Raw genomic sequence first — 47,045 nt, 5'->3', positions numbered from 1 at the left:
CACCCCCCCCCCCCTCGACGTGCTGTCATCGCTGCCACGACGAGCAGTGCCGACCAGTCCGAACCAGCCTGAACCAGTCGGACCAGCGCGGACCAGTGCGGACCAGTGCGGCCAGTGCCGATCAGTGACCGGCCGGTTTCGCTCGGTGCCGTCTCACTCGCCGCCGTCTCACTCGCCGCGCTCGCGCGCGACGCGTTCTTCGTGCAGTTTTTCGAGGGCCTGATAGAGGCTCGGCCGCCCGAGGATGACGATCGACGCGAGGCCGACGGCCAGGATGAGGATTCCGAATGCCCAACGGCCGCTGCCGCTGATCATCCAGTAACCGATCCCGAGCACGACGAGGTTGATCGTGATCGCCGGCGACCGGCTCCAACGCCGGCCACGCACGAGTCCGACCGTGGTGGCGAGCATGCCGAGTCCGAGGAGCAGCAGGTAGATGCCTTCGCTGATGCCCTTGCCCTCATCGGACGGATCACCGAAAACACTCGCACCGAGGATGTAAAGGGAGAAACCGAGACCCACGGCAGTCTCCACCGCGACAAAGCCGGTCGCGATCCGAAAACTCACGGGCAGGGAGCGGAGCGCCCCGAAGGCCGAGGGTGCGGGAACGGCGTCAGTCATCACCCCACGAGAGTAGACCGGCGACGACGGCACAAAGGAACAAGCCCCGGGTTCGGCAAACGCCGCTCGCGACGGCCCGCCACCGCACCCCCACGAACACCTCTCCTCCGCAGGCACGGCCGGAGGTGCGCGGCTCGACATCGCCGCACCTTCGTTCGCGCCCGTGGCCCGTGGCTCCGAGGCGTCCCGGCCGGGAAACCGACGGCACCGACATCCTGAGGCGGCCGGGGCAGCGGGCCCGTCGCGGCCGTGCAGCCGACGCAAATCGAGATCGATGCAGCGGGCGGGAGGACCAACGGGCAAGGAGCGGTCAGCGGGGCTTCCGGACAACGGCCCGCCGGCAGATCCGTGCGAGGTGCCCGCCGCTCCGGTCGGCATCCCGGCGGTTGCCGGGGCCGGGGACTTGAGGACGCTCGCCGACGGAGCGCGACTACCCTGGCGTACATGCGCGCCCTCCTCGTCGTGAATCCCAAGGCGACGACCACCAGCGAACGGACCCGGGACGTTCTCACGCGCGCATTGGCCAGTGACCTCAAGCTCGATGTCGCCACCACCACCCACCGGGGCCACGCCGTCGAACTCGCGCGGGCCGCGGCGATGGAGAACGTCGACGTCGTCATCGCGCTGGGCGGCGACGGCACGGTCAACGAGGTTGCGAACGGCATACTCGCCGACGGTCCGTCGCCCGATCTGCCGGCCGTGGCCGTGGTCCCCGGCGGCAGCACGAATGTCTTCGCCCGCTCGCTGGGTATGCCGAACGACCCCGTCGAGGCGACCGGTGTCCTCCTGGACGCGCTGCGCGGCGGCCGCGAGCGCCGGATCGGGCTCGGGATGGCCGACCACCGCTGGTTCTTGTTCTGCGCCGGTTTCGGTTTCGACGCCGACGTCATCGCGCGGGTCGAGGACCGCCGCGCGCAGGGGCACAAGTCGACACCGGGCCTTTATGTGCGGTCCGCGCTGCACCGGTTTTACCGAAGCGGTGGCACGAGGCGGTCGGGTGCCCTCACACTGGAGGTACCGGGTCAGGAACCGGTGGAGGGGCTATGCCTCGGCATAGTCCAGAACACAAATCCTTGGACGTATCTGGGCAGCCGCCCGGTCCATGCGTGTCCGGACGCCTCGTTCGACACCGCACTGGACCTTTTCGGGCTGACCAAAATGTCCACATTGCCCACGCTGCGACACCTCAGCCGCATGCTTGACCCCTCGGGGAAGGCACCGAACGGACGTCACGTGGTGTCGCTGCACGACTGCGCGGCGTTCACACTGACGGCTGACGAGCCCGTGTCGCTCCAGGTGGACGGCGACCATCTGGGGGAACATCTCACCGTCGCGTTCCGGGGCGTCCCCCGGGCACTGCGTGTGATTGTGTGAGCGGAAGGGCGCCTGCGCCTTTCAGTCGAACGCAGAAGCGCGTTCACCCCTTGGAAGTAGGGGTGTGACCTACCCGACACCGACGATTCAAAAAATCCTTCGCCAGAGGGGTTGTGTCGACGGCTGAGGTTTGTCAGGCTCTACGTGGCGGGCCGGACGAGCCCGAAAGGCCAATCCTCCCCGCCCGACTCCACCACCAAACCTGGGGACCGACATTGTCGGCCCTTACGTTGTTGGAGGATTCGTGAAAGCGTTCACATTCACAAGCCGACACTAGGCGGGGCCACAAGTCCCGCCCGCTTATGAGGAGTTGGACCGCATGGACTGGCGCCACCGTGCCGCCTGCCGTGACGAAGACCCGGAGCTGTTCTTCCCGATCGGTAACACCGGTCCGGCGCTGCTGCAGATCGAGGAGGCGAAGGCCGTGTGCCGTCGCTGCCCCGAGATGGAAGCGTGCCTCCAGTGGGCCCTTGAGTCCGGCCAGGACGCGGGTGTCTGGGGCGGGATGAGCGAAGACGAGCGCCGCGCGCTCAAGCGCCGTGCCGCACGCAACCGCGCTCGCGCCTCTGCCTGACCCCCCCACTTCCGGATCTCCACGGCACCAACAGAACCTCGGCAACGCCCCGGACGGTCGCAGAGACCGGAACCGGGGCGTTGCCGTTTTGCCGGGAGGCCGCCGACATCGGACAGGGTCTCGGCAATCGATTTGATGCGATTTCGCGGTCCGGTTTCCGTCGCCGGTCAGCCGCGCGGCCCCCGCTGGATGGGGATGTCCAGGGTGACGACGGTGCCGCCGCCGTCGCGGGCCGCCATGTCGAACCGCCCCCCGAGCTCGCTCCCCACAAGGGTGCGGACGATCTGGAGCCCCAGGTTGCCGGAGATCTGCGGATCGAAGTCCGCGGGCAGGCCGGCACCGTCGTCCGCGACGGTGATCACCAGGCGCGCGTCGCTGCGGCGCACAGTGATCTCCAGGTTGCCCGAGTGCGTGTGGAAGGCGTGTTCCAACGCGTTTTGCAGCAGCTCCGTCAGCACCATCGCGAGCGGCGTGGCGACTTCCGCGACGAGTTCGCCGAAACTGCCGTGCCGCGCGGTCCGTACGCGCGACGCCGACGCGGAGACCTCGGTGACCATCGTCAGCACACGGTCCGCGATCTCGTCGAAGTCGACGCGTTCGTCGAGGGTTTGCGACAGCGTCTCGTGCACGATCGCGATCGAGCCGACCCGGCGTACGGCCTCCTCCAACGCCGCGCGCGCCTGCGGAGCGTCCATGCGCCGGGCCTGAAGACGCAGAAGGGCCGCGACCGTCTGCAAGTTGTTCTTGACCCGGTGGTGGATCTCCCGGATCGTCGCGTCCTTGGTGATCAACTCGCGTTCGCGGCGCCGCAGTTCTGTCACGTCCCGCAACAGCACGATCGCACCGATCCGAGCACCGCGCGGTTTGAGAGGGATCGCCCGCAGTTGTACGACCGCCGCCCTCGTCTCCACCTCGGTCTCCCGAGGCGCCCACCCGCTCGCGACCGCGGAGATCGCCTCGTCGACGGGGCCGACGGTGGGGGCGAGCTCGGCGGTCGTACGGCCCAGGTGGCAGCCGACGAGGTCGCTGGTCAGGCCGAGCCGGTGGTAGGCGGACAGGGCGTTCGGGCTCGCGTATTGGACGAGGCCTTCGGCATCGAGCCGGATCAGACCGTCGCCGACACGCGGCGACGCGTCCATGTCGACCTGCTCGCCCTTGTAGGGGAAGAAACCGGACGCGATCATTTGCGCGAGGTCAGCGGCACTTTGCAGGTACGTGAGTTCGAGCCGGCTGGGAGTGCGCGCGGTCAGCAGGTTGGTGTTGCGCGCGATGACCCCGATGACCCGGCCGTCGCGGCGTACCGGAATCGCCTCCACACGCACCGGCACGTCGTCGCGCCATTCGGGGTCGCCTTCGCGGACGATGCGGCCCTCCCCGTACGCCGCATCGAGCATCGGCCGGTCGCCGCGCTTCACGAAGTCGCCGACCAGGTCGTCCTGATGCGAGGTCGCACCGGTATTCGGACGCATCTGCGCCACCGCCACATAGCGCCCGTCACTGGTCGGCACCCACAACACCAGGTCCGCGAACGACAGATCCGCGAGGAGCTGCCACTCGGAGACCAGCAGATGCAGCCACTCAAGATCGGCCGGCAGCAGGTCGCCGTGGTTTTGGACAAGGTTGTTCATGGAGCGCACAGCCTTGAGGGTAACCCGATAGCCAAAAGGGACCTCCGGCCCGGGCGGGCAGGCAGGCGAGCGGGCGAGCAAACAAGCAGGCGAGCGGGCAAGCAGAAAGCGAACAAACGGGCGGGCGTGGCTCGTCCTCGTTTCCGTGGTGCGGCAGGTGGCGGGAGTCTGCGGTGGCCTTGCCGGGCGGCCCGTCCTCGTCTCCGTTCCTGCCCGCCACGCGGCACCCGTCGATGTCTCGTGCCGGTCGGGTGAGAAGCTGTTGCGAGCCGCGCGTGCCGGGTGGGCCGGCGGTAGTCGCCGGTCGGAGGTTGTCGTGTCCGAGAACTTTTCCCCCGCCGCGTCGGGCGGACATCCGCTCGACTGGCTGGACGTCAACGAGAAGGAACGCATCGCGGCCGGGCTGCGGCGCCGGGTGCGCCCCCGTCCCGCCGACGAGCCGCACGTCCTCGATCTGGCCGGAAACGACTACCTGGGCCTGGCCCGCCACCCGCGCGTGCTCGGCGCCGCCGCCGACGCGGTCAGGGAGTGGGGTGCGGGGTCGACCGGGTCGCGGCTGGTGACCGGTTCGACGCAGTTGCACGCCGACCTTGAGGACCTGCTCGCGGCGCATCTGGAGTGCGAGGCCGCACTCGTCTTCTCGTCCGGCTACCTCGCCAACATCGCCGCGATCACCTCCCTGGTCGGGCGCGGCGACCTGGTGGTGTCGGACGCCATCAACCACGCGTCGATCGTCGACTCCTGCCGCCTGTCGCGGGCCCGCGTGGCCATCACGCCGCACTGCGATGTGGCGGCGGTCGACCACGTGCTGGCGAACCGCACCGAGGAACGCGCGCTCGTGGTCGTGGACGCGGTGTTCTCGGTCGACGGCGACCTGGCCCCTCTCGCGGAGCTGTCGGCGGTCGTACGGCGCCACAACGCGGTCCTGCTCGTGGATGAGGCGCACGGGCTCGGCGTGGTCGGTGCGGGTGGCCGCGGGGCCGTCCACGAGGCGGGGTTGGCCGGCGCCGACCATGTGGTGCAGACCGTGACGCTGTCCAAGGCGATGGGCTCGCAGGGCGGGGCCGTCGTCGGCCCCACGCGGGTCCGGGACCACCTGATCGACACGGCACGGCCGTTCATCTTCGACACCGGGCTCGCGCCGGTGAGCGTCGCGGCGGCGCTGGAGAGCCTGCGCATCCTGCGCCAGGAGCCGGAACTCGCCGACACGGTGCGCCGCAGGGCGCGGCAGATCGCGGACGGCGCCCGCGACCTGGGCCTCGACACGACGATGCCGGCGGGAGCGGTGGCGTCCGTGCTCATCGGCGCGCCGGAATCGGCGTTCGAGGCGGCCCGGCGCAGTGCGGAGATGGGCGTGCGCGTGGGGTGCTTCCGTCCCCCGTCGGTGCCCGACGGTCTGTCCCGACTGCGTCTGGCGGCCCGCGCGGACCTGACGGACGCCGACGTCGCCCGCGCCCTGGAGACGTTGTCGGCGGCGACCAGGGGGCTCTGAACCACAGGGCTGTTCGTGGGCGGCGGTCAGGAGACGGCCGCACACCCGCCCGGTGGCCGCAGGCGTCCACCACCGGGCGGGATCACGCGGTCCTCATCCCGCGTTCGCGCCCGGCTGCCACCGCCTTTTCGGCTGCGTCGGCCAGCGTTCGGCGATCGTGGTGGGTCCCCGGCCCGATCGCCGGCAGTACGCGGGCTTCGGCGACCACATCGCGCGCGCCCGCGACGCGCCAGATCGACGCTCCGAAGGTGTCGTCGCCGACGAACGCCGTACTGCGGACCGGAGTGCCGTCGCGGTGGCGGTACGTGATCGCGACCGGCCGTACGACCGCTCCGGCGTCGAGGGCGGCTTGGAACACCGCGCGCCGGAAAGGGCCATGGCGAGCGCCGCACCACGAGCTGCCTTCCGGGAACACCGCGACGGACGCGCCCGACCGCAACGCCGCCGCGATCACCGAGACGTCGCCGGGCAGCGCCCTCGGCCGGTCGCGGGCGACGAACAACGTGCCGCCGAGGCGGACGAAGCGTCCCACCACGGGCCATTCGCCCACCTCGCGCTTGGCGACCATGCGAGCGGGCCGCACAGCGGCCAGGACTGCGACGTCGAGCCAGGAGACATGGTTCGCGACGATGAGCTCGCCGGGCGGCTGAGGGGCCGATGTCCGCGGTGGCTCCGCAAGCGGCGCCGCGTCCCCGGGCCGCTGACTCCCGAGCTCCTTCGGTATCTCGTGCCCGGGAAGGTGAACACGCACCCGCACGCCGACGCTTCGGGCCGCCACGCGCACCCAGGCACGGATCATCCGGTCGCGCGGCCCGGGCCGGAGCCGGGCGACGACCGGGGACGACACCACGCCGACGAGGGTCACAAGGGACCACGCCACGCAGCGTGCGATCCGGCGCGGCAGACCCACCGGACGCTGCGCGGACGGCATGCAACTTTCCGGAGTACAGGGAGAGTTCGGGACCCATCCGGAGACCGCGCCGGGGTGTCCGAAGGTGGGGCCGTGGGCAAGCCGACGGTCCCCGGCGGCAGCGGGCTCGAAAATGGGCGCGGGGCCGGGCTCCGAGTCGGCCCTCGAATCAGGCTCGGGAGCCGGCGCGGCGTCCGGCGCGGACGCGGGCAGCGAGCGCCCCGCGCCGCCCCGACGCGCTGCTGCGGTCGCAGCTGCGGCGGGGACGGCGTGGGGCGCGGGCGCGGTGGACAGGGCCCGGGCTCTCACGCGGAGTCCATGGCCAGGAATCTGCGCAGGTAGCGGGGGTCGGTGCGGCGCAGCGACAGCAGCACGTAGAAGTCGGCGGCGCCGAAGTCGGTGTCGTGGGCGGGCTCGCCGCACACCCACGCGCCGAGGCGCAGGTAGCCGTGCAGGAGCGGCGGCAGCGGCGTACGCGGACGCTCGGCGGACTCCAGGGCGGCGTCCGGGACCCAAGGGCTGTAGGGCGTGACGCGGTATTCCTCCGGCGCGAGGTATTTGCGCCGGACCGCCGCCCGCACGTCCGCCGCCTGAGCGCCGCCGTCGTCGAGCGGCACCGAGCAGCAGCCTGCGAGCCAGTTGTGCCCGGTGTCGGCCAGGTAGCGGGCGATCCCGGCCCACATAAGGCCGATGACCGCTCCTTCTCGGTGGTCGGGGTGCACGCACGAGCGGCCGACCTCGACGAGGTCGGAGTGCAGCGGGATGTGCCGGTGCAGCGCGAACTCCCCGGCCGCGTAGAGCCCTCCGGCGGCGCGGGCGCGTTCCGGCGGCATGAGCCGGTACGTCCCGACGACCTCGCCGGACGCTTCCTCGCGGACCACGAGGTGGTCGCAGAAGGCGTCGAACCCGTCGGTGTCCAGGCCGGGTTCGGGGGTGCGCAGGTCGGCTCCCATCTCCTCGGCGAAGACGCGGTGGCGCAGGCGCTGTGCGGCACGGATCTCGGCGGCGTCGCGGGCCAGGCCCACGGTGTAGCGGACGGCGGGCCGCGCGGTGGCGGACGCCGTCGTCTTCGTGGAGGTTTTCGCGGACGTCTTTGCGGGAGCATTTGCGGGAACCACCGCCGGGGGGACGGTCGTTACCGTGCCGGAGGCACTGAAGGCGTTCGTCGCGGAGGCCGGCGCGGAGGCCGGCGCGAGGTCCAGTTCAGGGGCGGGCGCACTCATGTGGTCTCCCGAACCCGGCGGTCCGGCCGGGGCGTGGCGGTGTCGCGGGTGCGGCGCCGCAATCCCTTCATCGCGGGCCGGGCTTGATTCGGCGTGGCCGCCGGCGTGCGCCGGGATGTGGGGCCGCTGAAATCTTCGGCGTAATGCCAGCGAACCGGGAGAAATCCCTTCACGCGCCGGCACGGGCTGTCGGCTCCGCAGCCTCCGTGCGACGCCCGGGGCGCCCCCGGCGGTCCGCGGGTCCTCACCAGGGCAACGGCCGACCGTCGCGGAAGAAGCCCCCGGTCGGCCCGTCGTCCGGCAGCGTCGCCGCCCACACGACGCCGGCCGCCCCGTCGCCCACGGGGCGCCCGCCCGGGCCGCCCATGTCCGTCGCGACCCACCCCGGGCACACCGCGTTGACGAGGACGCGGTCGCCGCGCAGTTCGGCCGCGAGCATCCGGGTCAGCGCGTTCAGGGCCGTCTTCGAGGCGGTGTAGGCGGGCGTCCCGCCGCCCATGTTCGTCAGCGACGCGGCTTCGCTGGACACGTTCACGATCCGGCCGCGGCCGCTCGCCCGCAGGAGCGGCAGAAACGCCTGTGCGGTCCGCCACGGGCCGTACAGGTTCGTGTCCATCGCCTCCCGCACCACCGCGAGGTCGGCGCCGACGGCCCGCTGCCACGTGTCGTAGTGGACGGCCGCGTTGTTGACCAGCACGTCCAGGCGCCCGAACCGATCGGCGACGGTCTCGGCGGCGCGCGCCACCCCCGCCTCGTCGGTCACGTCGAGGACCAACGGGTGGACCTCGCCCGGCATCCCGGTGAGCCGGGCCGCCGCGGCACCGGCGGCGTCCTTCGACCGCGCGGACAGCAGGACGGTGTGGCCGAGCACGGCGAGTTGCCGCACGACCTCGTACCCGATCCCCCGGTTCGCCCCCGTCACCAGTGCCACCACGGTCATGACCGCCTCACTTCCGTTCACTCGAACACCTCGCGACCGCGCCCGCTCCTTAGAGTCGCTGATGGAGCGTTCGTGCGTGCCACGATGGGGCGCAACGCGTCAGCGCGTCAGGAGGCACAGTTGACCGCGAACCCCGTCGCCGAAAGCGCCGCGCGCGAGCCGAAGTACTACCGGCTCAAAATGCACCTGCTCGAACTCACCCGCACGCAACCGCCCGGCACCCCCGTGCCGCCGGAGCGGACCCTCGCCGGCGACTTCGACATCTCCCGATCGACCGTGCGCCAGGCGCTCGGCGAACTGGTGATCGAGGGCCGCCTCGAACGCGTCCAGGGCCGCGGTACGTTCGTCGCCAAGCCGAAGGTCGCCCACCGCCTCCGGCTCGGGTCGTACACCGAGGACGTGCGCGCCCAAGGTCTCGAACCCGCCTCGCGCATCCTCGGCGCCGTCCGCCTCACCGCCGACGTCGAACTCGCCGAACGCCTCGGCATCACCCCCGGCAGCCGCGCCCTGCGCATCGAACGCCTCCGCCTCGCCGACGCCGAACCCGTGGCCCTCGAAACCACCCATCTGGCCGCCGGGCGCTTCCCGGGCCTCGACCGGGCCCTCGACCGCCACATGTCGCTTCGTGCGGCGCTGCGCGAGGTGTACGGCGTTCGCCTGGCCGAGACCGAGGAGGTCGTCGAAACGGCGTTGGCGAGCCCGAGGGAGGCGAGCCTGCTGGCGACGGATGTCGGGATGCCCCTGTTGGCTCTGTCGCGGCACAGCTTCGACGCCGACGGGACTCCGGTGGAATGGACCCGAGCGGTCTACCGGGGCGACCGCTGCAAATTCCGCCTGTGAGCGGACCCCTTACGCTCCTGCCGTGAGTGTTCTTGTCGTGACCGGTACTGACACCGGGGTCGGAAAGACGGTGGTGACCGCCGCCGTCGCGGCGTTGGCTGCCGCGCGTGGGGCGTCCGTTGCGGTCGTGAAGGTCGCGCAGACCGGGGCCGCGGCCGGGGAAGCCGGTGATGTCGACGACATCGGGCGGCTTGCCGGAGTGACCGATCTGCATGAGTTCGCACGGTTTCCCGACCCGTTGTCGCCGGCCGCCGCCGCGCGGATGTCCGGGCGGGCGCCGGTGGACGTCTCGGAGGCGGTCGGCAGCGTACGCGAACTCGCCGAGACACGGCGTCTGGTGATCGTGGAGGGCGCCGGCGGGCTGCTGGTGCGGTTCGACGACGACGGCACGACGCTCGCCGATCTCGCGCACACCCTGCGCGCGCAGGTGCTCGTCGTCGCCCGTCCGGATCTCGGCACGCTCAACCACACCGCGCTGACGCTGGAGGCGATGGCCAACCGCGGCATCGATCTCGCCGGCGTGGTCATCGGGTCGTGGCCGGACGAACCGGACCTCGCGATGCGGTGCAACATCCGCGACTTGGAGACGCTGGCGGCCCGTCCGCTGGCCGGCGCCATCGGCGCGGGAGCGGGCTCGCTGCACCCGGCGGAGTTCCTCATGGCGGCCCGGTCGGGCCTCGGCCCCACCCTGGGCGGTACCTTCGATCCGGGCGCATTCCGTGCCGCCCACGATCCAGCGCGAGGTGAACGGTGACGGAAACGCTCGATGTGACGACCGGTGTCGCGGCGACCCACAGCGGAGTCGGTGGCCGCCAAGAAACAAGCGGAGTCGGTGGCCGCCGAGAAGCAGGAGAGGACATCCTCGCCGTCGCACGCGAACAGGTGCTCGAAAACGGCCGCGGACTGTCCGCCGACCAGGTGCTACAGGTGCTCCGCCTGCCCGACGAGCGCCTGGAGGAGTTGCTGCAACTGGCCCACGAGGTCCGGATGCGGCACTGCGGCCCCGAGGTCGAGGTCGAGGGCATCGTGTCGGTCAAGACCGGTGGCTGCCCCGAGGACTGCCACTTCTGCTCGCAGTCGGGCCTGTTCCCCTCCCCCGTGCGCGCCGCGTGGCTCGACATCCCGTCGCTGGTCAAGGCCGCCGAGGAGACCGCCGCGACGGGTGCGACCGAGTTCTGCATCGTGGCGGCCGTACGCGGTCCCGACAAGCGCCTGATGGACCAGATGCGCGAGGGCGTCAAGGCGATCCGCGAGGCCGTCGACATCAACATCGCCGCGTCGCTCGGCATGCTCAGCCAGGAACAGGTCGACGAGCTCGCCGAGATGGGCATCCACCGCTACAACCACAACCTGGAGACGGCCCGCTCGTACTTCCCCAACGTGGTCACCACGCACACGTGGGAGGAGCGCTGGGACACGCTGCGGATGGTGCGCGACGCCGGCATGGAGGTCTGCTGCGGCGGCATCGTCGGCATGGGCGAAACCCCCGAGCAGCGCGCGGAGTTCGCCGGTCAGCTCGCCGAGCTGGAGCCGGACGAGGTGCCGCTCAACTTCCTCAACCCGCGGCCCGGCACGCCGTTCGAGGAGCAGGCCGTGCTGGAACCGCGCGAGGCGCTGAAGATCATCGGTGCGTTCCGGCTCGCGCTGCCGCGCACCATCCTGCGGTACGCGGGCGGCCGGGAGATCGCACTCGGCGACCTGGGCACCGAGAAGGGCCTGCTGGGCGGTATCAACGCGGTCATCGTCGGCAACTACCTCACGACTCTCGGACGCAATCCGGAGAGCGACCTGGAGCTGCTGTCGGACCTCCAGATGCCGGTGAAGGCGCTCAACCAGACGCTCTGACCCTGACGCTCTGACGGGGACACTCGCCCCGGGCCGGTGGCCGGCGCCGCAGACCGCGCACTCGCGGCGCCGGACGGTCCCACCGCGGCCGGTCGCCGAACGTCAGTCGCCGCTTCCTGGCACGCGTGCCAGGAAGCGCTCGCGGTCGACGACGACCCGGGTCAGCTCGCCCCGGCCCACGAGGCGACGCGCGGCGTCCTCGGCCACCACGGCGAACCGGACGAGGCGTCCGTCGACGTACACGACCTCGGCGCGCACGGTCACGGTGCCACCGACGGGTGTGGCAAGCAGGTGTTCGAGTGAGACGCGTGTGCCGACGGACGTACGGTCGGGGCCGAGCAGACCGTCGAGGGCCTGGACGGTGGCCGCCTCGGCCAGCGCCAGAAGGCGCGGCGTACCAAGGACGGCCAGGTCGCCGCTGCCGATCGCGGCGGCCGTGTCGGCGTCGGCCACGGTATGGGTCAATTCGGCGTGTGTTCCCGGTGACACCGGAATGGGCTGCTGCGGCATGGGCCCGTACTCTACGACGGTGAACGCAGCGAACACGCCCTCGTCCTCGGCGCTCCCGGGCGCCACGGCCCTCTTCTGCGACCAGTGCGGCGAGCCCGGCGACACCGGCGCGCACAGCGCGTGCGCCCGGCGCCGGGAACTCGAACCGCCGCGTTACTGCGCCGACTGTCGGCGGCGCATGGTCGTCCAGGTGACCCCGCGCGGTTGGACGGCGAAGTGCGTCGAACACGGGGTGCGGACGAGCTGACCCGTCGTCGGCGGCGGGCAGCCGCTAGGCGATGACGGCGATCAGGTCGCCTTCCTGGATGACATCGCCCTCGGCGACCTTGATCGCCGCGACGGTGCCCGGGCCCTCGGTGAGCACCGGGATCTCCATCTTCATGGACTCCAGGATCACCAGGGTCGCCCCCGCCTCGACCGCGTCGCCTTCCGCGACGACGATCTTGGCGACGTTGGCCACCATCTCCGCGTGGACCTCCTCGGCCATGCCGGTCCCTCTTTCCGGTCTCGGCGGGCCGCTTGCGGACGGCCCGCTCCTGGGAAATCCAACCATGCGCCCGTACGCCGCCGACTGCGGCACACACGACAACTCCCGCCCGGAAACCTTGTGATGCGGCGGGTGCGGGCCCACCGCACTCACCCGGTCGCGCCGTGTCGCGGGCCGGGCCGCGCCAACTGGCTTGTCACACTGGCGCGATGGGTCTCGCGGTACTGGTCGTCCTCCTCGCCCTCGGAACCGGCGCGCTCCTCGGCGGTCGCCTTTCCGGACTCACCCGGCTGCCCGTTCGCCATCTCCGCCTGTTGGCCTGGGCGTTCGGGCTGTACATCCTCGCCATGCCGGTCGGCGACCCGACCGTGCGCCAAGTGCTCCTGCTCGCCTCCACCGCGCTTGCCGTGCGCTTCGCGGCGGCCCACAGGCACATCGCGGGCATCCCCCTCGCCGCGGCCGGCCTGGTACTCAACACCTTGGTGACCGTCGTCAACGGCGGCATGCCCGTGTCGGAGCAGGCCGCCGCCCGTGCGGGAGCAGAGCGTACCGCCGGCGCGGGGCACATCGCGGCCGGCGCCGACACGCGGTGGGACGTGCTCGGCGAGTGGATCCCCGTACCGCTGCCGGTGCACCCCGAGGTCGTCGGCCCCGGCGACGTCCTTGTCGCGGCAGGGGTGGGGCTGGTGGTCGTGTACGGCATGCTCCTCTCCCCCGGCACGCCCCCGCTCACGGGTCTGCGCCACCGCCTGCACGACCGGCTGCGCGCGGTCGCCGCCCGCGCACGCCCCGCGCGAGGCGTCGTCCCGGGCCGCTGACCGCCGTCTGCCCGCGCGGCGGCGGCGATTTCCGATTTTTCCCGTCTCGTCAGGCAACCCAGCAGGCCTCCCGCCGCTCTTCCTTGTCAAGGGCCGCCGCGTGCCCGGCGCCCTGGCAAGGGGGTGGGATGTTGGCGGGAGACGACGAAGCCCTGCGTGAGTTCATCGCGTTACGGCGTGGGCCGCTGCTGCGCAGCGCGTTCCTGCTGTGCGGCGACGTCCACGAGGCGGAGGACCTGGTGCAGTCGACGCTGGTCAAGGTGGTGATGGCCGGACGCCGTCTGGACCGGATCGACAACATCGAGGCCTACACGCGTCGCACGCTGATGAGTGTGTTCATCTCCTCGCGCCGCCGACTCTGGCGGCGCGAACACCCGCACGCGGCACCGCCCGACCACCCGGCGGCGGTGTACGGCGACATCGACATGGGACTCGCGGTCCGTACCGCCCTCGCGGAGGTTCCGCCGAGGCAACGCGCCGTCCTGGTGCTGCGCTACTGGGAGGACCTGAGCGTCGAGGAGACCGCGCAGATACTGGGAGTCAGCACGGGGACGGTCAAGAGCCAGAGCGCACGCGGCCTGGCGACCCTGCGGTCCGCGCTCGGCGACGCGCTGCCGGACGCCGTGGACCGGTCCACCGATGCCGAGGAGGCCCGGCTTTGAAGGACATGCGCGTGAAGGAACTCCTGGGACTCGCCGCCCAGGGGCTCACGGTGCACGACGATCCGTCGGCGGTCGACGCGATCATGGCGCGGGCCGACCGACTGCGGCGGCGTCGCCGGATCGCCCTGGCGACCTGTTCGGCGGTCGCCGTGGTCGCCGTGGGCGTGGGTACGGCGCTGCTGCCCCAGCCGGGGATGGGTGCGCCGAACACCCGTATCGCCGCAAGCGAGTTGCCGGTACCCCCCGCAGTGCCGTCCCCGGCCGCTCCCGAGCGCACACCGCAAGACCGGACGCCGGGCACCGTCCCCGGCACCTCCCCGACCCCTTCGGCCACCACGTCGGCCGAAAGCGCGCCACCACCCGCGCCGACTCCCACCGAGACCTCCTCCGCCCCGTCGACGGCATCCACCCCCGCCACGAAGACGCCGACCACGCAGGCGACTTCCCGTCCGCCGACAACGAAGAGCCCAGCGAGTTCCGCCCCTTCGCCGACGGCGGCCGACTCGACGACGAACACGCGCAACCCGACGCCGGCTCAGGTCGTCGCGGGCCGTCTCCCGCCCGACGCCGGCACCGTGACCAAGGACAGCCGTGCCACGGCGGCCTCGCAGTCGCACCCGCTGGGCGGGACGTACCTGGTGACCAAGAACGGCCGAACCGGGATCGTCCAGGTCGCCATCCACGACCCCGCGGTCAACCCGGACCAGCCGTACCGCACGGTCGAGGACGAACTCACCTACAACCACTGCGCCCCCGACCCCTACGCGCCGCCGAACACCGACTGCACGACACAGCAGCGGTCCGACGGCTCGGTCGTCAAAACATGGACGCGCCCCGGCAACCAACCGGACTCCGAGTCGTCTTTGGTGTACGGCAAGGGCTACGCCGCGTCCGTCACCTACCCCGACGGCCGCGCCGTGGTCATCACGTCGCTGGCCGGCATCACCGGCTCGGACGAGTACGGCACGCCGATGGACGCGCCCCCGCTCGACAAGGCAACCGTGGCCGAAGTCGCCCGCGACACATCCTGGTTCGCGTCCTGAACCACCCCGCGGCCGCACACCCGGAACGGCGGCGTCAGCCGGCTCTCGGGGTGTCCTCCGCACCGCCGGCCCGTTCGTCGCCCGGAGCGCCCGCCACACTGTGCAAATCCTGACCGCTTGCGTTCTGCACAACGGGCTGCGGCGGGACCAAACCGTGCGCACACGGATAACCCCCCGGCGGCACCGACACCGGACGCTCCGCGAGCGGCCAGCCGTGCCGGCGCAGCGCGGCCTCCAACGCGTCCACCATGCGCCGGTCGAACTGGTCGTCGCTGCACCGGTTCAGCTCCGTCAGCGCCGCCTCGATCGGACGCGAACGGCGGTACGACCGCGTCGACGTCATCGCGTCGAACGCGTCCGCGACCGCGATGATGCGCGCGAACTCGGGGATCTCGTCACCGCGCAGCCCGGCCGGATAGCCGCGCCCGTCCATGCGCTCGTGGTGGTGCAGGATGCCGTCCCGGCCCTCGCCGAGGAACGCCAGGTCGCGCACGAGGTCGGCGCCGCACTGCGGGTGCCGCTGGATGGTCTCGCGCTCGTCGGCGTCCAGCGGACCGGACTTGGTCAGCAGCCGGGTCGGCACCCCGAGCTTGCCGACGTCGTGCAGCAGCGCCGCGTACCGCAGCGACACCACGCGCTGCTTCGGCAGCCCGAGCTGACGGCCGATCAACGCCGAGGCGTGGGCGACGCGTTCGCTGTGTGCCCGGGTGTAGCCGTCCTTGACCTCGACGGCGCGCAGCAGACTGCGCACGGTGGCGTCCCGGGCGGCCTCACCGCGCACGCGGTCGAGGTTTCGACGCAGGTACAGCAGGGCCGCCGACACGACGACGGCCCCTTGCAGGGCGAACCCGGCCCTCGAACGCAGGTGCCGGTCTCGGGCGCACGAGTCCACGACCGTGGACCGGTCGAGCACAATCGGCAGCGTTCCCATGCGACTGCCTCCTCGGCTCCGGGCGGGAAATCAAACCGCCAACCGAGGATAGGACCCCCTATGGGAGCAGAACGCCGTCTGCCCCGTTTCCTGCATGCACAGCCGATGGATTAACCCGAACGGGTGGCTTATTCCGGGCTTTTCACACCGCAGCACGACCCCGCGCGAGCCCTGCGGCAACGTTTCCGCGTCCCCGTGCGCCTCCGGCACACCGACGATGCGCGTGGCGGCTACGGCGTTTCGGCGTCCGCCGCGAACTCGCCGATCTCGACCTGGCGTTCGATGGACGTGTACGAACCGCCCGCACCCGCGTCGACCTCGACCTTCACCTCGCGGATCCGCGCGAGCACCTTGCCGCGCAGGTCCACGGGAACGTCGTCGCAGCCGCAACAGCGCTGCACGAGCGCCTTGACGTGCTGCTCAAGGCCGTACTTCTCCAGACACGGCGAGCATTCGTCCAAATGCGTCCGGATGTCGCCGCAGTCCGCGTCCGCGAGCTCGTTGTCGATGTACTCGTACAACCGCTCAAGGATCTGAGAGCAGTCCACCTCGTGGTGGTCGCCGCAACTCATGAGACCGAGTCCTTCCGATCCGTACCCGACCCGGCCGGAACCAGCCCGCGCTCACGGGCGTAGTCCTCCAGGAGGGTGCGCAACTGACGGCGTCCGCGGTGGAGCCGGGACATCACCGTACCGATGGGGGTCCCCATGATGTCGGCGATCTCTTTGTACGGGAATCCCTCGACGTCGGCCAGGTAGACCGCGATACGGAACTCCTCGGGGATCGCCTGCAGGGCCTCCTTGACGTCCGAGTCCGGCAGCCGGTCGAGCGCCTGCGCCTCGGCGGAACGCAGGCCGGTCGACATGTGCGACTCGGCGCGCGCGAGCTGCCAGTCCTCGATCTCCTCGGTGGCGCTCTGCTGGGGCTCCCGCTGCTTCTTGCGGTAGTTGTTGATGAACGTGTTCGTGAGGATCCGGTAGAGCCAGGCCTTCAGGTTGGTGCCCTCGCGGAACTGGTGGAACGACCCGTACGCCTTGGCGAACGTCTCCTGGACCAGATCCTCCGCGTCGGCGGGGTTGCGCGTCATACGCAGCGCGGCCGAATACAACTGGTCCAAAAACGGCAGCGCGTCGCGCTCGAACCGCGCATCCCGCTGCTCCAGGGTCTCTGTCTCCGCGACCGGACCCACCTCCTCCACCCGCTGATCCTCGCGGACCACCACGGACCCGCTCGACGTCGACGATATCGGTCGACGGCGATCATCGCCCGGCACCCACTCCGCCCAGCCCAGCACGGCGGGGTCCGGAGCGGCCTCAGGACGGCCGACCGAGGGCGTGGCAGTAAGCATGTAGCGCCTCCGCAAGGTCGAGGATGTACCGGCCACAACGCGGTGCCGGACGGGATCATTCCCCGGCGCCGAGGGACCGCCGCGAACTGCTGCGGATCCGCCGCGGTTGGGCGGTGACAAGGCACTGACCAGCGATGTTTCGGCGAGCGTGCACCTCGTACCGGTGATCGGGCGGGCTGCCTCCGCGATCAGCCGAACAGCGAGGTGAGCCAGTCCCCCGCGGCGCGCGTGACCAGCGTGAGCGTCTCGGCCGCGTCCACGGGGGCCTTCTTCGCGACCGAGAATCCGTGGTCGGCGTACGGCACGGGCGTAAGCGTGCAGTCGTCGGGAAGCTCCGGAAACTCCGACGGCGCCCCGAACGGATCGCGTTCGCCCTGGACGACCAGGGTGGGCACCCCGGTGCCGAGCAGTTCCTCGGCCCGCGAAGACTGCGGCTTGCCGGGCGGGTGCAGGGGGAACGCCAGTGCGACGACACCGGCCGCGCCCGAAGCCGCGGCGGTACGACAGGCCACACGCGCCCCGGCGCTGCGTCCCGCCGCCACGAACGGCAGACCGGCCATCTCGTCCTTCCGCAGCGCCGCGACGACCGGCAGCCACCCCTCGTCGAGCCGCTTCGGAGCAGGCGCGAGCTTCTTCCCCGCAACGCGCCACGGCTGCTCGACGAGCGCGACCGTGACACCGCGCTCAGGCAGTATCCCGGCAAGCGCGACCAGATCCCGAGCCTCGATCCCGCCCCCGGCGCCGTGCCCGGCGAGGATCCAACCGCGGACCTTCCCGGAAGCGGCATGAACGGTCACCCGCGCGTCCCCGAGCGGAGTGGGGATCAGCCGCGAGCTCGGAGCACCGGACGCGTCGGCAGAAGCAGTGGTCATTCTGCGGATCCTTCAGCACGCGCGGGACGGCCGCCAATCGCCGCGCGGGAGCCGACGCCACGGAAAGGCTGCACGGCCTCGCGGCCGTCCGCGAAAGCGCCTGGTGACGGCCACCAGGGTCCGCCCCGCTGCTGTCCGAAGCCAACAACCGCTCAAAACAGCGTGTCGTCGCCCAGTACGTCCTCCGGCGGCAGCGGCTCGACCAGGTGCGGTGAGTTGTTCTTGACGCTGTTGACCTCGGGCGACACCGGATACGCGGCCATCAGGCCCGGCGTCGGCGGAGTCAGAAGCGCGCGGGTCTGCTCGGTGTCGGACAGTTTCGGGTCAAGCCACGCGTCCCATCGGTCCTTTTCCAGCACCAACGGCATGCGGGGGTGGATCCTGGCGAGATCCGGCTCGGCGTCGGTGGTGATGATCGTGCAGGTCCACAGCCACGCGAGCGGGTCGTCATCGGGGCGCGTGCGGTCGCGCCACCATTCGTACAGACCTGCGAACGCGATCGGGGAGCCGTCGGCGGCGTGGATCCAGAACGGCTGCTTGCGCGACTTGCCCTTGGGGCCGTCGGGGGCGGTCTCGGGGGTGTACCACTCGTAGTAGCCGTCGGCGGGTAGCAGGCACCGCCGCGACGCGAAGGCCTTGCGGTACGCGGACTTCTCGAACACCGTTTCGGACCGCGCGTTGATCATCTTGGCGCCCATCTCGGGCGACTTCGCCCACGATGGAATCAGCCCCCACTTGAGCGTCCGCAACTGCCGAACCGGCGGGCCCTCCCGCTCGGCGGCGCGCTCCAGCACCGCGTACACCTGCTTGGTGGGCGCGATGTTCCAGTCCGGCGGCAACGCCTGCTCCCGGACTTCGGATGACAGCTTCTCTATCTCGAACAGCTCGATCAGATCGTCAGGCTGTTGCGTAGACGCGTACCGACCACACATGCGCCCAACCTTCGCACGCCGGTCCCCCATCCGTCGGCGCGGTCGCCGAATCACACTGCGGCGAACGCCGCCGCAACGGCCGAGGCCGACGGCCGGACGGCGGGTTTCGGATCGAGGCACGCGGTGACGACGGCCTCGAACGCGGGGAACCGCCACGGCCGAGCGTCAACGAGGTCTCGGACGCGCCCGGGGCGCGCCTCAGCGGGGAGCCGGTGCGGGTTGGCGACTTCTTAGGGGTTCGACCGCGCTGTGAACGCCGTGGCGAGGCCGCGCGCGGTCAGGTTCCACCAGCACCGGACGGTCTTCCCGCCCAGATGCCACGGCCGCCAGTCGCGGCCGTCCGCAAATACGTCGACCAGAAACAGCCCTCGACCCGACGTCGGTAGCGAGTCCGGATCAGCCGCATTCACTTCCGGCGCACCCGCAGGCCAACGAGGTGGACGACGGTCCCAGTCGTCCACCTCGACGATCAGGAACGACTTCGGCCGGTACCGCAACCGCAGCGTGACGGTGCACGATCGGCACGCGCCTTCCGGCAAATACTCCGGGTGCTGAACTGCGTTCGTGACCAACTCCGAGACGCACAGCCGTACATCGCGCCGCAGCGACGACACCGGCCACCAATCAATGAGCGCCCCGTCCACGAGCTGCCGCGCGCGGCTCACGGATGCCTTCTGGACCGGCCACGTCTTCTCGCGTTTCCACTCCAACTCGATGCCGCTGCGGAGATCCCTTCGCATCGCCGCCGACAACCAGTCGTCGTCAGTCGGCGAAGCCTGCGCCACGCCAGGCAGTTCAGCCTGGCTGCGGACCCACCGTGCGTGATGCCGCCGCGTTCCTGTTCCGGACATGCAACAAGGGTTCCGGCAATGTGGATATTCAGGATCTTCCTCCCTGTATGCCAATCTGCAGTCCAAACTGTTGGCATGGGGCAGGGAAACCAACTCGGAGCCTTGATCCGCCGCTTACGCGAGGAACGCGGCTGGAGTCAGGCGCGCCTGGCCGAGAAGCTGAACGAAGTCAGCGGTCGGCCCACCGTGACTCGCGTCGACGTCTACCGCTGGGAGACCGCCAGGCGAACGCCCAAAGGGTGGATGCCGCACCTTGCGGCTGTGCTCGACATCCCCCGAGAAGTCCTGGAAGCCGCGACGGTGGAGAACCGCCGCGTACCGGAGCAGGACGCGATGCAGACCAGCTTCGACCCCGACGAACGAGCCCGCATGGCACGGGCGTTGGTCGTGCCATCGCGTGCGGGCACGAAGTTGGTCGTACCGTTGGCGCGCGCACTCGAAGCGCAGCGGCACACCGAAGACGTGATCGGCGCCGTCGCGGTCATCGAGCCCGTACTCGCCCAACTGGGCATACTGGAACCGTTGGTGAACGGTGCGCGGGGCACCGCCAGGAACAGCCTTGTCGATATCGCATCGCAGTGGGCTCAGTTCGCCGGCTGGCTGCATGCCGCCGTGGACAAGCACGCCGCAGCACGAGCGTGGTTTGACCGCGCTGCGCAATGGGCGGCCGAAACGGACAACGCAAACATGTTGGCCAATTCGTTGAGCTTCCGCGGTCATCTGGCCTGGATGGCAGGCCACGGCGGTGCGGTGGTCGGCCTGTCCCGGGCAGCGCGGCGTGACCCCCGCGTATTCGCCGGCCAAAGGGCGTACGACCACCTGCAAGAGGCTCGCGGACACGCCATGGACGGCGACGAAACCGAGGCCCTAAGCCACTTGGAACGAGGGATGGAGCTGGCCGCCGAGGAACGCGAACAGCCGGCACCTCCCTGGTCGTACTACCACACGCCCGCCTTCCTGACTCTTCAACGCGGCAGTGTCCACCGATACCTCGGCGATCGCAGCACCCGGCACGCGCGCCAGGCCATCGAATTGCTGAGCACCGGGCTCCGTGACCTCGGCGAGCTCCGCCATGCGGAGTGGACGTCCGACTACCGCGAGGCATTGGCGATGTCGTACCTGAACGCCGACGAACCCGCCCAAGCAGCGCTCGTGATCGAAGAGCAGAAGGAGATCATCGACGAGTCAACCTCGCCTCGGCCCGTACGCCAGCTCCGCGAACTCCAACGGACGCTCAGCGAGCGGTACCCGTACTTCTCCGCAGGCTCGGCCGAGTAAATGGACCCCTGTCCCGGAAACGTCCATACGTGACGCGAACCGACTACTACGACGATCCTGCGGCCCCCCAGCCCAACTCCCTCGTGGTAGCAGCATCGACCGTGCTCACCGACGACAACGGACGGATACTGCTCCTAAAACGGGCGGACTCCGGCACTTGGGCCCTTCCCGGTGGCGGTATCGAGTTCGGTGAATCCCTGGCCCAATGCGCCGTGCGCGAGGCTCGCGAGGAAACCGGGCTCGATGTGGAGGTCACCGGGCTGGTGGGCATCTACAGCGATCCCCGTCACGTCATCGCCTACTCCGATGGGGAGGTACGTCAGCAGTTCAATGTCTGCCTGACAGCCCGCATCGTGGGAGGCGAACTTCGGTCCTCCACCGAGTCGACCGCGATCGCGTTTGTCGAAGCCTCTCGACTCGACCAACTCCCGATCCACCCCACGCAGCGACTGCGCCTGAGCCACTATCAGCAAGACCGGGCCACCCCGTATCTCGACTGACCGTGACCCCGTACCCGGAGGTATGCATTGCGGTACGAACGCTTGGACGGCACGGGCACAGTCGGGTCCGAGGCTGACCTGCGGCTCATTTATGCGGAGGCGTTCGCTGAGGCGCCGTACCTGAAGTCCGGCGACGACGTTGCCGCGAACTTTCGGCGGTTCGCGCGGCAGGTCAGGCGCCCTGGGTTTCGGGCGGTGGTGGGCTATGGCGACGATGGCGAACCCGTGGGAATGGCGTACGGCTTTCCGCTCGGGGCTTCGACCGGGTGGTGGGACGTTGTTCAACCGCCGGTGACCGAGGAGATGCGGCGCGAGGACGGACGGCGGACGTTTGGGCTCATGGAGCTTGCGGTGCGTGCGCCTTGGCGGCGGCGGGGCGTCGGGCGCCATGTGCACGATCTGGTCGTGGAGGGGCTGGAGGAGCGGGTGATCCTCAACGCGCGGCCGGATGCGGAGGCTGCGCAAGCGGCCTATCGGTCGTGGGGTTACCGGCGGGTGGGTCGCGGGAACCCGTGGGACGGTGCCGTGCTGCACGACATTCTGGTGCTGACGCGCGGCCGCTGATCGGCGTACGGCCGGATTGTCGTGCGTGCCTGGGGACGGCCGAACCTCGGGAAGCCCGGGGCGATGAGTTTTGCCGTGGTCGCCGGTCTGTATTGGCAACAAGCGATCGACCGCACGCGAGGAGCCCATCATGACCGCGACCTACACCTTCGACGTCTTCTCCAGCCTCGACGGTTTCGGAGCCGCCGGGGGGAACTGGACGGGTTACTGGGGCAAGCAGGGGCCGGAGCTGCTTGATCACCGGCTCTCGCTCTACAGCGACGAGCAGCGGATGGTGTTCGGGGCCAACACGCATCGGGAGTTCGTGCAGATGCTGGCCGAGAGCACCGAGGAGTCCGAGGTGCGCGACCCGTGGGTCACCCGGATGTGGAACCTGCCGGCGACGGTGGTTTCGACCACGTTGGAAGGCCCCCTTGACTGGCCGGACGCGACGGTGGCGAGCGGCGACGCGGTCGACGTCGTCGCCCGGCTCAAGGAGGAGTCCGACGTGCCGTTGCGCTCGCACGGCAGCCTGGCGATGAACCGGGCGCTGATGGCGGCCGGCCTGGTCGACCGCGTGCAGGTGACGCTCTTTCCGGTGATCACGGGTGAGACCGGATCGGCCCCGATCTTCGCGGGTGCGGCCGACTTCGACCTTGAGCTGATCGAGCACCGGACGCTCGACGGCCACATCCAAGAGCTCGTCTACCGGCCCACCCTGCACGTCTGAGCCCTTGGGGACGGCCGTCCGGGCAGGTGACGGTACGCGTCCGGGACGCCGGGCGTCCGGGGCGTACGGCAGGCTCCGGGCGCCCCGGTTTTCCCCGGGAGCGGGGCCGCGCGCCCGTATAGGCTTCTTGCCCATGACGTCTCCGCACTGGCCTGCTCCCCTCGCGTCCGCTCCCGTGGATGCGACCGTCACGCTGCCCGGCTCCAAGTCGGTCACCAACCGGGCACTCGTGCTCGCGGCGCTGGCGGACGGGCCGGGATATGTGCGGCGTCCACTGCGGAGCCGGGACACGAGTCTGATGGCGGCCGGGTTGCGGGCGATGGGGGTGACGGTCGAGGACACGGCGGAGGGCGACTGGTACGTGGTACCGGCTCCGCTGCGCGGCCCGGCGCACGTCGATGTCGGCAATGCCGGAACGGTTATGCGCTTCCTGCCGCCGGTGTCGGCGCTGGCCGACGGCGAGGTGCGGTTCGAGGGAGATCCTCGGGCGTACGAACGGCCTCTCGATGCGGTGATCCTTGCCCTGCGCGAGCTGGGGGCCGATATCGACGACGGAGGCGCGGGGCGGCTGCCGATGACGGTGCGCGGGTCGGGTGGCCTGCGCGGCGGCATTGTGGAGATCGACGCTTCGTCGTCGTCGCAGTTTGTGAGTGCGCTGTTGTTGTCGGCGCCCAAGTTCACGGAGGGTGTGGAGGTCCGGCACGTCGGTACGTTGGTGCCGTCGATGCCGCACATCGCGATGACCGTGGCGATGCTGCGCGCGGCGGGAGCGCAGGTGGACGACTCCGAGCCCGATGTGTGGCGCGTGGCCGCCGGGCCGCTTGCCGCGCGGGACATGGTTGTCGAGCCGGATCTGTCCAACGCCGCGCCGTTCCTGGCAGCCGCCCTGGTGGCGGGTGGCACGGTGACGGTACGGGACTGGCCGGAGACGACGACGCAGCCGGGTGACTGGCTGCGCGAACTGTTCACGCGCATGGGCGGCGGGTGCGTGTTCACGGACGAGGGGCTGACCTTCGACGGGACCGGCACCGTGCACGGCATCACGGCCGACCTGCACGATGTCGGCGAGCTGACGCCGGTGATCGCGGCGGTGGCCGCGCTCGCCGACTCTCCGTCGACGCTCACCGGAATCGCACACCTGCGCATGCACGAGACCGACCGGCTGGCGGCGCTGGCCAAGGAGATCAACGCGCTCGGCGGCGACGTCACCGACACCGCGGACGGCCTGGAGATCCGGCCTCGCCCGCTGCACGGCGGTGTGTTCCACACCTACGACGACCACCGGCTGGCCACGGCCGCCGCAGTGATCGGGCTGGTCGTGCCGGGTGTCGAGGTGGAGAACATCGCGACGACGGGCAAGACGCTGCCGGACTTCCCGGCGCTGTGGGCGCGACTTCTCGGATCGGCGGGCTGACGCGGCATGGCCAAGGCCCGGTCGACGCGCCGCACAGATTTCGACGAGGACGATGTCCGGGTGCGCCCGTCGCGGCGCGGCTCGCGTCCCAGGACGCGGACCCGGCCCAAGCACGAGGACGCCGAGACCGGGCGCGTCCTGACCATCGACCGGGGCCGTTACACGTGCCTGGTCGACGAGGGCACCAGGCGCGAGCACGAGATCACCGCGATGAAGGCCCGCGAGTTGGGCCGCAAGGGCGTCGTGGTGGGCGACCGGGTGGCGATCGTCGGAGACCTCAGCGGCGACAAGGGCGCACTCGCGAGGATCGTGCGCGTCGAGGACCGCGACTCGGTGCTGCGGCGCACGGCGGACGACGACGACCCGTACGAGCGCATCATCGTCGCCAACGCCGATCAACTCGCGATCGTGACCGCGCTGGCGGACCCCGAGCCGCGCCCTCGGCTCATCGACCGGTGCCTGGTCGCGGCGTACGACGCCGGCCTCGAACCGCTGCTCGTGCTCACGAAGGCGGATCTCGCGCCGCCCGAGTCGCTGTTGGAGTTGTACGGCCCGCTCGGCGTGCCCTATGTCGTCACACGCGGCGGCGACGCGTACGACGACTGGGACCTCGACGCGATGCGCGCGTATCTCGACGACCGGACGACGGTGTTCGTCGGCCATTCCGGGGTCGGCAAGACGACGCTGGTCAACGCACTCGTGCCGGACCGGAAGCGGGCGGTCGGGCACGTCAACGTGGTCACCGGGCGAGGTCGCCACACGACCACGTCGGCGCTGACGCTGCGCCTTCCGCCGCACGGCGAGGACGGCGTGTCGGGGTGGGTGGTGGACACCCCCGGCGTCCGGTCGTTCGGTCTCAACCACATCGACTTGGGCCGCATCATCCACGCGTTCCCGGACCTGGAGCCGGGCACCGAGGGCTGCCCGCGCGCGTGTTCGCACGACGAGCCGGACTGCGCGCTCGACGCGTGGGTCGAGGAGGGGCACGCCGACCCGGCGCGGCTGTACTCACTGAGGCGGCTGCTGGCGACCCGCGAACAGGCCGAGGGCGACTGAGAGTTCGCGCGGGGGCGGTGCGGGGGTCAGCGCGGGGCCGACTGCGCGTCCGTCGACTTCACGACGTCCTCCCACACCGCCGACGACCCTGAATGCCCGACGCGGACGACCTGGATGGTGGCCAGGACGGCCGCTGCGACCGCGAGCACCGCGACCGTCGGCACGGCGAACGCCGGGAGGGGCCGGCCGGCCGTCCGGGCGCGGGTCTGCTGCCGGGCGACGAGCACGAGGATGAGTGCGACGGCGAACAGCGCGATGGCGTACCAGAGCATGTCCTCGCCGCGCTCAATGTGCGTGTTGAGGTCGTCGGACCGGCCGGCCGGGTCGGGGAAGAGGCGGTCGAGGAATTCCTCGCCGCTCTGCCGGGTGACGAAGACCACGAGCAGGATCACGGCGTCGAGGCCGACGACCCACCAGCCCCAGCGCGGCAGCCACGCGGGCCGGACGGCGACGGCGACCGTCGCGAGTGCGGCCAGCGGGACCCCGATCACCGCGGCGTGCAGGATCAGGATGTGTACAGGCAGCCCGAAACTCGTGTCGAACATGCGCGAACGCTCCTTAGGCGCAGGACGGCTGGTCGGTCGCCGGGTCGCAGCCCGGCACGTTCAGCACGTGCGGGAGGCTTCCCCGGTTCGATGCGCGGCACAGGTCCGCGAGCGTGTGCGGCGGCGCCCGGGGTGGGGTTGTCCCTACCCCGTTTCCGGGAGAGTGCCGCATGCCGCCCGGACAGGGCCCGCTCATAGGCTCGGCAGTGTCGAGAAGACCTCGCCAGAAGTCGAACGACACAGCCCCGCCAGTGACGACCCCGGGAGTCCCCATGTCCACGCCGATGCGCGTCGCCCTCTTCTCGCTCGGCGGTGTCCTGCTGGCCGGAGGCATCGGAACGGCGTCGTACACGGGCCTGTTGGTCCTGTCGTCCCACGACGTGAAGGCCGAGACGACGTTCGACCTGCCGGGCAACTCGCTGTGGGTGACCAGCGACGGCGGCAGTGTCCGCCTGGTGCGCGGCAACGAGCCCGGCAAGGTCCACGTCAACCGCACCACGACCGAGAGCATCCACGGCGCCGACCCCGAGTGGGAGATGGTCGACGGCAGGTTGCGGCTCGACACGAACTGCCCGGGCTTCATGAACGTGACGTGCGACGGCAGTTACACCGTCACCGTGCCGCGCAATGTGAACACGATCACCGTGCGCAGCGACAACGGGGCGGTCCGCGCCGAGGGGCTGACCGCGGAGCGGTTCGATCTCCGCAGCGACAACGGGGCGATCAAGGTGCGTGATTCGGTCGGGCACCTGACGTTGGAGAGCGACAACGGATCCATCTCCGTCGACACGTCGTGGGCCGAGACGGTCGAGGCCAAGTCGGACAACGGCAGCGTGAAGATGGCGCTGGAGAACGAACCGCAGAGCGTGCGGGCGGAGTCGGACAACGGCAGCGTCCGGGTCACCGTGCCGCTTTCGGAGAGGCGCTACAGCGTCGACGCCAAGACGGACAACGGGAGCCAGAGCGTCGCGAAGCAGCCGCACGACATGCACGATCCGTACTCCCGGTTCCGCTTGACGCTGCTCTCCGACAACGGCTCGGTGAAGGCGCAGTACGGCACCTACCCGCCCCGCCCGCTTCCCGAGCCGCGGCCGTGAGTCAGGCGCCGCGCACCCCCAACTCGTCGATGTGTGCGAGGAGATCACCCGGTTCCTCGTAGACGCGGAAGGCCTGTGCGCGCTGCAACTCCTCTTCCCCGTAGCCCCCGGAGAGCAACCCCACCCCCAGCGCCCCGGCGCGGCGGGCGGCGAGGAGGTCCCAGATGCTGTCGCCGACGACGACGCAGTGGCGCGGGTCGATGCCGAGCTTGGCGGCCCCGGCGAGGAAGAGGTCGGGGTCGGGCTTGGCCCGGGCGACTTCGTCGCGGGTGACCATCGGCAGGCCGGCGGGCGCGCCGAGCTTGGCGAGCATGGGCTCGGCGGCGGCGCGGCGACCGCTGGTGGCGATCGTCCACTTGATGCCCGCTTCGGTGAGGTAGCGCAGCAACTCCGGTGCGCCGGGAAGCGGTTGGACGTCCGGTACGCGCGCGGCGTAGTGGCGCCCGTGCGCGTCCTGGAGGTTCTCGACCTGTTCGGCTGTGAGCTCGACTCCGGTCTCGCGCTGGACGCCGCGTACGAACAGGCCTCCGCTCATGCCGATCTTGCGGTGGATACGCCATGTCGCGAGCTTGATGCCGGCCTCGGCGAGTGCCTCCTGCCACGAAATGACGTGCTGGTAGACCGAGTCGACGAGTGTGCCGTCGAGGTCGAAGACGAATGCGGGCGCGGGCGGGTGAACAAGATCGGTCATATCGGCCAACTTACTGCCGCACCCGAGCACGTCCGGGGCCACGCGCCCTGTCGGGGAGGTCGCGTGCCGTTTCCGGTCGCACCCCGCCCGGGTCGCCGGATCTTCCTCGCGCCGCTCGTCCGTGGGGGCGTTCGCCGCGGACGGCCGTGGCGACAGCCGTCCGCGCGATGCGAACTCCTCGTCCGGACGGGCCCGGAGAGCGATCAGGCCGGTTCGCGCGGCCTTGGGGCTCGGGCGCCCGGACCGGGGTGACCGTCCGTCAGCGACCGGGTTCCGGAGGCGCCGTCGGCAGCGCCGGACGGGTCGGACGCGGGGGGATCACGACGGCCGTCGACGTCTCGGCGACCGCGATCTCGGCTCTGACCGCCGGGGGCTTGTCGGGCGCGGGAGGCAGCGCCGGGACCGTCGGCGGCGGCGCGCTCGGCGCCGGGGGAAGCGCCAACGGCTCGCGCCCGGCCCGGAGGGGCCTCGGCACACTGCCGGGCGGGAGTGCGGCGGGCTGTGGGTCGTCGGGGTGGCGCGGAGGCGGCGTGCCCAGGCGTTTGCGGAGGCGCTGGCGGCGCCGGGCGAGGTTGCGGGTCGCGCCGGAATTGGCTTCGCGTATGTGCGCGGGAAGGTGGAAGTAGGCGTCCAACACGGCCAGCGCCTGAGGGCGTTCGCCGGCGCGTTCGAGCATCTCGGCGGCGCGGTCGTACGTCCACGCGGTGTCCATGCCCGCGCTCACCCCGTGCAGGAGCGTCGCGAGCTCCCGCAAATCCTCGCGTCCGAAGCGGGCTTCCAGCGGGGTGCCCTCCAGCGTCCAGCCTTCGAGGCCCCGGCGCGGTGCGTACACCTCGGGTCCCGGGACGGCCTCCTTGTCGCGCGCTCTGCCGCGCCCGACGCCGAAAAGTGCCATGTACGGCTCCCGCAGCCTTCCGTCGACCTGCCGTCGACCTTCTCGTGACCGAAGTCGTGTTTCCCCGACGGCACAGCAGAGCGCGCGGACTTCCCCCCGCGATCGGCGCGTGCCGTCCCATGTACTGCGAAGCGTACGAGGCCTCCACGACGCCGGGAAAGGAAACCCGCAAGCGGGCGGGGGCGCGTGGCCGTCCGGTCCCGGTGACGGACTCGGCAGTGTCGGATGATCCCGGGTCAATCCCACATGAACGGACCGCATCGTTGTATTCGGCGCATCTCCTTGCCGGCTGTCCGGCAGGTCGCGGTCGCCCGCGTTCCCGCACGGGCGCGGGTCCCTTCCCTGCCGGCCAGTCGGCCACATCCCCGTGCGACCTCGTCATTCGTCCGTGTCCAGCCCCCGATCAGGCGTGGCACCGCGCGCCTTCGAGCGGCTAGTGTTCGCGGCATGCCCGGCTACGACGACGACCTGCGCCTCGCCCACGTCCTCGCGGACGCCGCCGACGCGACCACGCTCGACCGGTTCAAGTCGCTCGACCTGAAGATCGAGACGAAGCCGGACATGACGCCGGTGAGCGATGCCGACAAGGCCGCCGAGGAGCTGATCCGCACGCAATTGGGCCGTGTGCGGCCACGGGACGCCGTCCTGGGCGAGGAGTACGGCTCGACGGGCCACGGGCCGCGCCGCTGGGTGATCGACCCGATCGACGGAACCAAGAACTTCGTGCGCGGCGTACCCGTGTGGGCGACGCTCATCGCGCTCATGGACGGTGACGAGGTCGTCGTCGGCCTGGTCTCCGCTCCCGCGCTCGGGCGTCGCTGGTGGGCTTCGAAGGGCGCGGGCGCGTACACCGGACGCAGTCTGACGCAGGCTTCGCGCATGCACGTCTCGAAGGTCGCCGACATCGAGAACGCGTCGTTCGCGTACTCCAGCCTCGGCGGCTGGGAGGACCGCGGCGCCCTCGACGGCATGCTCGACCTGACCCGCGCGGTGTGGCGGAGCCGGGCGTACGGGGACTTCTGGTCGTACATGCTGGTCGCCGAGGGTGCCGTGGACATCTGTGCGGAGCCCGAGGTGAATCTGTGGGACCTGGCCGCGCTCTCGGTGATCGTGACGGAGGCCGGCGGCCGGTTCACGTCGCTGGACGGCGCGCCGGGCCCGGCCGGAGGGCATGCCGCGGCGTCGAACGGGCTGCTGCACGAGGACTTGCTCGGGTATCTGAACCAACGCGGTTGACGGTGCGGGCAGTTGCGGGCGCGTTGCGTCGGCTGCCGCCCTCATTGCGTCGGAATGCAAGAAATTCTCGGTAAATCCTGACAAAGCTTCCGCCAGTCGGCGGAGCCGTGTGACTATGAGCCTGAGCGGGCTTGTGAATTTGTGAATTCCTTCTCAAGCGCCGGCTCAAGCACCGGCTCAAGAACCACGCACGCAGCTCACGCACGCCGCTCAGGCGGCTCACCACGCACGTCAACCCGATCCCCGGCCCGACCCGACCCCCCACCCGGAGGTGGTGCGTCATGCTCGTCCGCGACGGCATGAGCACGGTCATCCTGACCATCGGCCCGACCCACACACTCCGTGCCGCCGCCCGGCTCATGGCCGCGCGGCACATCGGCGCGGCCGTCGTCATCGATCCCGACACCAGCGGGATCGGCATTCTGACCGAGCGCGACATCCTCGTATCCCTCGGCTCCGGCCAGGACCCCGACCACGAGATCGCCGGGGACCATCTGACGTCGAACGTCGTCTTCGCCACGCCGCATTGGACGCTTTCGGAGGCGGCCACCGCGATGACGCGCGGAAACTTCCGCCACCTGGTCGTGCTGGAGCACGACGACGTGGTCGGGATGATCTCGGTCCGCGACATCGTCCGCTGCGCGTTGCGGCAACAGGAGAGGACCTTGGCCACCGAACTCGTGGGATGACGAACGGTGTCCGGCCGGGCCGCCCAGCCTCGGCACTGGGATCAGCCCGGCCGGACACCGGAGTTGACGCCGCATCAGGGCGGTCTGGGGGGCCGGGCCCTGACGCGGCGGGTTCGAACGGGCGGCTCAGGCGCTGCGCAGCTCCTTGACCGCCGCCTCCAAGCGGTCGCCGTAATCGGCGTCCGCGGCACGGAAGTTGCCGATCGCCCGCGCGACGATGTCGTCGCGCGACACCTGCGCGAGCCCGCCCGCGAGGTTGTCGATCAGGCGGCCCTTCTCCTCTTCGGACATCAGCCGGTACAGGTTGCCGGCCTGCACGAAGTCGTCGTCCTCCGCGTGCGCCGGGGCCGCGTGCGTACCGGTGGGGCCGGACACCTGTGTGGGCGCCCACAGCGGCTCGCCAGTCTCGTACGGGCCGCCGAAGCTGTTCGGCTCGTAGTTCTTCGCCCGGCCGGCCGCGTTGACCGCCATCGCGCCGTCCCGCCCGTGGTTGCGCGCGACGGTGGCGTGCGGGGCGTTGACCGCGAGCTGCGTGTGGTTGACGCCCAGGCGGTAGCGGTGCGCGTCGGCGTAGGCGAACAGGCGCCCCTGGAGCATCTTGTCGGGCGACGGGCCGATGCCGGGCACGAAGTTCGCCGGGCTGAACGCGGCCTGCTCGACCTCGGCGAAGACGTCCTCCGGGTTGCGGTCCAGCACCAGGCGGCCGACCTCGATGAGCGGGTAGTCGGCGTGCGGCCACACCTTGGTGAGGTCGAACGGGTTGAAGCGGTACGTCGCCGCGTCCTCCACCGGCATGACCTGCACCTTGAGCGTCCACGACGGGAAGTCGCCGGCGTCGATCGCCTCGCGCAGGTCGCGCTGGTGCGAGTCGGGGTCGGCGCCCGCGACCGCGGCGGCCTCGGCCGCGGTCAGGTTGCGGATGCCCTGGTCGGTCTTGAAGTGGTACTTGACCCAGAAGGCCCGCCCCTCGGCGTTGACCCACTGGTACGTGTGCGACGAGAAGCCGTCCATGTGCCGGTATGACGCCGGTATCCCGCGGTCGCCGAACAACCACGTGACCTGGTGCGTGGCCTCGGGCGACAGCGACCAGAAGTCCCAGACGTTGTCGGCCTCCTGGACGCCGGTGTAGGGGTCGCGCTTCTGCGTGTGGATGAAGTCCGGGAACTTCGACGGGTCCTTGATGAAGAACACCGGGGTGTTGTTGCCGACCAGGTCGTAGTTGCCCTGCTCGGTGTAGAACTTCAGCGCGAAACCGCGCGGGTCACGGACCGCGTCGGCCGCGCCCAGGTTGCCGGCGACCGTCGAGAAGCGCGCGAACACCTCGGTGCGGCGCCCGGGTTCGCCGAGGAAGTGCGCCTTGGTGAAGCGGCTGACGTCGGCAGTCACCTCGAAGTGGCCGTACGCACCGGAGCCGCGGGCGTGCACCACGCGCTCCGGAATGCGCTCGCGGTTGAACCGGGCGAGCTTCTCCAGCAGGTATTGGTCCTGGATCAGCAGCGGACCGCCCGGGCCGGCCGTGGCGCTGTTCTGGTTGTCGGCGACCGGCGCGCCCGACTCGGTGGTGAGGACGGCGCGCGAGGTGCTGTCGGTCATGGTGCTTCTCCCCTTCGTACCCCCGGGACATCGCCGCCCCGGCCTTCGAACAGCGCCTAACCTAGTTCCTGATTTAGAATTTGTCCAGTTCTCACTTTGGACTAGTTCCAAAGTTGTCTCTGATGTAGTCTCGGGTGCATGAGCGACCTCCTGGAGCGGCTCCGCGACCGGGGATGGCGGCTCACCGCGCAGCGCCGCGTCGTGGCCGAGGTCCTGGGCGGCGAGCACGTGCACCTCACCGCCGACGAGGTGCACGCCCGCGCGGGCCGCCTGCTGCCCGAGATCAGCCGGGCGACGGTCTACAACACCCTCGGCGAACTCGTCGACCTCGGCGAGGTCGTCGAGGTGACCTCGGACGGCCGAGCGAAGCGCTACGACCCCAACGCCCGCACCGCCCACCACCACCTGGTGTGCACCCGCTGCCACACCATCCGGGACGTCCCGACCGACACCGCCGCGACCGCGCTGTCTCCGGAGGCCTCTTTCGGCTTCTCCGTCTCCGCGATCGAGATCACCTACCGGGGCCTGTGCCCCGACTGCCGTACCGCGCCCGAGGAACACTGAGGCACGACCGGGGAGACGGCCGTGCGGCCGGCCCCCACGGCAGCGGTCGGCGGACCGTCACGACCTGCCGTCGGGCTGTTCCGGCAGCCAGGTCCTCGTCAGCCGCACCGCGCCCGCACGGGCCGCGCGGCGCTGGGCCTGGTGTTCGGTGTCAAGGTGGTCGTGCAGCTCGGCCAGATCCTCCTCGCCGCCGCACTCCCCCAGCCCGATGAGCAGGCCCGGGACCATCCCCGGGGCGGGCGGGAGTTCGAGGAGCCGACGGTACGCCGCGGCCGGGTCGGTCCCGCCCGCGACAAGCCTTCTCCGCGCCGCGGCACGGACGTTCGGGGACCGGTCGGCGAGTGCCGAGGCCAGCGGAAACGGGTCGCTGAACGGCGGCAGCGCCTCGACCGCACGCTCGCGCACCAGCGGGTCGGCGACCTTGAGCAGGCGAAGTGCCGTGCGGTCGCGGTGCCGGCCGCGGACGCGGCGCAGCAACTCGTGTCCGGCGGCGGCCCGGCAGGAATGGTCCGGGTCGCGCAGCGCGGTACGCAGCAGCAGCGAGTCGTCCGCGATACCGAGCCCGCGCGCGAGTTCGTGCCCGAAACGCCGGAGCTGCGGGGTGGGCGACGCCGCCAGGTCGCGCGCGTGGCCGTGGCGACGGGTCGGGAGGTGTTCGGCCCGGTAAGCGTCCCGGTAAGCGTCCCGGTACACCTCGAAGATGCCCTCGGACCGCGCGCGTCCTCGCCGTGCGTCGAGGATCGGCACGACCGCGGCGGCCTCGTCCGGTTCGAGCCGCCACATGAGTCCGATGCGGGCCCGGTGCCGCACCGACTCGACCCAGTCGTCCGTGCGCAGCGCCAACATCGCCGCGGCCAACGGCCCCGGCACGCCGGCCAGCCGGATCAGCGCCTCCTCGCGCAGCCCGCCGTTCTCGTCCATGCTCGACAACGCGGCGACGCCCGGGTGTCCGCTCCGCCGCAAGAGCTCACGCCGCTCCTTGAGGCCGCCCGGATCGGCGAGCGGGCCGAGATCGCCAAGATCCCCGAGGTCACCGAGACGATCCGCCGGTCGGGCCAGGGCGTCGAGGTCGACCAGCACCGACGCGGGCAACCCGGTCATCACCTCCGCGACCGCGTCGTGGTCCCTCGCGTCACCGAGCGCCGCTGCCCGGAGCACGGCGAGCAGCCCGGCGATGTCCGCGCGCGGGTACCCCGCGGCCGCCATCGCCGCGGCATCCGCCAACGCCCGCTGCCCCACACCGTGCACCACGACCGCCTCCTCACCCCCACACCGTCACGCACTTGCCGTACGCGACCCGCAGGTATCAGAGTGCCGCACACTCCCGGGGGACCGCGCACGCCATCCCTTCGAACATGCGAACGCCTTCGCCGGGAACCGGACACACCCGGTCCCCGCCGCGCGGGCTTCGCACGGTGAGCGCGAGGGGACGCGAACCCGCGACGTGTCCGGGCACATCCCCGCTCACGAAGCCATCTCCTCCCGCAGCGCCCGCAGCAACCGCCGGGCGCGGTCGGCCAGTTCCGGCGGCCCGTGTGCGACGACCGGTCCGCACCAGTGTTCCGCTCCGGCGACGTCGCCGGCCTTGAGGGCCAGCACCACCAAGCGCATCGCCGCGCGGCCGTGGCCGTGTTCGGCCGCGATGCGCAGCCAGGGTTCGGCGCCGTCGAAGTCGCCGCGGCGCAGGTGGGTCAGGGCGAGGTTCCAGGCGCCCGCGATGCTGCCCGCGTCGGCGGCCGCGCGGAAGCGGCGGGCCGCGGCGGCCTCCGCGCCGCGGCGGGCCAGGAGCACGCCGCAGCGCAGCATCGCGGTGACATGCCCGGCGTCGGCGGCCGACGCGTACCAGTGCTCGGCACCGTCGCGGTCGCCGAGCCGGGCGAGGATGCCCGCGAGGCGCACCGCGGCGATGGTGCGGCCTTCACCCGCCGCAATGCGGTAGGCGCGTACGGCCGCCTGCTCGTCGCCCCGGCGTTCGCGGATCAGACCGAGTTGCAGCGCCGCGTCCGGATGCCCGCCCTCGGCCGCGCGTTCCCAGCAGCGTTCGGCCGCCGACTGGCCGTCCGACGTGGTACGACGCGCGTAGAGGATGCCGAGGTTGTAGGCCCCGTCGAGGCTTCCGCCTTCGCTCGCCCGGGCGAACCAGACCTCGGCTTCCTCGGCGTCGCCGCGGGACAGCAGCAACCCCGCGAGCGCGTTGGCCGCTTCGGCGTGGCCCGCATACGCGGCCATGCGGTACCAGCGCTCCGCCGCCGCGTCGTCGTCGCGGGCGGTGTGCAGCAGGCCCAGGTTGAAGGCGCCGTTGGACTCCCCCGTCGCCGCGGCCTGTTCGTACCAGTGCGCGGCCTCCCCGTCGCGTCCCTGCGCGGCCAGCAGCGCGCCGAGCGCGTTCGCGGCCGTGCCGTCGCCGGCTTCGGCCGCGTGCCGCCACCAGTGCGCGGCGGCCTCGGCGTCGCCGGCGTCCTGGCGGAGGAATCCCAGAGCCCGCGCCGCGCCCGGGTCGCCCTCCTCGGCCGCCAGGCGGTACCACTCCTCGGCCTCCACGACGTCGCCTGCCTGCTGGAGCAGCCGTGCGAGCCGGACCGCGGAAGCCGTGTGCCCGCACGACGCAGCCCGCAAGTACCAAGCGGACGCACCGCGTTCGTCGCCGCGTTCATGGTTCAGGCACCCGAGGCGGTACGCCGCCTCCGGATGCCCCGCCTCCGCCGCACGCCGGTACCACCGCTCGGCGGACTCGTGCCCCTGCTGCTCGTGATACTCCCCGAGCACCAGCGCGGCTCGTACGTGGCCCGCCTCCGCCGCATTCCGCAGCCAGTACAGGGCCTGGTTCAGGTCCTCGCTGTCATGTTGTCCGGCGGCCTGCGGCACGCTGTCCAACAGCAGCGCGCCGAGCGAGAACGCCGCGATCCGGCTGCCCGCCTCGGCGGCACGGAACCACCAGCGCCGCGCCTCCGGAAGACGATCCTGACGGTGCATCAGCACCCCCAGATTCGTCGCGGCGCCCCGGTGTCCCGCCTCGGCGGCCCGGCGCAACCAGGCCTCCGCCTCGTCTTCCTCTCCGCGCCGCAGCAGCATCAGGCCGAGTCGGCTCGCGGCGGTCGCGTCGCGGCCCGCACGTTCGCGGTACCGGCGCTCCAGCTCGGCGAGTTCGCGGCGGTCCAGGTCCTCGTCGGACGCCGCGTCGGCGCCGGCCAGGCCGCCATCGGACGCCCGGCGCGGACGGAACGGCACCAACACCGCGTAGTCGTCGGGCCGTTTGGCCGGTGGCACGGGCCCCGTTGAGGTGACAGAAGCGGAAGCGGGAGGAGTGCGCGAGGCGAACCGCGGTGCGAACGACGACGCGCGCGCTTCCCCACCGCCCCGGCCGAGTACGACGGTGTCGGGTCCGTCGGGCGCCGACTCGTAGGCGTCGTACGTCCCTTCGCCCGGGTCCCCGACCTGATTTCGGGCAGGGCGAGTCGGCGGCTGCGCGGACGCGCTCCGCTCTTCTCTGCCCCGCCGTGCCCCCATGCATCCATCGTCGCATCAACGGACGCAGCCGGTAGGGTCGATTTCTCGATAGAAAGATGACAATGCGGTGTCGCAACGACGAAGGTCCGATCACCTTTTGGTGATCGGACCCTCATTCGTGGTAGCGGGGACAGGATTTGAACCTGCGACCTCTGGGTTATGAGCCCAGCGAGCTACCGAGCTGCTCCACCCCGCGTCGGTGAACCCAACAGTACGGCACGACGCTTCGAGCGCCAAATCGTTTGCCGGCGCACGTCTTACCCGATCGAGCGACACCCGCCGCCGCGATGGAGGCCGAGGGCCCGACGCCGCGGTCGGCGACGAACGTCCGAGCCGACCGGAACGCCGAGCCGACCGGGCGCCGGGCCGACACGGCCACGTGAGTCATCGTGCGGCAGCCGCCCGCGACACATCCGGCCCGCACCGGAGTTGACGAGCGCTCAGATTCAGCCTGCCCTCATCCGCGCCCCTCCACCAGCGGCCCGCGCCGGACTTCGCTCGGCTTTCGAACACGACTGCCCGGCAAGGCAGTTCAGCATGATGTTCATCACACCGAAATGCCGCGGAATTCTCGCTTCCGCGAGAAAGCGAGAACCGGAGGCCCTTTCACCACCCGCTCTCACATCTCCGAATCGATATATGTCCACACGATAAGGGCGGTTTTGTTCCAACTGTCGCGTAGCCTGCGGATGTTTGGTGACCCGCGGCGTGAAATCGACGTCGCGACACCCGCAGAAGGCCCCCGGAGCGCGCCGGCCTCTTACCGGAGGAAACGGTCACGGAGGGCCGCCGATGGGGTACCGTCTGCTTCGTGGTCATACCAGGAATGGACCATTCGAGCAGGCCGCGCCGGGTTCCGATCCCCGCGGTCGACGCGATGCGGGGCGGCACCGGCGAACGGCTCGAACGGCACGTCGCTCTCCTCGGGCATGACCAGGCTCCGGCCTCGGTCCCCGAGGCTTCCGCCGTGGCCGCGCGCGAGTCGGCGAGCATCATCCAGGAGCTGACACCCCCGCGCCCCGCTCGGCCCAACCACCGTTTGGCCCGTGCGGTCCTGACGGCGCCGCTGCGCGGGCTCCGTCGTCGCGTCGCCCTCTGACGACCGGCACCCGCCCACCGCACACGGATCCCCCGACACCCCGCCGCACCCGACCGGGAACGACCGGTCGGGTGCGGCGTTTTCGCTTCCCCGGGCACCGAGCATCGCTCCGTCGCGCGGTAGGGCCCTCCTCGTGCACCGCTTCCGATCGGCCCGCGTGCGGTCGCTGAGACCGCCGGCGTGCGTTCGCAAGGCGCCGAACCCGCCCTCGGCCCGAAAGCCGGGGCCATGCCTCCCGGCGACCGTTCGGCGGCGCCGCGAAACAGCGTCGCGAAACGACGAAGGCGGCGCACATATCGTGCGCCGCCTTCGGTGTGGTAGCGGGGACAGGATTTGAACCTGCGACCTCTGGGTTATGAGCCCAGCGAGCTACCGAGCTGCTCCACCCCGCGTCGGTATGCCTTTACCTTACGCGATCCCCACGGAGAACGCCAACCGGGTTGCCCCGAGGCCGCCACACGCGGTGGAGGGCCCGGGACAACCCGGTCAGGCGCACTGCTCAGAGGCGATCGCGGCGGACCGCTATGGCGACGCGGGTGGAGACGTCGCCGGTGGAGACGTCGCCGGGGGAGACGTCGCCGGTGGAGACGTCGCCGGGGGAGACGTCGCCGGTGGAGACGTCGCCGGGGGAGACGTCGCCGGTGGAGACGTCGCCGCCGGCGGCGACACCGTTGCCGCGGCTTCCGCCTGGGCCGCCCTGGCCACCGCGTCCGCGACCCGGCGCTGTGCCTCCTGGTAGCCCGCGAGGTCACCGGCCTTCAGTGCGGCGTCCGCGTCGGCGATCGCCTTCTGCGCGTCCTCCAGCGCCTGCTTCAGCGGCGGACTCTGCGCCGGAGGCGTCGTCTGCCCCGGAGCGGGCGTGGTCTGGCCCGGGGCCGGGGTCGTCTGACCCGGCGTCGGCGTCGTACCCGGCGGCTGCGGGGTGGCGCCCGGCGGCGTCGTCGGTGTGCCCGGCGCCGTCCCCGAGAACAACGCGTTCAGCGCCGCGTCAAGGCTGTTCTCGATGACGACCTTGTTGCCGAACGCGGCGAGCACACTTCGCATGAGCGGATAACTGTTCGCGGTGTTCGCCCGCACGTAGACCGGTTCGACGTACAACATGCCTCCGCCCACCGGGAGACTCAGCAAGTTGCCGTACACCACTTGCGAGCCGCCGATTTGGAGGACGTTGAGTCTGTCCGCGACCACTTGGTCCGACGTGAAGTTGTTCTGCACCTGTTCGGGGCCCGGGATCTGAGTCTCCGTCGGCAGGGTCAGAAGTCTGATCCTGCCGTATTCCGGGCCCGGTTCGGCGTTCACCGCCATGAACGCCGCGAGGTTCTGGCGTTCCTTCGGCACGAACGTCGTGGTCAAGCGGAACGACTGCTGCGTCTCGGCGACTTGGCCCTGGGCCGGCGGCAGGCTCATGGACAGGTAGTACGGCGGCTGGTCACCGCTCGCCTGCCGCCCGCTGCTCGGGTCCCTCGGCACCTTCCAGAAGTCCGAGCCGTTGAAGAACGTCTTCGGGTCGGTGACGTGGTAGCGCGTGAGCAGTTCGCGCTGCACCTTGAACAGGTCCTGCGGGTACCGCAGATGCTCCATCAGCGCGGGCGAGATCTCCGACTTCTTCTCTACCGTGCCGGGGAACGCCTTCATCCACGTCTTGAGCACCGGGTCCTGCTCGTCCCACTGGTAGAGCACGACCTTGCCGCTGTACGCGTCGACGGTGGCCTTGACCGCGTTGCGGATGTAGTTGACCTGGCCGGTGTTGCCGACCGTGCCGCGGTTCTCGTTCTGCCGTACGAGCTCGTCCGTCGTCGCCTCGCCGAGCGTCGTCCGGGTCGCGTACGGATAGCCGTTCGTCGTCGTGTAGGCGTCGACGATCCACAGAATGCGCCCGTCGACGATCGCCGGGTACGCGTCGCCGTCGATGGTGAGCCACGGCGCGACCGCCTCGACTCGTTCCTTCGGCGTGCGGTTGTAGAGGATCTTCGACTTCTCGTTGATCGTGTCGGACAACAGGATGTTGCCCTCGGCGAACTTCGTCGCGTAGAGCAGCTTGTTGAACGTCGATCCGATCGGTACGCCGCCGTCGCCCTCGTACGTGTACACCTGCTGGCCGGCGGCATCACTCGTCGGATAGTCGATTTCCGTGGGCGTCGTACCCTGGGGCGCCCCGACGATCGAGTACTCGGTGGTCTTCTCACCGAAGTAGATGCGCGGCTCGTAGTGCCCGATCGTGCCCGAGCCGTCCGGCGTGATGTCCTTGTCCAGGAACTCCGGGTAGCCCTCGGCCGCGATCGTGTCGCCCTGCGCGGCGACGACGCCGTAGCCGTGCGTGTACTTCGTGTGGTCGTTGACCCAGTTGCGGGTCTGGCCGCCGTTGGGGTTGAGCTCGCGCAGCGCGATGACCGTGTCGGTCGTCTCGCCGCCCACCTTGTAGCGGTCGACGTCGAGCGTCGTGGCGAACCCGTAGTACTGGCGGAGCTGTTGGAGCTGCTGGAAGGTCGGGCCGACCACGTTCGGGTCGAGCAGGCGCACGCTGGCGACCGTCGTCGCCTCGTTCTTGAGCCCCGGGGCGATGTCCGTCTTGCCCGCGTAACCCTCGGCCTGCACGTCCGCGATGTTGTACGCGTCGCGGGTCGCCTCGATGTTGCGCGAGATGTACTTCTCTTCCTTGGCCTGCTGGTTCGGCTTGACCTGGAAGCGCTCCACGATGAACGGGTACAGCCCGCCGATCAGGATCGCGGACAGCACCATCAGGCCGAAACCGACGATCGGCAGCGCCCAGGTGCGCCGGAAGACGTTGACGAAGAACAACACCGCGCAGATCAGCGCGACGATGAACAGAATCGTCTTGGCCGGCAGCACGGCGTTGGCGTCGGTGTAGCGCAGGCCGGTGAATTCGGTCGCTTCCTTGAAGTCACCGGAGTGCACGGCGAGCGAATAGCGGTCCAGCCAGTAGGCGATCGCCTTCAGCAGCACGAACAGGCCCAGCAGCAGCGACAGATGGGCCTGCGCGGCCGGGGTCGCCCGGGCGCCGGGGCTCTGCACGCGCAGGCCGCCGTACAGATAGTGCGTGAGCACCGCGACGACCAGCCCGACGACGACCGCGACGAAGCTGAAGTTCACCAGGAACCGGTAGAACGGCAGCTCGAACGCGTAGAACGAGACGTCCTTGTGGAACTGCGGGTCTTTGACCCCGAAGGACACCCCGTGCACGAATTGCAGCCAGGTACCCCAGTGCCCGGCCGCGGACGTACCGGCGATGACGCCGACGATCAGCGACAGGCCGATGAGGATCCACATGCGGAACGGCGCGAGGGCCGAGCGGTAGCGGTCGAGGCTCTGCTGCTCCATCGACATGCCGCGGAACGCCGGGCGCAGTCGGTACGCGAAGTACATGTTCAGACCGACGGCGGCAGCCATGAGAAGGCCGAACACCAGGAACAGTCCGAGGCGCGTCCACAGCTTGGTGCGGAAGACACCGCCGTAGCCGACCGACTTGTACCAGAGCCACTCGGTCCAGAAGTTGGCGAACAGCACCCACGCGACGCCGACCACCACGAGGATGGCGAGCGTCAGCAGGAGTGTTCGCAGTCTGCGGGACGGGGCTCCCAATCTGATGCGGCGACCTCCTGGGTCGCCGCGTTCGGGCATCTGAAAAACCAAGGGTGCGCACCTCGATCATTACCTGGTTGCGCCCGGTCGGCGCTCGACTCGTCAACTTACCGAGCCCGGGCATGGTTCCCCACAGGCACCTCGGAACCACCCGGGCAGCCGGGCGACCGACCCGGCCCGCCGGTCGGTCGGGAGCAGTCCGGGATGATGGGGTCATGACCGTTGCACTGACCCAGGCCGTCGTCGAGATCGAACGCCACGTCGCGGCGCTCGGGTGGGACCAGCCCGCCCGACTGTACGCGCTCGTGGACACCGCCGCTCTGGTCCGCTCGGAACCACAGTTGGCGAAAGAGCTCGGCCTCGCAGCCGAGGAGGGCACACCGACCACGCTCACCCCCGTCGAGCAGGACGAGATCCCGGCCGAGACGCCGGTCGACGAATTCCTGGCCGGCATCGCATGGCCGGATCCGGTGCTCGGCTGCGCGATCGTGCTGGAGCGCCTGATGCTGCCGCCCGCCGCCGAGGCCGAGATGCCGGCGACCGGGTCCGACGAGGAGATCGCCGCGTGGGTGGCCGCGCGCCCCGACCGCCAGGAAGTACGCATCGCGGTGGGGGTGCTGCGCGACGGCAGCCGCGAGTCGGTGCTGCGACTGCGCGACAAGGACGCGGACACCGAGGTGCTGTCGGGAGCGGGCCTGGTCCCCGGTCTCGCGGAAGCGCTGCGCGCGACGTTCGCGTGACCGGCGTGCGGGAGCCGTGACGTACCGGTCGGGTCGTCAGCCGGGGCACTCGGTCAAGGTGCCCTGACCGGTACGGATCACATCGAGCGCGGCCACCGCCTCGTCCAGCGTCTCGACCTCGACGAGGGTGAGGCCGCCGGGCTTCTCCTTGGCCGCCTCGGTGCAGTTGGCCTTCGGCGTGAGGAAGTACTTCGCTCCGGCTCGCTCGGCGGCGATCGTCTTCATCTGCACGCCGCCGATCGGGCCGACGTTGCCTTCGTCGTCGATCGTGCCGGTGCCGGCGACGAACTTGCCGCCGGTGAGGTCGCCGGGCGACAGCGTGTCGATGATGCCGAGCGCGAACATCAGGCCCGCGCTGGGACCGCCGACGTCCTCCAGGTGGATGGTGACCTGGAAGGGGAACTTCGGCAGCACACCGGGGGTGATGCCGACGACCGCGCGGCCGTCGTCCTCGGCGGCCGCGGTCGCGACCGCGATGGTCCGCTGCGTCCCGCGCGCGTCGGCCGGATCGACCACGAACTGCACGGTCTCACCGGGCTTGTGCCGGATGATCGCCGCGCCGACCTCGTCGGGGGTGCGCACGGGAACGCCGTCGACGGACAGGATGATGTCGCCCGCGTGCAGGTGGCCGGTCGCGGGCATGCCCTTGGCCACCGTCGCGACGATCACCTGCTCCTCGACGGCGATGCCCAGCTTCCGGAACGCCGCGATCTTGGCGTGCTCCTGCGACGAGGTGAACTCCTCGGCGTTCTCCTGCTCGACTTCCTTCTCGGTCTTGTCGTCGGGGTAGAGGTCGCCCTTCGGCACGACGTCGGCGTCGCCCTTGACCCAGCCGACGAAGGCCGTGAGCAGGGGCATGTCGTAGCTCTTGCTGGTCACCGACACGGTCGTCATGTTGAGGTGCCCGGACGCCGGGTAGGTCTGCGCGCCGACGACCTCGATCACGGGCTTGCCGCGGTAGTCGCCGAGGGTGTTGACGGTCGGGCCGGGCGTCAGTTCGCCGTACGGAACCTTGGTGAACGCGGCGGCGCACGCGAGGGCTATGAACAACAGGCCGGTGACGACCAAGGTGGCGGTACGACGCGACATGGGCGCGAGACTACGGCACGTCGCCCTGTGCGGCAGCCCGGGGCTCGGCGGCGTCCGGCTCCTCGGGGAAGGCCAAGCGGTCGGCTGCCCAGTCGGTGGCACCGCCCGGCCGGCCGTTCCTTCCGTGCTTCCACACGGTGTCGGCGCGGCGGAAGCCGTTCCTGGTCGCGGCCGACGCATCGGGGGACTTCGCGGCGGGGGTCTCGGTCGCGTCACCGCCCACGACGCGCGTCAGCACGGCCTGGAAGTGTTCGTACTGGGCCACCGAGTCGCGCATGCCGAGCGGTTTCGGGGCGCGACCGCGCCACGCGGTCCACAGGACGACGGCCACGAAGGCCACCGCCGGGATGGCCCACCAACCTGCGATCGACGCCATGCCGCACCCCCGCCCGAAACCCAACGGAATAGTGCGTTAAGCGTATCTACGGGTCATCCGGGTCGCACGTCGGAAACCGGTGTGAACGTCACCTCGGTCAGCCGGCGCCTCGGTCGGCAGGCGCTCCCGGTCAGCAGGCGCCGACCCACTCCGACGTGCCGTCGGCGAAGTGCTGGTGCTTCCAGATCGGCACCTCGTGCTTGAGGGTGTCGATCAGGCGGCGGCAGGCCTCGAAGGCCTCGCCGCGATGCGGGCACGAGACCGCGACGATCACCGCGATGTCGCCGATTTCGAGCCGGCCCACGCGGTGCACGGCGGCCAGCGCCGCGACCGGGAAGTCGGCGGCCACCTTCTCCGCGACCCGCCGCAATTCGTCGGCGGCGCTGGGATGCGCGGAGTACTCCAGCGTCGTGACGCCCTTGCCGCCGTCGTGGTCGCGGACGGTGCCGACGAACAGGTCGGTCCCGCCTGCGGTCGGGTCGCCCACGGCCGCGAAGACCTCGTCGAGCGAGAGCGGGGTGTCGCGGATGTCCAACAAACGGATCACATCGGTGCCCATGCTCGCGCCCTCCACTGGCTCGTTGCCCACCGGTTCGCCCACCGGGTGCCCACCCGGCGCAGTATGCCTCGGCCCCGGCGCGGAGCGTACAGCGGCCCGGTCCGCGTCAGATGCCGCGGCGTTTGCGGACCTTCCGCACGATCGCCGCCGTACCGATGAGGGCGACCGTCGCCCCGGCGGCCCCCAGGGTGGTGGCGTCCTTGCGGCCCAGCCGGCGCGCCACCAGCGCGTGCCGGCCTGCGACGTCCTCCAGAAGCGACGCGAACGCCAGCTCGTTGGTCCACAACGGCCGCCAGCCCGCTTCCCGCAAGCGGGTCGACGGCACCACCCAGCCGTGCATCGTGTACGCCAGATCCCCCGCCGGTGCGGGGGTGAGGCCGAGCCGGTGCAGGCGCTCCGCGGTGCCGAGCGCGAGCGTCGCGGGCAGCTCCATGCGGCGCATGCCCGACAACTCCTCGATGTCCTCCTGTTCCAGCCACCCGTCGCAGCCGACCGTGACGACGCCCTCGACCTTGCCGAGCGCCGCGTACACGAGCGCCTCGGCCAGATCGTCGACATGGCAGAACTGCCACTTCGGTTGGCTGCCGGACACCACCAGCAGGCGCGGCGCCTCGAAGTGCCGGGTCAGCACGCTGTCCGCCTCGGGGCCGCCGACCAGCGTCGCCGGACGCACCACCGTGACGCTGAGCGCGCGATGCGCCTTCGGCGCGCGGGCGGCCAGCTCCTCGATCTCCAGCAGGTCGCCGACCAGCGAGGCGTCGGCGGTCGCCTTGAGCGGGGAGTCCTCGTCGAGCGGTGTCTCGTTCTCCGGCAGCGCGCCGTAGACCATGGCCGACGTGCACAACACGACGCGCGGCACCCCGGCCGCCGCCGCGGCGGTCAGGACCGTCTGGGTGCCGCGGACATTGCGGGCGCCTCGCGCGCGGGGCTCCGAGTCGAGCGACAGGTCCAGCGCGAGGTGCACGACGACGTCGACACCTTCGAGGCGGCCGGCCAGCGCGGGGTCGCGTACGTCCATGATCCGCCACTGCGCGCCGGGGATGTCGCCGCGCCGCTCGTCGATCGCGACAAGCCGTTTGACGTGCTCGTTCTCGGACAGGAGCATGGCCAGGCGGTGGCCCATGCCGGAGGCCGCGCCGGTGACCGCCACAACCGGGCGCGCACCCGGCCCCATCCCGCGTCGGGGGCTCTCGATGTCGTCCTCCTGGGGCGTCTCGGTCGTACGGTCCCGCCCACTCCGCCCAGAGCGAACGTGCGGAGGCTGGGAACTCACTGACCGCCTCCCGTGGTTAGTTTGGTATGTGCGGCTCGCCTGCGTTTACTGCGCTCACCATGGAGTACGCGTCCGGAAAGCCCGCAAGAGACGCAGCATCCGCAATCCATCCTGCCCGAGGTGTGGCCATGACCATGACACGAGGCGCCCCGGCGCGCTCCGACCGGTCCGCTGCCCGACCCCCGGGCCTGGTCAGACAAGGCGGGGCGAGCCACACAGGCGACCGCCCCCATACCCCCGGTGACGGGGGTCGGCACGGAGGTTGTCATGGGTGACTTCCCCTTCGGTTTCGGCAAGCCGTCGGGCGGCGGTGATCCCGAGCGTCGCGACCCTGATTCCTCCGACGCGTCAGGCGGGTCCGGAAGTTCCCCGGGCTTCGGATCCGGCAGCGCCGGCGGGTCCGGGGGCTCGGGCGGCGGCAAGGGTCCCGGAGAGCCGCCGGGGCCCGGTGGGCAGGGCGGTTTCGATCCGTTCGGCGGCGATCCGAACAACCCGTTCGGTGCGCTGTTCGGCAACATGAACCCGGCGGACATCGGCGCGGCGTTCCAGCAGCTCGGCAAGCTGCTGTCGTACGAAGGCGGGCCGGTCAACTGGGACCTCGCGCACGACATCGCCCGGCAGACCGTGGCCCAGAAGGGCGGCGACACAAGCGTCGGCACCGTCGACCGCACGGCGGTCGAGGAGGCCGTGCGCCTCGCCGAGCTGTGGCTGGACGAGGCGACACCGCTGCCGTCCGGCGCGTCCACGACGCTGGCGTGGAGCCGCGCGGAGTGGATCGAGGCGACCCTTCCGCAGTGGAAGGAACTCGTCGAGCCGCTGGCCACGCGCGTCGTCAGCGCGATGGGCGACATGATGCCCGCCGAGATGCAGCAGATGGCCGGTCCGCTGATCGGCATGATGCGCGGCATGGGCGGGGCGATGTTCGGGGCTCAGGTCGGCCAAGCGCTTGGCGCGCTCGCCGGCGAGGTCGTCGGCTCGGCCGACATCGGCCTGCCGATCGGCCCGGCCGGGCGCGCGGCGCTGCTCCCGGCGAACCTCGCGGCGTTCGGCTCCGGCCTCGGCCTGCCGCAGGACGAGGTACGCCTGTATCTCGCGCTGCGTGAGGCCGCCCACCAGCGGCTTTTCGCGCATGTGCCATGGCTGCGACAGCACCTGTTCGGCGCGGTCGACGCGTACGCGCGCGGCATCAAGGTCGACATGAGCCGCCTGGAGGAGGCCGCCGGACGCATCGACCCGACGAACCCCGAGGCGCTGCAAGAGGCTTTCACCCAGGGCCTCTTCGAGCCGGAGGAGACCCCCGAGCAGAAGGCTGCCCTGGCCCGGCTGGAGACCGCGCTCGCCCTCGTCGAGGGCTGGGTCGACGCGGTGGTGCACGCCGCCGCCGCGCCGCGGCTTCCGTCCGCCGCGGCGCTCCGCGAGACGCTGCGCCGCCGCCGCGCCTCCGGCGGCCCCGCCGAGCAGACCTTCGCGACGCTTGTCGGCCTCGAACTGCGTCCCCGCCGCCTGCGCGACGCGTCGCGGCTGTGGGCCTCGCTCGCCGACGCACGCGGCGCCGACGGACGCGACGCGCTGTGGGCGCACCCGGACATGCTGCCGACCGCCGCGGACCTCGACGACCCGGACGGCTTCGTCCACCGCGAGGAGCTGGACCTGTCGGGGCTCACCGCGCAAATGGACGCCGACCTGGAGAAGCTCGAAGAAGAGCGCGGCGAGGAAGGCCAAGGCGAACGCGGCAAGCCCGAGGAGGACGACGGCAAGGACCGCGGCGACGAGGGCTGAGACGCGCAGCGGACCGGTGCCGTCACGCATCCGGTCGGCGTGCCCGGTTGGGGCGCGTCGGCTGGGCGGTAAGCATCGGGCCCCTCGCGAATTGCGTGGCTGTCCCAGCCGCCGACGGCCGGCGGCCCGACTCGTTCCGTGCGCCGGTTCCCGGGCCGTCCGCGGTTCGCAGCGCCCGGCTGGTCCTCCGCGCAAGATCGGCGACCTTTCGGACCCGCATCGGGTCGTGCGGTCGTGTGGCACGAATGCGCACTGCGGTGTCGCCGCGGCGGAAGGGCAGGTTCTGGGAAG

47 protein-coding genes and 2 tRNA genes are annotated in these 47,045 nt (G+C 71.0%); 23 read left to right on the top strand and 26 right to left on the bottom strand.

Annotation, left to right across the window (positions count from 1 at the left end; genetic code table 11):
• Positions 1-168 precede the first annotated feature (168 nt).
• On the bottom strand, positions 169-621 hold the full coding sequence (locus tag ACRX5W_RS05165) for a hypothetical protein (protein WP_436786680.1): 453 nt from the start codon (positions 619-621) through the stop codon (positions 169-171).
• Between the two features lie 444 nt (positions 622-1,065).
• Here ACRX5W_RS05165 and ACRX5W_RS05160 point away from each other — a divergent pair, with 444 nt between their 5' ends.
• Both ACRX5W_RS05160 and ACRX5W_RS05155 read left to right on the top strand, forming a co-directional pair.
• A complete protein-coding gene (locus ACRX5W_RS05160; RefSeq protein WP_436786679.1) occupies positions 1,066-1,995 on the top strand; it encodes a diacylglycerol/lipid kinase family protein in 930 nt (309 codons plus the stop codon).
• 319 nt (positions 1,996-2,314) lie between these two features.
• Positions 2,315-2,569 carry a WhiB family transcriptional regulator gene (locus tag ACRX5W_RS05155; RefSeq protein ID WP_231778498.1) on the top strand — a complete coding sequence of 85 codons (255 nt, stop codon included), beginning with the start codon at positions 2,315-2,317 and terminating at the stop codon, positions 2,567-2,569.
• 167 nt (positions 2,570-2,736) lie between these two features.
• On the opposite strand, the gene ACRX5W_RS05150 is transcribed toward ACRX5W_RS05155, so the two are convergent.
• The gene (locus ACRX5W_RS05150) at positions 2,737-4,197 is read right to left on the bottom strand and encodes a sensor histidine kinase (RefSeq protein WP_436786678.1); all 1,461 of its coding nucleotides are present in this window, start codon (positions 4,195-4,197) and stop codon (positions 2,737-2,739) included.
• Positions 4,198-4,513: 316 nt separating this feature from the next.
• Here ACRX5W_RS05150 and ACRX5W_RS05145 point away from each other — a divergent pair, with 316 nt between their 5' ends.
• On the top strand, positions 4,514-5,689 hold the full coding sequence (locus ACRX5W_RS05145) for an 8-amino-7-oxononanoate synthase (protein WP_436786677.1): 1,176 nt from the start codon (positions 4,514-4,516) through the stop codon (positions 5,687-5,689).
• 82 nt (positions 5,690-5,771) lie between these two features.
• Here ACRX5W_RS05145 and ACRX5W_RS05140 read toward each other — a convergent pair whose 3' ends face one another.
• The 3 genes from ACRX5W_RS05140 to ACRX5W_RS05130 form a co-directional block, all read right to left on the bottom strand.
• Positions 5,772-6,569, bottom strand: a complete 798-nt coding sequence (locus ACRX5W_RS05140; RefSeq protein ID WP_436786676.1) for a lysophospholipid acyltransferase family protein — start codon at positions 6,567-6,569, stop codon at positions 5,772-5,774.
• 335 nt (positions 6,570-6,904) lie between these two features.
• Positions 6,905-7,822: a GNAT family N-acetyltransferase gene (locus ACRX5W_RS05135; RefSeq protein WP_436786675.1), complete on the bottom strand. Its 918-nt coding sequence runs from the start codon at positions 7,820-7,822 to the stop codon at positions 6,905-6,907.
• Between the two features lie 244 nt (positions 7,823-8,066).
• Complete coding sequence (locus ACRX5W_RS05130; RefSeq protein ID WP_436786790.1) at positions 8,067-8,762, bottom strand: SDR family oxidoreductase; 696 nt, start codon at positions 8,760-8,762, stop codon at positions 8,067-8,069.
• Between the two features lie 84 nt (positions 8,763-8,846).
• On the opposite strand from ACRX5W_RS05130, the gene ACRX5W_RS05125 reads away from it, so the two are divergent.
• From ACRX5W_RS05125 to bioB, 3 genes are read left to right on the top strand one after another with little or no spacing between them, the layout of a single operon-like run.
• Positions 8,847-9,602, top strand: a complete 756-nt coding sequence (locus ACRX5W_RS05125) for a GntR family transcriptional regulator (protein ID WP_436786789.1) — start codon at positions 8,847-8,849, stop codon at positions 9,600-9,602.
• 22 nt (positions 9,603-9,624) lie between these two features.
• Positions 9,625-10,356, top strand: coding sequence for a dethiobiotin synthase (gene bioD / locus ACRX5W_RS05120; RefSeq protein WP_436786674.1), 732 nt, complete (start codon positions 9,625-9,627; stop codon positions 10,354-10,356).
• Positions 10,353-11,447, top strand: a complete 1,095-nt coding sequence (bioB, locus tag ACRX5W_RS05115) for a biotin synthase BioB (protein WP_436786673.1) — start codon at positions 10,353-10,355, stop codon at positions 11,445-11,447. Before bioD ends, bioB begins: the two co-directional genes overlap by 4 nt.
• Positions 11,448-11,549: 102 nt before the next feature.
• On the opposite strand, the gene ACRX5W_RS05110 is transcribed toward bioB, so the two are convergent.
• Positions 11,550-11,957: a thioesterase family protein gene (locus tag ACRX5W_RS05110; RefSeq protein ID WP_436786672.1), complete on the bottom strand. Its 408-nt coding sequence runs from the start codon at positions 11,955-11,957 to the stop codon at positions 11,550-11,552.
• Between the two features lie 19 nt (positions 11,958-11,976).
• On the opposite strand from ACRX5W_RS05110, the gene ACRX5W_RS05105 reads away from it, so the two are divergent.
• Complete coding sequence (locus ACRX5W_RS05105) at positions 11,977-12,204, top strand: hypothetical protein (RefSeq protein WP_436786671.1); 228 nt, start codon at positions 11,977-11,979, stop codon at positions 12,202-12,204.
• A 24-nt stretch (positions 12,205-12,228) separates the two neighbouring features.
• Here the strand turns inward: ACRX5W_RS05105 and ACRX5W_RS05100 are convergent, their stop codons facing one another.
• Positions 12,229-12,444, bottom strand: coding sequence for a biotin/lipoyl-binding carrier protein (locus ACRX5W_RS05100; protein ID WP_436786670.1), 216 nt, complete (start codon positions 12,442-12,444; stop codon positions 12,229-12,231).
• 209 nt (positions 12,445-12,653) lie between these two features.
• Between ACRX5W_RS05100 and ACRX5W_RS05095 the strand changes: the two genes are divergently transcribed.
• The 3 genes from ACRX5W_RS05095 (at position 12,654) to ACRX5W_RS05085 (ending at position 14,967) form a co-directional block, all read left to right on the top strand.
• Positions 12,654-13,262: a DUF5317 family protein gene (locus tag ACRX5W_RS05095; RefSeq protein ID WP_436786669.1), complete on the top strand. Its 609-nt coding sequence runs from the start codon at positions 12,654-12,656 to the stop codon at positions 13,260-13,262.
• Between the two features lie 128 nt (positions 13,263-13,390).
• A complete protein-coding gene (locus ACRX5W_RS05090) occupies positions 13,391-13,924 on the top strand; it encodes a SigE family RNA polymerase sigma factor (protein WP_436786668.1) in 534 nt (177 codons plus the stop codon).
• An 11-nt stretch (positions 13,925-13,935) separates the two neighbouring features.
• A complete protein-coding gene (locus tag ACRX5W_RS05085; protein WP_436786667.1) occupies positions 13,936-14,967 on the top strand; it encodes a hypothetical protein in 1,032 nt (343 codons plus the stop codon).
• A gap of 34 nt (positions 14,968-15,001) precedes the next feature.
• Here the strand turns inward: ACRX5W_RS05085 and ACRX5W_RS05080 are convergent, their stop codons facing one another.
• From ACRX5W_RS05080 to ACRX5W_RS05055, 6 genes are all read right to left on the bottom strand, one after another.
• Entirely contained in the window at positions 15,002-15,898 is an 897-nt protein-coding gene (locus ACRX5W_RS05080; protein ID WP_436786666.1) for an HD-GYP domain-containing protein, read from the bottom strand.
• 230 nt (positions 15,899-16,128) lie between these two features.
• Positions 16,129-16,470, bottom strand: a complete 342-nt coding sequence (rsrA, locus tag ACRX5W_RS05075; RefSeq protein ID WP_436786665.1) for a mycothiol system anti-sigma-R factor — start codon at positions 16,468-16,470, stop codon at positions 16,129-16,131.
• Positions 16,467-17,246, bottom strand: a complete 780-nt coding sequence (locus ACRX5W_RS05070) for a sigma-70 family RNA polymerase sigma factor (RefSeq protein ID WP_436786664.1) — start codon at positions 17,244-17,246, stop codon at positions 16,467-16,469. The genes rsrA and ACRX5W_RS05070 overlap by 4 nt, the downstream gene beginning before the upstream one ends.
• Before the next feature lie 188 nt (positions 17,247-17,434).
• On the bottom strand, positions 17,435-18,118 hold the full coding sequence (locus tag ACRX5W_RS05065) for an alpha/beta hydrolase family protein (RefSeq protein WP_436786663.1): 684 nt from the start codon (positions 18,116-18,118) through the stop codon (positions 17,435-17,437).
• A gap of 152 nt (positions 18,119-18,270) precedes the next feature.
• Entirely contained in the window at positions 18,271-19,050 is a 780-nt protein-coding gene (locus ACRX5W_RS05060) for an SOS response-associated peptidase (protein ID WP_436786662.1), read from the bottom strand.
• Between the two features lie 230 nt (positions 19,051-19,280).
• Entirely contained in the window at positions 19,281-19,835 is a 555-nt protein-coding gene (locus tag ACRX5W_RS05055) for an ATP-binding protein (protein WP_436786661.1), read from the bottom strand.
• A gap of 141 nt (positions 19,836-19,976) precedes the next feature.
• Here ACRX5W_RS05055 and ACRX5W_RS05050 point away from each other — a divergent pair, with 141 nt between their 5' ends.
• From ACRX5W_RS05050 to rsgA, 6 genes are all read left to right on the top strand, one after another.
• The gene (locus tag ACRX5W_RS05050; RefSeq protein ID WP_436786660.1) at positions 19,977-21,179 is read left to right on the top strand and encodes a helix-turn-helix transcriptional regulator; all 1,203 of its coding nucleotides are present in this window, start codon (positions 19,977-19,979) and stop codon (positions 21,177-21,179) included.
• Between the two features lie 29 nt (positions 21,180-21,208).
• A complete protein-coding gene (locus ACRX5W_RS05045) occupies positions 21,209-21,679 on the top strand; it encodes an NUDIX hydrolase (RefSeq protein WP_436786659.1) in 471 nt (156 codons plus the stop codon).
• A gap of 42 nt (positions 21,680-21,721) precedes the next feature.
• Positions 21,722-22,243, top strand: a complete 522-nt coding sequence (locus ACRX5W_RS05040; protein WP_436786658.1) for an N-acetyltransferase family protein — start codon at positions 21,722-21,724, stop codon at positions 22,241-22,243.
• Between the two features lie 130 nt (positions 22,244-22,373).
• A complete protein-coding gene (locus tag ACRX5W_RS05035) occupies positions 22,374-22,952 on the top strand; it encodes a dihydrofolate reductase family protein (protein WP_436786657.1) in 579 nt (192 codons plus the stop codon).
• Positions 22,953-23,085: 133 nt separating this feature from the next.
• Positions 23,086-24,366 (top strand): 3-phosphoshikimate 1-carboxyvinyltransferase, encoded by a 1,281-nt coding sequence (gene aroA / locus ACRX5W_RS05030; RefSeq protein WP_436786656.1) that lies wholly within the window; start codon positions 23,086-23,088, stop codon positions 24,364-24,366.
• 6 nt (positions 24,367-24,372) lie between these two features.
• On the top strand, positions 24,373-25,422 hold the full coding sequence (gene rsgA / locus ACRX5W_RS05025) for a ribosome small subunit-dependent GTPase A (RefSeq protein ID WP_436786655.1): 1,050 nt from the start codon (positions 24,373-24,375) through the stop codon (positions 25,420-25,422).
• A 26-nt stretch (positions 25,423-25,448) separates the two neighbouring features.
• Here rsgA and ACRX5W_RS05020 read toward each other — a convergent pair whose 3' ends face one another.
• Entirely contained in the window at positions 25,449-25,967 is a 519-nt protein-coding gene (locus tag ACRX5W_RS05020) for a DUF2231 domain-containing protein (RefSeq protein ID WP_436786654.1), read from the bottom strand.
• Between the two features lie 272 nt (positions 25,968-26,239).
• Here ACRX5W_RS05020 and ACRX5W_RS05015 point away from each other — a divergent pair, with 272 nt between their 5' ends.
• Positions 26,240-27,064 (top strand): DUF4097 family beta strand repeat-containing protein, encoded by an 825-nt coding sequence (locus ACRX5W_RS05015; protein WP_436786653.1) that lies wholly within the window; start codon positions 26,240-26,242, stop codon positions 27,062-27,064.
• A 1-nt stretch (position 27,065) separates the two neighbouring features.
• On the opposite strand, the gene ACRX5W_RS05010 is transcribed toward ACRX5W_RS05015, so the two are convergent.
• The gene (locus ACRX5W_RS05010) at positions 27,066-27,755 is read right to left on the bottom strand and encodes an HAD family hydrolase (protein ID WP_436786652.1); all 690 of its coding nucleotides are present in this window, start codon (positions 27,753-27,755) and stop codon (positions 27,066-27,068) included.
• A gap of 259 nt (positions 27,756-28,014) precedes the next feature.
• Positions 28,015-28,650, bottom strand: coding sequence for a hypothetical protein (locus tag ACRX5W_RS05005; RefSeq protein WP_436786651.1), 636 nt, complete (start codon positions 28,648-28,650; stop codon positions 28,015-28,017).
• A gap of 447 nt (positions 28,651-29,097) precedes the next feature.
• Between ACRX5W_RS05005 and hisN the strand changes: the two genes are divergently transcribed.
• Together hisN and ACRX5W_RS04995 are read left to right on the top strand one after the other, a co-directional pair.
• A complete protein-coding gene (hisN, locus tag ACRX5W_RS05000) occupies positions 29,098-29,886 on the top strand; it encodes a histidinol-phosphatase (RefSeq protein ID WP_436786650.1) in 789 nt (262 codons plus the stop codon).
• Positions 29,887-30,167: 281 nt separating this feature from the next.
• Complete coding sequence (locus ACRX5W_RS04995; protein WP_436786649.1) at positions 30,168-30,575, top strand: CBS domain-containing protein; 408 nt, start codon at positions 30,168-30,170, stop codon at positions 30,573-30,575.
• 126 nt (positions 30,576-30,701) lie between these two features.
• Here ACRX5W_RS04995 and ACRX5W_RS04990 read toward each other — a convergent pair whose 3' ends face one another.
• Positions 30,702-32,168 carry a catalase gene (locus tag ACRX5W_RS04990; RefSeq protein ID WP_436786648.1) on the bottom strand — a complete coding sequence of 489 codons (1,467 nt, stop codon included), beginning with the start codon at positions 32,166-32,168 and terminating at the stop codon, positions 30,702-30,704.
• 138 nt (positions 32,169-32,306) lie between these two features.
• On the opposite strand from ACRX5W_RS04990, the gene ACRX5W_RS04985 reads away from it, so the two are divergent.
• Complete coding sequence (locus tag ACRX5W_RS04985; RefSeq protein ID WP_436786647.1) at positions 32,307-32,732, top strand: Fur family transcriptional regulator; 426 nt, start codon at positions 32,307-32,309, stop codon at positions 32,730-32,732.
• A 57-nt stretch (positions 32,733-32,789) separates the two neighbouring features.
• Here the strand turns inward: ACRX5W_RS04985 and ACRX5W_RS04980 are convergent, their stop codons facing one another.
• From ACRX5W_RS04980 to ACRX5W_RS04970, 3 genes are all read right to left on the bottom strand, one after another.
• Positions 32,790-33,983: a hypothetical protein gene (locus tag ACRX5W_RS04980; RefSeq protein WP_436786646.1), complete on the bottom strand. Its 1,194-nt coding sequence runs from the start codon at positions 33,981-33,983 to the stop codon at positions 32,790-32,792.
• A gap of 213 nt (positions 33,984-34,196) precedes the next feature.
• Positions 34,197-35,999 (bottom strand): tetratricopeptide repeat protein, encoded by a 1,803-nt coding sequence (locus ACRX5W_RS04975; RefSeq protein ID WP_436786645.1) that lies wholly within the window; start codon positions 35,997-35,999, stop codon positions 34,197-34,199.
• Between the two features lie 359 nt (positions 36,000-36,358).
• A tRNA-Met gene (locus ACRX5W_RS04970) sits at positions 36,359-36,435 on the bottom strand.
• Positions 36,436-37,050: 615 nt separating this feature from the next.
• Between ACRX5W_RS04970 and ACRX5W_RS04965 the strand changes: the two genes are divergently transcribed.
• Positions 37,051-37,338, top strand: coding sequence for a hypothetical protein (locus ACRX5W_RS04965; RefSeq protein ID WP_436786644.1), 288 nt, complete (start codon positions 37,051-37,053; stop codon positions 37,336-37,338).
• 315 nt (positions 37,339-37,653) lie between these two features.
• Here ACRX5W_RS04965 and ACRX5W_RS04960 read toward each other — a convergent pair.
• Positions 37,654-37,730, bottom strand: a tRNA-Met gene (locus ACRX5W_RS04960).
• Positions 37,731-37,860: 130 nt separating this feature from the next.
• A complete protein-coding gene (locus tag ACRX5W_RS04955; RefSeq protein ID WP_436786643.1) occupies positions 37,861-40,977 on the bottom strand; it encodes a UPF0182 family membrane protein in 3,117 nt (1,038 codons plus the stop codon).
• A gap of 176 nt (positions 40,978-41,153) precedes the next feature.
• Between ACRX5W_RS04955 and ACRX5W_RS04950 the strand changes: the two genes are divergently transcribed.
• Entirely contained in the window at positions 41,154-41,678 is a 525-nt protein-coding gene (locus tag ACRX5W_RS04950) for a PPA1309 family protein (RefSeq protein WP_436786642.1), read from the top strand.
• 36 nt (positions 41,679-41,714) lie between these two features.
• Here ACRX5W_RS04950 and ACRX5W_RS04945 read toward each other — a convergent pair whose 3' ends face one another.
• The 4 genes from ACRX5W_RS04945 to ACRX5W_RS04930 all read right to left on the bottom strand — a co-directional run bounded on the left by ACRX5W_RS04945 (position 41,715) and on the right by ACRX5W_RS04930 (position 44,876).
• Positions 41,715-42,767: a YlbL family protein gene (locus ACRX5W_RS04945; protein WP_436786641.1), complete on the bottom strand. Its 1,053-nt coding sequence runs from the start codon at positions 42,765-42,767 to the stop codon at positions 41,715-41,717.
• A 10-nt stretch (positions 42,768-42,777) separates the two neighbouring features.
• Positions 42,778-43,143 carry a hypothetical protein gene (locus tag ACRX5W_RS04940; protein ID WP_436786640.1) on the bottom strand — a complete coding sequence of 122 codons (366 nt, stop codon included), beginning with the start codon at positions 43,141-43,143 and terminating at the stop codon, positions 42,778-42,780.
• 130 nt (positions 43,144-43,273) lie between these two features.
• Complete coding sequence (locus ACRX5W_RS04935; RefSeq protein WP_436786639.1) at positions 43,274-43,702, bottom strand: molybdenum cofactor biosynthesis protein MoaE; 429 nt, start codon at positions 43,700-43,702, stop codon at positions 43,274-43,276.
• Positions 43,703-43,808: 106 nt separating this feature from the next.
• A complete protein-coding gene (locus tag ACRX5W_RS04930; RefSeq protein WP_436786788.1) occupies positions 43,809-44,876 on the bottom strand; it encodes an NAD-dependent epimerase/dehydratase family protein in 1,068 nt (355 codons plus the stop codon).
• A 366-nt stretch (positions 44,877-45,242) separates the two neighbouring features.
• Between ACRX5W_RS04930 and ACRX5W_RS04925 the strand changes: the two genes are divergently transcribed.
• The gene (locus ACRX5W_RS04925) at positions 45,243-46,754 is read left to right on the top strand and encodes a zinc-dependent metalloprotease (RefSeq protein ID WP_436786638.1); all 1,512 of its coding nucleotides are present in this window, start codon (positions 45,243-45,245) and stop codon (positions 46,752-46,754) included.
• Positions 46,755-47,045: the final 291 nt, after the last annotated feature.

This window comes from Yinghuangia sp. YIM S10712, assembly GCF_051388935.1.
Taxonomy (GTDB): domain Bacteria; phylum Actinomycetota; class Actinomycetes; order Streptomycetales; family Streptomycetaceae; genus Yinghuangia.
The sequence above is the reverse complement of the archived record's forward strand: the minus strand, read 5'-3'. Positions and strand labels throughout refer to the sequence as shown.

Bases quoted from the DNA above. Each gene is read 5' to 3' on its own strand.
- ACRX5W_RS05165 (WP_436786680.1), bottom strand. From the start codon at position 621: ATGACTGACGCCGTTCCCGCACCCTCGGCCTTCGGGGCGCTCCGCTCC.
- ACRX5W_RS05160 (WP_436786679.1), top strand. From the start codon at position 1,066: ATGCGCGCCCTCCTCGTCGTGAATCCCAAGGCGACGACCACCAGCGAA.
- ACRX5W_RS05155 (WP_231778498.1), top strand. From the start codon at position 2,315: ATGGACTGGCGCCACCGTGCCGCCTGCCGTGACGAAGACCCGGAGCTG.
- ACRX5W_RS05150 (WP_436786678.1), bottom strand. From the start codon at position 4,197: ATGAACAACCTTGTCCAAAACCACGGCGACCTGCTGCCGGCCGATCTT.
- ACRX5W_RS05135 (WP_436786675.1), bottom strand. From the start codon at position 7,822: ATGAGTGCGCCCGCCCCTGAACTGGACCTCGCGCCGGCCTCCGCGCCG.
- ACRX5W_RS05130 (WP_436786790.1), bottom strand. From the start codon at position 8,762: ATGACCGTGGTGGCACTGGTGACGGGGGCGAACCGGGGGATCGGGTAC.
- ACRX5W_RS05125 (WP_436786789.1), top strand. From the start codon at position 8,847: ATGGGGCGCAACGCGTCAGCGCGTCAGGAGGCACAGTTGACCGCGAAC.
- ACRX5W_RS05110 (WP_436786672.1), bottom strand. From the start codon at position 11,957: ATGCCGCAGCAGCCCATTCCGGTGTCACCGGGAACACACGCCGAATTG.
- ACRX5W_RS05100 (WP_436786670.1), bottom strand. From the start codon at position 12,444: ATGGCCGAGGAGGTCCACGCGGAGATGGTGGCCAACGTCGCCAAGATC.
- ACRX5W_RS05095 (WP_436786669.1), top strand. From the start codon at position 12,654: ATGGGTCTCGCGGTACTGGTCGTCCTCCTCGCCCTCGGAACCGGCGCG.
- ACRX5W_RS05090 (WP_436786668.1), top strand. From the start codon at position 13,391: ATGTTGGCGGGAGACGACGAAGCCCTGCGTGAGTTCATCGCGTTACGG.
- ACRX5W_RS05080 (WP_436786666.1), bottom strand. From the start codon at position 15,898: ATGGGAACGCTGCCGATTGTGCTCGACCGGTCCACGGTCGTGGACTCG.
- rsrA (WP_436786665.1), bottom strand. From the start codon at position 16,470: ATGAGTTGCGGCGACCACCACGAGGTGGACTGCTCTCAGATCCTTGAG.
- ACRX5W_RS05070 (WP_436786664.1), bottom strand. From the start codon at position 17,246: ATGCTTACTGCCACGCCCTCGGTCGGCCGTCCTGAGGCCGCTCCGGAC.
- ACRX5W_RS05065 (WP_436786663.1), bottom strand. From the start codon at position 18,118: ATGACCACTGCTTCTGCCGACGCGTCCGGTGCTCCGAGCTCGCGGCTG.
- ACRX5W_RS05060 (WP_436786662.1), bottom strand. From the start codon at position 19,050: ATGTGTGGTCGGTACGCGTCTACGCAACAGCCTGACGATCTGATCGAG.
- ACRX5W_RS05050 (WP_436786660.1), top strand. From the start codon at position 19,977: ATGGGGCAGGGAAACCAACTCGGAGCCTTGATCCGCCGCTTACGCGAG.
- ACRX5W_RS05035 (WP_436786657.1), top strand. From the start codon at position 22,374: ATGACCGCGACCTACACCTTCGACGTCTTCTCCAGCCTCGACGGTTTC.
- aroA (WP_436786656.1), top strand. From the start codon at position 23,086: ATGACGTCTCCGCACTGGCCTGCTCCCCTCGCGTCCGCTCCCGTGGAT.
- rsgA (WP_436786655.1), top strand. From the start codon at position 24,373: ATGGCCAAGGCCCGGTCGACGCGCCGCACAGATTTCGACGAGGACGAT.
- ACRX5W_RS05020 (WP_436786654.1), bottom strand. From the start codon at position 25,967: ATGTTCGACACGAGTTTCGGGCTGCCTGTACACATCCTGATCCTGCAC.
- ACRX5W_RS05015 (WP_436786653.1), top strand. From the start codon at position 26,240: ATGTCCACGCCGATGCGCGTCGCCCTCTTCTCGCTCGGCGGTGTCCTG.
- ACRX5W_RS05010 (WP_436786652.1), bottom strand. From the start codon at position 27,755: ATGACCGATCTTGTTCACCCGCCCGCGCCCGCATTCGTCTTCGACCTC.
- ACRX5W_RS05005 (WP_436786651.1), bottom strand. From the start codon at position 28,650: ATGGCACTTTTCGGCGTCGGGCGCGGCAGAGCGCGCGACAAGGAGGCC.
- hisN (WP_436786650.1), top strand. From the start codon at position 29,098: ATGCCCGGCTACGACGACGACCTGCGCCTCGCCCACGTCCTCGCGGAC.
- ACRX5W_RS04995 (WP_436786649.1), top strand. From the start codon at position 30,168: ATGCTCGTCCGCGACGGCATGAGCACGGTCATCCTGACCATCGGCCCG.
- ACRX5W_RS04990 (WP_436786648.1), bottom strand. From the start codon at position 32,168: ATGACCGACAGCACCTCGCGCGCCGTCCTCACCACCGAGTCGGGCGCG.
- ACRX5W_RS04985 (WP_436786647.1), top strand. From the start codon at position 32,307: ATGAGCGACCTCCTGGAGCGGCTCCGCGACCGGGGATGGCGGCTCACC.
- ACRX5W_RS04955 (WP_436786643.1), bottom strand. From the start codon at position 40,977: ATGCCCGAACGCGGCGACCCAGGAGGTCGCCGCATCAGATTGGGAGCC.
- ACRX5W_RS04950 (WP_436786642.1), top strand. From the start codon at position 41,154: ATGACCGTTGCACTGACCCAGGCCGTCGTCGAGATCGAACGCCACGTC.
- ACRX5W_RS04945 (WP_436786641.1), bottom strand. From the start codon at position 42,767: ATGTCGCGTCGTACCGCCACCTTGGTCGTCACCGGCCTGTTGTTCATA.
- ACRX5W_RS04940 (WP_436786640.1), bottom strand. From the start codon at position 43,143: ATGGCGTCGATCGCAGGTTGGTGGGCCATCCCGGCGGTGGCCTTCGTG.
- ACRX5W_RS04935 (WP_436786639.1), bottom strand. From the start codon at position 43,702: ATGGGCACCGATGTGATCCGTTTGTTGGACATCCGCGACACCCCGCTC.
- ACRX5W_RS04930 (WP_436786788.1), bottom strand. From the start codon at position 44,876: ATGGGGCCGGGTGCGCGCCCGGTTGTGGCGGTCACCGGCGCGGCCTCC.
- ACRX5W_RS04925 (WP_436786638.1), top strand. From the start codon at position 45,243: ATGGGTGACTTCCCCTTCGGTTTCGGCAAGCCGTCGGGCGGCGGTGAT.